General features: G+C 43.3%; 50 protein-coding genes (2 of these 50 cut by a window edge). 21 read left to right on the plus strand and 29 right to left on the minus strand.

Annotated elements, in window-relative coordinates:
• A protein-coding gene (locus CLV51_RS14955; RefSeq protein WP_106528876.1) for a S9 family peptidase crosses the window boundary here: on the minus strand, positions 1-743 show its 5' end (the start). The gene continues 1,420 nt to the left of window position 1, outside the view; the window shows 743 of its 2,163 coding nt (coding positions 1-743); its start codon is at positions 741-743; the stop codon falls past the left edge of the window.
• A 43-nt stretch (positions 744-786) separates the two neighbouring features.
• Positions 787-1,737 (minus strand): hypothetical protein, encoded by a 951-nt coding sequence (locus CLV51_RS14960; RefSeq protein WP_106528877.1) that lies wholly within the window; start codon positions 1,735-1,737, stop codon positions 787-789.
• A 164-nt stretch (positions 1,738-1,901) separates the two neighbouring features.
• Between CLV51_RS14960 and CLV51_RS14965 the strand changes: the two genes are divergently transcribed.
• The 11 genes from CLV51_RS14965 to CLV51_RS15015 all read left to right on the plus strand — a co-directional run bounded on the left by CLV51_RS14965 (position 1,902) and on the right by CLV51_RS15015 (position 10,892).
• On the plus strand, positions 1,902-3,158 hold the full coding sequence (locus CLV51_RS14965; RefSeq protein WP_106528878.1) for a dihydroorotase: 1,257 nt from the start codon (positions 1,902-1,904) through the stop codon (positions 3,156-3,158).
• A 61-nt stretch (positions 3,159-3,219) separates the two neighbouring features.
• Entirely contained in the window at positions 3,220-3,723 is a 504-nt protein-coding gene (locus tag CLV51_RS14970; RefSeq protein ID WP_106528879.1) for a DUF4199 domain-containing protein, read from the plus strand.
• Positions 3,724-3,768: 45 nt separating this feature from the next.
• Positions 3,769-4,785 carry a glycosyltransferase family 2 protein gene (locus CLV51_RS14975; RefSeq protein ID WP_106528880.1) on the plus strand — a complete coding sequence of 339 codons (1,017 nt, stop codon included), beginning with the start codon at positions 3,769-3,771 and terminating at the stop codon, positions 4,783-4,785.
• A gap of 23 nt (positions 4,786-4,808) precedes the next feature.
• On the plus strand, positions 4,809-5,945 hold the full coding sequence (locus CLV51_RS14980) for a glycosyltransferase (protein ID WP_106528881.1): 1,137 nt from the start codon (positions 4,809-4,811) through the stop codon (positions 5,943-5,945).
• A gap of 118 nt (positions 5,946-6,063) precedes the next feature.
• Entirely contained in the window at positions 6,064-7,089 is a 1,026-nt protein-coding gene (locus CLV51_RS14985; RefSeq protein ID WP_106528882.1) for a GHMP family kinase ATP-binding protein, read from the plus strand.
• A gap of 29 nt (positions 7,090-7,118) precedes the next feature.
• A complete protein-coding gene (locus CLV51_RS14990; RefSeq protein ID WP_106528883.1) occupies positions 7,119-7,697 on the plus strand; it encodes a D-sedoheptulose-7-phosphate isomerase in 579 nt (192 codons plus the stop codon).
• On the plus strand, positions 7,694-8,395 hold the full coding sequence (locus tag CLV51_RS14995; protein WP_106528884.1) for a nucleotidyltransferase family protein: 702 nt from the start codon (positions 7,694-7,696) through the stop codon (positions 8,393-8,395). Before CLV51_RS14990 ends, CLV51_RS14995 begins: the two co-directional genes overlap by 4 nt.
• A gap of 65 nt (positions 8,396-8,460) precedes the next feature.
• The gene (locus CLV51_RS15000; protein ID WP_106528885.1) at positions 8,461-8,982 is read left to right on the plus strand and encodes a D-glycero-alpha-D-manno-heptose-1,7-bisphosphate 7-phosphatase; all 522 of its coding nucleotides are present in this window, start codon (positions 8,461-8,463) and stop codon (positions 8,980-8,982) included.
• Positions 8,983-9,008: 26 nt separating this feature from the next.
• Positions 9,009-9,983, plus strand: coding sequence for a hypothetical protein (locus CLV51_RS15005; protein WP_106528886.1), 975 nt, complete (start codon positions 9,009-9,011; stop codon positions 9,981-9,983).
• Positions 9,984-10,082: 99 nt separating this feature from the next.
• Positions 10,083-10,454: a VOC family protein gene (locus tag CLV51_RS15010; protein ID WP_106528887.1), complete on the plus strand. Its 372-nt coding sequence runs from the start codon at positions 10,083-10,085 to the stop codon at positions 10,452-10,454.
• 12 nt (positions 10,455-10,466) lie between these two features.
• Positions 10,467-10,892 carry a hypothetical protein gene (locus CLV51_RS15015; RefSeq protein WP_106528888.1) on the plus strand — a complete coding sequence of 142 codons (426 nt, stop codon included), beginning with the start codon at positions 10,467-10,469 and terminating at the stop codon, positions 10,890-10,892.
• A gap of 72 nt (positions 10,893-10,964) precedes the next feature.
• On the opposite strand, the gene CLV51_RS15020 is transcribed toward CLV51_RS15015, so the two are convergent.
• The 4 genes from CLV51_RS15020 to CLV51_RS15035 form a co-directional block, all read right to left on the minus strand.
• Positions 10,965-13,502 carry a DNA gyrase/topoisomerase IV subunit A gene (locus CLV51_RS15020; protein ID WP_245898750.1) on the minus strand — a complete coding sequence of 846 codons (2,538 nt, stop codon included), beginning with the start codon at positions 13,500-13,502 and terminating at the stop codon, positions 10,965-10,967.
• 17 nt (positions 13,503-13,519) lie between these two features.
• A complete protein-coding gene (locus CLV51_RS15025; RefSeq protein WP_106528890.1) occupies positions 13,520-13,924 on the minus strand; it encodes a cupin domain-containing protein in 405 nt (134 codons plus the stop codon).
• A complete protein-coding gene (locus tag CLV51_RS15030; protein WP_106528891.1) occupies positions 13,921-14,790 on the minus strand; it encodes a DUF1835 domain-containing protein in 870 nt (289 codons plus the stop codon). Before CLV51_RS15030 ends, CLV51_RS15025 begins: the two co-directional genes overlap by 4 nt.
• 91 nt (positions 14,791-14,881) lie before the next feature.
• On the minus strand, positions 14,882-16,789 hold the full coding sequence (locus CLV51_RS15035; protein ID WP_106528892.1) for a DNA topoisomerase IV subunit B: 1,908 nt from the start codon (positions 16,787-16,789) through the stop codon (positions 14,882-14,884).
• A 336-nt stretch (positions 16,790-17,125) separates the two neighbouring features.
• Between CLV51_RS15035 and CLV51_RS29160 the strand changes: the two genes are divergently transcribed.
• Complete coding sequence (locus tag CLV51_RS29160; protein WP_158267030.1) at positions 17,126-17,275, plus strand: hypothetical protein; 150 nt, start codon at positions 17,126-17,128, stop codon at positions 17,273-17,275.
• Between the two features lie 331 nt (positions 17,276-17,606).
• Here CLV51_RS29160 and CLV51_RS15040 read toward each other — a convergent pair whose 3' ends face one another.
• Together CLV51_RS15040 and CLV51_RS15045 are read right to left on the minus strand one after the other, a co-directional pair.
• Positions 17,607-18,275: a response regulator transcription factor gene (locus CLV51_RS15040; RefSeq protein ID WP_079468073.1), complete on the minus strand. Its 669-nt coding sequence runs from the start codon at positions 18,273-18,275 to the stop codon at positions 17,607-17,609.
• A 47-nt stretch (positions 18,276-18,322) separates the two neighbouring features.
• The gene (locus tag CLV51_RS15045) at positions 18,323-21,448 is read right to left on the minus strand and encodes a ligand-binding sensor domain-containing protein (protein WP_106528893.1); all 3,126 of its coding nucleotides are present in this window, start codon (positions 21,446-21,448) and stop codon (positions 18,323-18,325) included.
• 125 nt (positions 21,449-21,573) lie between these two features.
• Here CLV51_RS15045 and CLV51_RS15050 point away from each other — a divergent pair, with 125 nt between their 5' ends.
• Entirely contained in the window at positions 21,574-22,677 is a 1,104-nt protein-coding gene (locus CLV51_RS15050) for a WD40/YVTN/BNR-like repeat-containing protein (protein WP_106528894.1), read from the plus strand.
• Positions 22,678-22,914: 237 nt separating this feature from the next.
• Positions 22,915-25,317, plus strand: a complete 2,403-nt coding sequence (locus tag CLV51_RS15055; RefSeq protein ID WP_106528895.1) for a glycoside hydrolase family 31 protein — start codon at positions 22,915-22,917, stop codon at positions 25,315-25,317.
• A 683-nt stretch (positions 25,318-26,000) separates the two neighbouring features.
• Here CLV51_RS15055 and CLV51_RS15060 read toward each other — a convergent pair.
• From CLV51_RS15060 to CLV51_RS15130, 15 genes are all read right to left on the minus strand, one after another.
• Positions 26,001-26,597: a toxin-antitoxin system YwqK family antitoxin gene (locus CLV51_RS15060; RefSeq protein WP_106528896.1), complete on the minus strand. Its 597-nt coding sequence runs from the start codon at positions 26,595-26,597 to the stop codon at positions 26,001-26,003.
• 149 nt (positions 26,598-26,746) lie between these two features.
• Positions 26,747-27,655, minus strand: coding sequence for a DUF4382 domain-containing protein (locus CLV51_RS15065; protein ID WP_106528897.1), 909 nt, complete (start codon positions 27,653-27,655; stop codon positions 26,747-26,749).
• 318 nt (positions 27,656-27,973) lie between these two features.
• Positions 27,974-29,908: a 1,4-alpha-glucan branching protein GlgB gene (gene glgB / locus CLV51_RS15070; RefSeq protein WP_106528898.1), complete on the minus strand. Its 1,935-nt coding sequence runs from the start codon at positions 29,906-29,908 to the stop codon at positions 27,974-27,976.
• Between the two features lie 147 nt (positions 29,909-30,055).
• Positions 30,056-31,867, minus strand: coding sequence for a DEAD/DEAH box helicase (locus CLV51_RS15075; protein WP_106528899.1), 1,812 nt, complete (start codon positions 31,865-31,867; stop codon positions 30,056-30,058).
• Between the two features lie 168 nt (positions 31,868-32,035).
• Positions 32,036-33,343 (minus strand): 30S ribosomal protein S12 methylthiotransferase RimO, encoded by a 1,308-nt coding sequence (gene rimO / locus CLV51_RS15080; protein WP_106528900.1) that lies wholly within the window; start codon positions 33,341-33,343, stop codon positions 32,036-32,038.
• A 223-nt stretch (positions 33,344-33,566) separates the two neighbouring features.
• Entirely contained in the window at positions 33,567-34,448 is an 882-nt protein-coding gene (locus CLV51_RS15085) for a cupin-like domain-containing protein (RefSeq protein WP_106528901.1), read from the minus strand.
• Between the two features lie 217 nt (positions 34,449-34,665).
• Entirely contained in the window at positions 34,666-35,628 is a 963-nt protein-coding gene (gene ftsY / locus CLV51_RS15090; RefSeq protein WP_106528902.1) for a signal recognition particle-docking protein FtsY, read from the minus strand.
• Positions 35,629-36,053: 425 nt separating this feature from the next.
• The gene (locus CLV51_RS15095; protein WP_106528903.1) at positions 36,054-36,227 is read right to left on the minus strand and encodes a DUF4295 domain-containing protein; all 174 of its coding nucleotides are present in this window, start codon (positions 36,225-36,227) and stop codon (positions 36,054-36,056) included.
• 71 nt (positions 36,228-36,298) lie between these two features.
• Entirely contained in the window at positions 36,299-36,481 is a 183-nt protein-coding gene (rpmG, locus tag CLV51_RS15100) for a 50S ribosomal protein L33 (RefSeq protein ID WP_089896023.1), read from the minus strand.
• A gap of 30 nt (positions 36,482-36,511) precedes the next feature.
• Positions 36,512-36,748 (minus strand): 50S ribosomal protein L28, encoded by a 237-nt coding sequence (gene rpmB / locus CLV51_RS15105; RefSeq protein ID WP_106528904.1) that lies wholly within the window; start codon positions 36,746-36,748, stop codon positions 36,512-36,514.
• Positions 36,749-36,940: 192 nt separating this feature from the next.
• The gene (locus tag CLV51_RS15110) at positions 36,941-37,528 is read right to left on the minus strand and encodes a carboxymuconolactone decarboxylase family protein (protein ID WP_106528905.1); all 588 of its coding nucleotides are present in this window, start codon (positions 37,526-37,528) and stop codon (positions 36,941-36,943) included.
• A gap of 114 nt (positions 37,529-37,642) precedes the next feature.
• Positions 37,643-38,197, minus strand: coding sequence for a peroxiredoxin (locus CLV51_RS15115; RefSeq protein ID WP_106528906.1), 555 nt, complete (start codon positions 38,195-38,197; stop codon positions 37,643-37,645).
• Positions 38,198-38,620: 423 nt separating this feature from the next.
• A complete protein-coding gene (locus tag CLV51_RS15120; RefSeq protein ID WP_106528907.1) occupies positions 38,621-39,526 on the minus strand; it encodes a serine hydrolase in 906 nt (301 codons plus the stop codon).
• A gap of 94 nt (positions 39,527-39,620) precedes the next feature.
• Positions 39,621-40,349 (minus strand): bacillithiol biosynthesis deacetylase BshB1, encoded by a 729-nt coding sequence (bshB1, locus tag CLV51_RS15125; protein ID WP_106528908.1) that lies wholly within the window; start codon positions 40,347-40,349, stop codon positions 39,621-39,623.
• 46 nt (positions 40,350-40,395) lie between these two features.
• Entirely contained in the window at positions 40,396-40,899 is a 504-nt protein-coding gene (locus CLV51_RS15130) for a hypothetical protein (RefSeq protein ID WP_106528909.1), read from the minus strand.
• A 154-nt stretch (positions 40,900-41,053) separates the two neighbouring features.
• Between CLV51_RS15130 and CLV51_RS15135 the strand changes: the two genes are divergently transcribed.
• Positions 41,054-41,533 carry an SRPBCC family protein gene (locus tag CLV51_RS15135; RefSeq protein WP_106528910.1) on the plus strand — a complete coding sequence of 160 codons (480 nt, stop codon included), beginning with the start codon at positions 41,054-41,056 and terminating at the stop codon, positions 41,531-41,533.
• Positions 41,534-41,539: 6 nt separating this feature from the next.
• Here the strand turns inward: CLV51_RS15135 and CLV51_RS15140 are convergent, their stop codons facing one another.
• The 4 genes from CLV51_RS15140 to CLV51_RS15155 all read right to left on the minus strand — a co-directional run bounded on the left by CLV51_RS15140 (position 41,540) and on the right by CLV51_RS15155 (position 46,392).
• Positions 41,540-42,166 (minus strand): DUF4294 domain-containing protein, encoded by a 627-nt coding sequence (locus CLV51_RS15140; RefSeq protein ID WP_245898753.1) that lies wholly within the window; start codon positions 42,164-42,166, stop codon positions 41,540-41,542.
• Between the two features lie 80 nt (positions 42,167-42,246).
• Entirely contained in the window at positions 42,247-43,248 is a 1,002-nt protein-coding gene (locus tag CLV51_RS15145) for an alpha/beta hydrolase (RefSeq protein ID WP_106528912.1), read from the minus strand.
• Positions 43,249-43,379: 131 nt separating this feature from the next.
• The gene (gene ccsA / locus CLV51_RS15150) at positions 43,380-45,866 is read right to left on the minus strand and encodes a cytochrome c biogenesis protein CcsA (protein WP_106528913.1); all 2,487 of its coding nucleotides are present in this window, start codon (positions 45,864-45,866) and stop codon (positions 43,380-43,382) included.
• 127 nt (positions 45,867-45,993) lie between these two features.
• Positions 45,994-46,392: a cytochrome c maturation protein CcmE domain-containing protein gene (locus tag CLV51_RS15155; RefSeq protein ID WP_106528914.1), complete on the minus strand. Its 399-nt coding sequence runs from the start codon at positions 46,390-46,392 to the stop codon at positions 45,994-45,996.
• Between the two features lie 236 nt (positions 46,393-46,628).
• Here CLV51_RS15155 and CLV51_RS15160 point away from each other — a divergent pair, with 236 nt between their 5' ends.
• The 3 genes from CLV51_RS15160 to CLV51_RS15170 all read left to right on the plus strand — a co-directional run bounded on the left by CLV51_RS15160 (position 46,629) and on the right by CLV51_RS15170 (position 49,643).
• Entirely contained in the window at positions 46,629-47,672 is a 1,044-nt protein-coding gene (locus tag CLV51_RS15160) for an agmatinase family protein (protein ID WP_106528915.1), read from the plus strand.
• 15 nt (positions 47,673-47,687) lie between these two features.
• Positions 47,688-48,275 carry a hypothetical protein gene (locus CLV51_RS15165; protein WP_106528916.1) on the plus strand — a complete coding sequence of 196 codons (588 nt, stop codon included), beginning with the start codon at positions 47,688-47,690 and terminating at the stop codon, positions 48,273-48,275.
• A 63-nt stretch (positions 48,276-48,338) separates the two neighbouring features.
• A complete protein-coding gene (locus CLV51_RS15170; RefSeq protein ID WP_106528917.1) occupies positions 48,339-49,643 on the plus strand; it encodes a radical SAM family protein in 1,305 nt (434 codons plus the stop codon).
• Here the strand turns inward: CLV51_RS15170 and CLV51_RS15175 are convergent, their stop codons facing one another.
• On the minus strand, positions 49,644-50,561 hold the full coding sequence (locus CLV51_RS15175; protein ID WP_106528918.1) for an AraC family transcriptional regulator: 918 nt from the start codon (positions 50,559-50,561) through the stop codon (positions 49,644-49,646).
• Between the two features lie 300 nt (positions 50,562-50,861).
• On the opposite strand from CLV51_RS15175, the gene CLV51_RS15180 reads away from it, so the two are divergent.
• A complete protein-coding gene (locus CLV51_RS15180) occupies positions 50,862-53,915 on the plus strand; it encodes a SusC/RagA family TonB-linked outer membrane protein (protein WP_106528919.1) in 3,054 nt (1,017 codons plus the stop codon).
• Positions 53,916-53,959: 44 nt separating this feature from the next.
• The gene (locus CLV51_RS15185; RefSeq protein ID WP_158267031.1) at positions 53,960-55,363 is read left to right on the plus strand and encodes a SusD/RagB family nutrient-binding outer membrane lipoprotein; all 1,404 of its coding nucleotides are present in this window, start codon (positions 53,960-53,962) and stop codon (positions 55,361-55,363) included.
• Between the two features lie 67 nt (positions 55,364-55,430).
• On the opposite strand, the gene CLV51_RS15190 is transcribed toward CLV51_RS15185, so the two are convergent.
• Positions 55,431-56,657 (minus strand): MFS transporter, encoded by a 1,227-nt coding sequence (locus tag CLV51_RS15190; protein ID WP_106528921.1) that lies wholly within the window; start codon positions 56,655-56,657, stop codon positions 55,431-55,433.
• A 143-nt stretch (positions 56,658-56,800) separates the two neighbouring features.
• On the opposite strand from CLV51_RS15190, the gene CLV51_RS15195 reads away from it, so the two are divergent.
• Positions 56,801-57,671, plus strand: the 5' portion of a protein-coding gene (locus CLV51_RS15195; protein ID WP_106528922.1) for an energy transducer TonB. The gene runs 17 nt beyond the window's last position; only the first 871 of its 888 coding nucleotides appear in the window; the start codon lies at positions 56,801-56,803; its stop codon lies off the right edge, out of view.

Raw genomic sequence — 57,671 nt, forward strand, 5'->3', positions numbered from 1 at the left:
ACTTCGTGTGATTTTCCACCAGCCATCGGATATTTGATAATATTGGCATGTGCCGGTGTTACGGCCCAGTTGATCACCGGATAATCATTGACCATCCGTTGATCCATACGGTAAAAGGCTACCAGGTCTCCTTTAGGCGAAAAGAAAATGCCTTTATCTATTCCAAATTCTTCCCGGTGCACACTTTTACCATTGATGATGTTGATGTCTGTATCATTGGTGATAGCCTGTACAGCACCATCTGCGCTGCGTACAAAAAGATTATTTTTTACCGTATAAGCAATCTGCTGACTTTGCGGATTTACCGTAATATTTTCTGCATCTGCCGGCAAACTGCACCAGTTGGCAAATTGCATTTTACCATTTTGCAGTTGTCCCTTATATAAATTATTACCTATACCAAACCACGCGCTGTTAGCGGAGATCCAGTGCATAGCCGGTATGCCTTGTAAAGGTTTGGAAGAAAATAATTGCTGGCTGAGATTATCCAGTGAGAGGAGGGTATCTGCCTGCATTGCAGGCACGGTGTATTTAATCCATGCATTGCTGCCATTAGCTACTACTACCCTGCTGTAGGCGTTTTCACCGGGAATCCATTCAAATTGTTTCAACCGCTCTGGTGCCAGTTGCTGGCGAAGTCCGTTGGTGGCTTCTGCCATGGTGTACTTACGTTGCTGGGCATACGAAAATTGCAGCCCGTTCACAACCAATGCTGTCAAAAGCAATAGGAACGCTTTCTTCATCCTGTAATTTTTTAAGTGGCTAAATTACGGGATCAGGAATGATTTATGAATTCGGAATTAAATTACGCTGTACCCATTCTCTTTCTTCAGGGAGGAGATAGTCGGCTCTTTTTTCTGTGATCCAGGAAAAAGTCTTTTTTACATCTGCTTTAGCTGCTTTGAACCGGGAGAGAAATTCCATGCCCAGCATCAGGTCTGTAAACCCGTTTTTAACGGTTTCAATGGTCATCCGGGCACTACTGCGCCTTTTTGAAAGGAGCTCGGTAATACGGGCGGTAACGGCCTGTATGGCATTTTCATCTGCATATTTATAAATCGCTTCCATGGCCTCAAATTTCAGATGACCACGAAGGAGGCAACGCGTATAAAACATCGCTTCTTTCTCTTTCTCAATATCCGCGATAGTGGCAAAAGCCAGGCTTTTTACATCCTGACGATGGTATTCCAGTAATCTTTTCAGAGAAGGTAAACTTTTCCGGGTACCTACTTTATGCAATAACAACGCTATATAATAAACATCATATTCATTTACCGTACGCTTCAATAATGACAAGGCCCAGTCTTCAACAGCAGGATTATGCGTGCCACGCAAAGCCAGCAGTGCAGAACGGCGAATATTATTATTAAGAGATAAAGTGTTATTCAGTAAGGGTTCCAGGTTAATATATCCCGGTATGGTCAGGCCCCGCTCCAGATCCTGCTGAATGCCTGTGATCATATCTGCATCCTGCTCTGTTTTAAGGCGGTCCATCAGAAAACGGATCACTTCCGGTTCATTGGTGTTCCTGGAAAGCTGTGTAATAATAAAGCCGGCAGCACGGCGTTTATCTTTATCGGGTTCAGTTTCAATGTATTGATACAATAAAGGTATGTAAGCGTGATTAGCCAGTTGTTCTGCTTCCCGGAGTGCCTGCCAGCTGGTGGTTTGCCCGTTATTCAACTGTTCCGAGCGGTCGCATATCCGTGTGACGAGGTTCGTGAGATAGTCTATCATCTGTAGTTATTTTGATCTGCTACCCCTCCATTTTCAATTATCATACCAACCTGAATAACGATGGGAAAAAGTGGTCAATACCCGGCTTCATCAATTAACAGTTTTATGTTACATTTGCCCCTGTATTTTCGGACAGGTTTTGATATTTGAATAGAACGTAAAGCATGCACATATTACTCAAGAACGTAAAGATTATAGCGCCTTCTTCACCTTTGCACGGGCAGCAAAAAGACATTTCCATTCAGAACGGTATCATTCAGCAGGTAGCTGACAACCTGGAAGATGCCCGTGCTACGGTCATTTCCGGTAGCAACCTGCACGTATCTGCCGGATGGATGGATATTTTTGCGCACTTCTGTGATCCCGGCCAGGAACACAAGGAAGACCTGCAAAGTGGGGTTAAAGCAGCAGCCACCGGCGGTTACACCACCGTGATGATTGTGCCCAACACACAACCAGCGCTGCATACCAAGCCACAGATCGAATACGTATTGAGCAAAACCCGCCATTCGGCGGTAACCGTGCTGCCTATAGGTGCGGCCACTAAAAACCTGGAAGGAACCAGCCTGGCAGAAATGTATGAAATGCAGGAAGCAGGCGCAGTAGCGTTTTCCGACGGCCTCAAACCATTACAGTCTCCCGGCCTGCTGCTTAAAGCCCTCCAATACATCAAGGCTTTTGACGGTACCCTCATCCAGCTGCCGGACGACCAGAGCATTTCGGCACATGGCCTTATGCACGAAGGCATTTACTCCACGCAATTGGGGATGCCCGGCAAACCCGCACTGGCAGAGGAACTAATTGTACAACGCGACCTGGAACTGGCTAAATACACCGATTCCCGCATTCATATCACCGGCATTAGTACCCGCAAATCCGTAGAACTGATAGCTGCCGCCAAAGCAGACGGCATCAAGGTAACCTGCTCTGTAACCCCTTACCACCTGTCGTTAACAGACGCACAGCTGGTAGACTACGATACGCACCTGAAAGTGAATCCACCATTGCGCACAGCAGATGACGTGAAAGCCTTGCAGGAAGCAGTACTACATGGTACGATCGATTGTTTTGCTACCCACCACCTGCCGCAGGACTGGGATGCCAAACAGGTAGAATTTGAATATGCAAAAAATGGGATGATTGGCCTGGAAAGCACTTTCGGGGTATTAAGACAATACCTCCCGCAACTCCCACTGGAACAGTTAATTAACATGCTTACCACGCATCCGCGTAAGATCTTTGGTCAAACCCAACCTGCCCTGCAGGAAGGCGCAGTAGCCAATCTCACTGTATTTGATCCGGATACTAACTGGCAGTTCACCACTGCGCATATCGCTTCCCGGTCCAAAAATTCAGCGTATATTGGCACAGAACTGAAAGGAAAAGTAATTGCCATTGTTAATAACGGGCAATTGCATTGAGACAGATAACAAACCCTATATTGCTTATTTCAAACCTGTTTAATATAAATATCTTGTTACTATGACAAATAAAACTCATTTATCGTACGGAATAATTACGTCCCTGGTAATTATCTTAGTATCTGTTGCTTTTTACCTGTTAAAACTAAACCAGGAAAGATGGACAGGCTATGTTAGCACCGTTATTTTAATGGTGGGAGTGGTACTGTCCTGCGTGGCATATGCTAAAACCAATGATAATGCAACTCCTGGCGGGATCTTTGGTAATGGATTCAGAACCACCGCTGTAATAACAGTCCTCTCCATTATTTTCACCGTGCTGTTCATATACATTTTCCCTGACATCAAGGAACAGGCAATAGAGGCAGCAAGAAAGAAAATGGAAGAGCAAAATCAGTCTGAAGAGGCCATACAAACAGCTATTGATCTCACCAGAAAAATGTTCATACCGTTTGTAATTGGCTTTTCCCTGTTTTTCGATGTTATATTCGGCCTGATAGCATCTTTAGTTGGTATGGCTATTGGCAGGAAGTACCTGAAGCCGCAAAAGACAACAACATTATAGGCAGTAATACACAACATCCTTTACATACATCAAGGAACATCCTAAATGAATTTAAACATATCCGTAATCGTTCCTTTAAAGAACGAAGAAGAATCATTACCTGAATTAGCTGCATGGATTGACAGAGTGATGCAAGCCCACCATTTTACCTATGAGGTATGGATGGTGGATGATGGCAGCACAGACGATTCCTGGAGCGTGATACAACAACTGGCTGCACAAAATTCAAGCATTAAAGGCATCAAATTCCAACGTAATTATGGTAAATCTGCTGCTTTAAATGAAGGCTTCAGTGCAGCTCAGGGAGATGTAGTGATTACAATGGATGCAGATCTGCAGGACAGTCCGGATGAAATACCAGAACTGTACCGCATGATCATGGAAGAAGGCTTTGATCTCGTGAGCGGCTGGAAAAAGAAACGGTACGATAATGCTTTTACAAAAAATCTTCCTTCAAAATTATATAACTACACCACTACCCGCATGAGCGGCGTAAAGCTGCACGACATGAACTGCGGCCTCAAATCCTATCGCAAAAAAGTAGTGAAATCAATAGAGGTATACGGTGAAATGCACCGCTATATCCCTGTAATAGCCAAATGGAACGGCTTCCGTAAAATCGGCGAAAAAGTGGTGGAACACCGTGCCCGTAAATATGGTGTTACCAAATTCGGACTGGAACGCTTTATTAATGGCTTCCTCGATCTGGCCACCATCATGTTCATCGGTAAATTTGGCAAACGCCCTATGCACCTGTTTGGTGCGTTAGGCTCTTTGTCGTTCTTTGTTGGATTTATCATTGCTTTTTACCTGGCCTTTGCGAAAATTTTCTTCGATAAGGTAAACATGACAGACAGGCCCATCTTCTACCTGGCGCTGCTCTGCATGATCATAGGTTCACAACTGTTCCTCACCGGTTTCATCGGTGAACTGGTAACGCGTAATGCTACTGAACGCAATTCTTACCTCGTAGAAGAAAGAATGGATCATACAATTACGGATTACGAATTACAAATTACGGACCTTCGCGAAGATCGTCCACGTGGATCCCGTAATTCGTAATTCGAAATTCGCAATTCAAAATAATGGCTAACAAAAAGAAAATACTCATATTAGGAACAGCCTATCCTTTCCGGGGTGGGCTGGCTGCTTATAACGAACGACTGGCAGAAGAACTACAGCAAACAGATGATGTGGAAATATGGACGTTTACCATCCAATATCCCAAATTATTTTTTCCGGGTAAAAGCCAGTTTTCAACAGATCCTGCACCAAAGCACCTGCGGATAAAACGTTTGATCAACTCCGTAAATCCGCTGAACTGGTTGATTGTAGGTCGTAAGATCCGGAAAATGAACCCGGATATTATCATCACCAAATACTGGTTGCCTATTATGGGCCCTGCATTAGGATCCTTACTGCGCCTGGGAAAGAGAAAACATACAAAAGTAATTGCCGTATTGGATAATGTGGTGCCGCATGAAAAACGGCCGGGTGATGTGGCCTTTACCAAATATTTCCTGCAACCGGTAGATGCATTTATAGCCATGAGTCAGTCTGTACTCAATGACCTGCGTGTATTTGAACCTACCAAAAAAGCATCGCTCATCCCCCACCCTATTTACGATAACTATGGTGCACTCATCTCTAAAGAAGAAGCCCGTGCACAGTTGAAACTACAGCCAGGAAAGCGTTACGTTCTTTTCTTTGGTTTCATTCGTCAATATAAAGGGCTGGACCTCCTGCTGCAAGCCATGGCAGATGAGCGGATGAAAAAGCTGGATATACATGCAATTGTTGCGGGAGAATATTATGAAGATGCTGCTCCCTATCTTCAGCTGTTGGCCGAACTACAGCTGGGCGACCGTATACTCATGCACACGGATTTTATTCCTAATGAAGCGGTAAAAAACTATTTCTGCGCTGCCGACCTGGTGGTACAACCTTATAAAAGCGCCACCCAGAGCGGCATTTCGCAGATCGCCTATCATTTTGAAAAACCCATGGTGGTAACCAATGTAGGCGGACTGGTAGAAATGGTGCCGGATGGTATCGTAGGATTTCAGGCGGAACCCAACCCGGCAGCGATTGCAGCTGCTATTGAAAAATATTTCCTGGAAAACCGGGAAGCAGACATGGTAACTGCACTCCGCAAAGAAAAACTACAATATTCGTGGGCGCGACTGGCAAAAGAAATTCATACATTAGCGGTTAGCAGCTAGCTTTTAGCTTTTAGAAAATGCAGCAAAGATCTTCTGCTATAATCTTTGCTGCATTTTCTAAAAGCTAAAAGCTAGCTGCTAAAAGCTAAATACTAACTGCTAAAAGCTAACAGCTGAAATGATATACAGAAGCAAAGCACCTTTACGTATAGGCCTTGCCGGTGGCGGCACAGATGTAAGTCCGTATTCGGAACTTTACGGTGGTGCCATCCTCAATGCCACCATATCTTTATACGCACGCGCATCTATTGAACCACTGAGTGATGGTAAAATTATTTTTGACTGCGCCGACAGAAGAGAAACTGCTACTTACGATGCCGTATACCCGTTGCCGTTAGATGGCAAACTGGATATCCTCAAAGGTGTTATTAATCGTGTACAGAAAGATTTTGGCAACCTCCCTTCTCCGGGATTTAAACTGACCACTTTTGTAGATGCCCCTGCCGGATCAGGTTTAGGCACCTCTTCTACCCTGGTGGTAGCTGTATTGGGCGCTTTTGCCGAATGGATGAAACTCCCGCTGGGAGAATATGACATGGCGCACCTGGCCTATAGCATTGAACGGGAAGACCTGCAACAGGCCGGTGGCAAACAGGATCAGTATGCCGCCACCTTTGGCGGAGTAAACTTCATGGAGTTTTACAAAGGCGATAAAGTGATTGTAAACCCGCTCCGCATCAAAGAAATAAACCTGCATGAACTGGAAAATAACCTGGTATTGTTCTATACTTCTACCAGTCGTTTATCTTCCACTATCATCTCCGAACAACAAAAAAATGTAACCGATAAAAACGATGATTCCATTGAAGCCATGCATCACCTGAAAGAACAGGCGGTGATGATGAAGGAAGCACTCCTGCGTGGTACGATCGATAAAATCGGGGAAATATTGAATTACGGCTTTGAATATAAAAAGAAGATGGCCAAAGGCATTACCAATCCACAACTGGATGAAATTTACGATGCTGCCCGCAAAGCCGGTGCCAGCGGCGGAAAAATTTCCGGCGCAGGGGGCGGTGGATTCATGATCTTCTATTGTCCGAAAAATACACGTTTTGCTGTTGTTGACGCACTGAGCGGCTTTGGCGGTGATGTAAAACGCTATACCTTTACAAATCACGGCATTCAAACATGGAGCATTTAGGTGCGTGACAAAAACAAAAAATCAGCCTGATGAAACAGAAAATTGCCAACACCATCCGTGAAAGTATCGCCGTAAAAGAAGCGATCTGCCAGGATGAACTATTGTTACATACGATACAGCTGGTAGCAGAAACCATTACCCACAGCCTGCAAACAGATCATAAGATCCTTTTTTGCGGCAACGGAGGCAGTGCGGCAGATGCACAACACCTGGCCGCTGAATTCTCCGGTCGTTTTTATAAAGACCGTACCCCGCTGTATGCAGAAGCCCTGCATTGCAATACTTCCTATATGACTGCCGTTGGCAACGACTATGGCTACGACCAGGTATACGCCCGCATACTGAAAGGAATTGGCAGAGAAGGTGATATCCTGATAGCCATTTCTACTTCCGGTAATTCCAATAACATCCTGGAAGCGATGAAAGTAGCGAAAGAACAGGGAATGATTGTGATAAGCATGACAGGCAGCACCGGCGGTAAGATGAAGGAAGGCAGCGATTACCTGATCAACATCCCGTCTGTGGATACACCACGGATCCAGGAAGCACATATCACCATAGGACATATCATTTGTGAAATAGTGGAAAACAACCTGTTCGGCGAATGACCAGTGAATGTATTGTACTCGCCGGTGGTTTAGGCACCCGCCTTCGTAGCGTAGTAGCCGACAAACCCAAGTGCATGGCTCCTTTGGGCAACTATCCCTTCCTCTATTACCTGTTACATTATCTGCATAAACAAGGCATCACACATGCTGTATTGTCGCTCGGATACTTATCAGAACAGGTGATTAGCTGGTGCAACAGTATAGATCTTCCATTGCGTGTATCCTTTACCGTAGAACCGGAACCCCTGGGTACGGGAGGCGGTATCATTCATGCCCTGCCTGCATTAACCGGTAATGAAGTATTTATTGTAAACGGAGATACTTATTTTGATGTAGACCTTCCTGCTTTTTACCAGTTTCATCAGGCGCACCAAAGCCCGCTGTCACTGGCATTGAAGCCCATGCAACAATTCGACCGCTATGGGAGTATCCAGCTGGATAACGGACCTCACATCACGGCTTTTAAAGAGAAACAGTTTTGCGAAGAAGGCCTGATCAACGGGGGCATCTACCTTACCACTGCTGATTACCTGAAAAGCTTATCCTTGCCGGAAAAATTCTCTTTTGAAAAAGAAGTCCTGGAGCCACAAGTTGCCGCAGGCGCACTATATGGCTTTGTAAGCGACACTTATTTTATTGACATCGGCATTCCGGAAGATTACGAAGCAGCGAAACAGCGATTAGCTTTTAGCCAATAGCTTTAGCCAATTGTATTAAATCGCTTCCTTTCCTAACAGCTAACTGCTAAAAGCTAACAGCTACTATGACCTTATTCCTCGACAGAGATGGCGTAATAAATGACGAAATCCGGGACAGCTATGTACTGAGTCCGGATATGTTCCGTTTCAGTGAAGGTGTATTAGCTGCCATGCCGTTGCTGGCCAAACATTTTGACCGCATCGTTATCGTTACCAATCAACGTTGCATTGGCCGCGGCCTCCTCACCGTAGCCGGATTGAATGAAATTCATGCGCGCATGCAACAGGAAATCCGGCAACATGGCGGCAGAATAGATCAAATTTATTTTTGTCCGGATGTAGAAAGTAACAGCCCATGCCGTAAACCCAGCGGGGGTATGGGGCTGCAGGCACAGCAGGATTTTCCGGAAATTGACTTCCGCCAATCCATAATGGTGGGTAATACCCTGAGCGATATGCAGTTTGGGAAAGATCTCGGCATGCAAACCGTATTCATACCTTCTACGCGCCCTGATACACCTTTCCCTCATCCGCTCATTGATCAGCGATACCAAAACCTGCTGCAGTTTGCGCAGGCTATACAATAATTATTAGCCAGAACCGTATAATAGACATGGCAAAAAAAATACTACTGTCACTACTTCCGCTGCTGGCCTGCCTGTTTGTGCATGCACAAAAACCGGATGCTGCAGGCTTGTCGCGCTTAAAGCACGATCAGGATACCCTTCAATCCCTGAGTGAGGAAATATTCAGCGGAAAAGGAGATGACGGTCGTGGAAGCGCCATAGATCAGTTCATCCCCATCCTGGTGCGCGCCCTGAAAACAAAATATTCTTTCCGTTTTCCTTTCGATTCCCTGAAAACAGTGTCCATACAATATCCGCAGGATAGTGCCTTTCGTATCTTCACCTGGGCATGGGAACGGGAGAATGGCTTCTACAGACACTTTGGCGCCATACAAATGAATACACCGGACGGACAACTGAAGTTATTCCCTTTATTTGATGCGTCAGACTATATCATTAATACAGATACCATTACCAATAATAAGTCGTGGTACGGCTGTTTATATTACAATATTGTACAACGCCATTATTTCAACCAGGAATACTATACCCTCTTTGGCTGGGATGCCAATAACCCACGCAGTCAAAAGAAACTAATAGATATGCTCACCTTCAAAAACGGTGCACCTGTATTTGGCGGACCTTTTTTCAGCTTTGCAGAAGACAGTACCCCACAACCAGTACGCAACCGTTTTATTATTGAATACAAGAAAGAAAGCACCGCTACCCTCAATTATAATAAGGAACTGGATATGATCGTGTACGATCACCTCATATCAGAAACCAATGAGCCGATGAAGAAATTTACCTACGTTTCTGATATGGACTACGAAGGGTTTAAATGGCAAGCCGGCAAATGGGTACATATCAATAAAATCTTCCACGATGCCATTCCTATGGGCAAAGGAGCCCCTGCCCCACAACCACTGGATCAGAAGAAAAAGAGCATGACACATCCTAAATCCGCTGAAGATTACCAGTCCCAGGAAATACCGAAGAAGCCGGTAAAGAAGAAGCAGTAGACAATCCACAAAAATCTTCGCAATTTTCTTTAAAAGAACAATCATTCGCTTATATTTGCATTATAAAAGAACGAACATTCATTAATAAACTCTTCAATAATGCAACTTAATCACTTAAACCTCAGTGTACAAGACGTGCCGGCAGCACGCAAATTCTTCGAAACATACCTCGACTTTCAATCAACTGACACAAAACCCAATGATACATTAGCCGTTTTAACCGGAGCAGATGGCTTTATTTTAGTGCTGATGAACCAGCGCATGAACGAAAAAGGCAATACCTCCTACCCTGACGCCTTTCATATTGGCTTTTATGTGGCGGATGAAGCAGCAGTACTGGCAATATATGATCGTCTCCAAAACAGCGGTATCCTGCTTGAACAGGTTCCTCAAAGAATAAGGAAGAATTTCGGTTTTTATTTCCGTTATGATGCTTTTATGATAGAAATAACCTGTGTTATCAAAGATTAAAATCAAACAACTATGCAACCACAAACAACAAATATAAGACCTATTGGCTGGTACCTCAAGGAAGCCGACAACCTGATTACCGGTTTTATGAACGCGTCCTTTGAAATCCGCGGTATCACCCGCTTTCATTGGCAAATACTACAAAACATCGACACCCATGGGAGTATCTGTAAAAATAATTACTATCCCCAGGTGAAACGATTTTTATCTGAGCAGGAATTAGAGCAGCTATTGGCATCACTGCTAACACGCAACTGGATTCAGCTGCATAACGAAGATTACACTTTTACCGAAACAGGTAAACAGGAATTTGATCAGATAGCCATCCTGCAGCAGCGCAACAAGGAACAAATGCTCTCCGGCACTACATCCGAAGATTATATCAACACCATCAATTTTCTAAGTACACTCATTTTAAACATGGGTGGCCAGGTTTGAAGATGTTTAGCAAATAAAAAAAGTGGATAGCTCATGCTACCCACTTTTTTATCTGTTTAATGAGATGATTATTTAAAATAATTCTCCCTGTCCGCCAACAATACCTTCTTCATTAGGATCCGGATCCTCATCTTCAGAAAGCAACTCGGCACTGATCAGATCATCGCCTGCAATCCGTGTCCCTACTGTTCTCCAGCCGGTTATCTCTACAAATTCGGAGAGGTCTATTTCTTCTTCTTCCGGACTCCGTTTCTTGCCTGTTTTTAACAGTACCACCGGTTGTGTATGGGTAGTTACCATTTCCAGGTAGTTGGAAGTTCCTTCTTTAATGAAGAGGAATTTATTATTCAATGTCTGCGTTTCTATACGGAAACGTTTCACATTAAACTGTTTCTTATCTGCATCAAAGTAAATCGCAGTAACGATTTTCTCCGGATTAAATTTCTCTATGTATACTACATCATTGGATTCATAACGATTGGTGAGGTCGTAATTGGTGAGTTCATAAGTACCATTTTTAAAGGCAACAAAAATTTTGTCTTCTCCTTCAAATGCACCAATGTACACACCGCGTTCTTCCGTATTCAAACGACCGGTTTCTGTATCATACCAGATCTTCTGACCCGCTAAAGTGGATACACCCTTTTCCTTGAACTTCACGCTACGGATAGGATACTTGGTTACCACGTTACCCATAGAGATACGGCCCTTGATAGCGATGGTTTCAAAGAACATATCAAATTCCTTGTTACGCGCGCTACAGTTAGGACTGAGCTTAATAGTTACTACTTCCGCTTCCCCGTTAGGGTTGGCAGAGAAGTATTGCACTTTGGAGTTCTTCTCTCCTTTGTGTGCCAGTTCATACTCTTTATCGCGTGTTACACCCGTTACATTAAACCGTTTGGCATAGCTCACACCGGTTTTACCTTCTACATAAATCATGTTATAGGTAGTACGCTCATCATTCTTACGGAATACATCTATATGAATGATATCCTTACCCACAAAGGTTTTATCGGCAACTTTAGTCACCAGCATTTTACCATCCTTGCGGAATACAATGATGTTATCCAGATCAGAACAATCTGCCACAAACTCATCTTTCTTCAGTGAGGTACCGATGAAACCATCTTCACGATTGACATATATTTTGGTATTGGCAATCGCTACCGATGCTACCTGGATGTTATCAAAGGTTTTGATTGTTGTTTTACGCTCGCGGCCTTTACCATATTTTTTCAACAGGTTATCATAGTAGGATACGGTGTAATCTACCAGGTTAGCCAGGTTGCCTTTCACGTCCTTGATCTCCCCTTCAATACCCTTGATCTGTTCGTTCAGCTCATTGATATCCAAACGGTAAATACGACGTACAGGCTTCTCCGTTAGTTTCACAACATCTTCGCGGGTGATCTCGCGTTTCAGTTGTTTTTTATACGGTGTAAATCCTTTGTCAATTGCTACCAGTACGGCTTCCCAGTCTTTATGCTTTTGCTCCAGCTCCTTATAGATCTGTTTTTCAAAGAAGATCTTTTCCAGGGAAGTAAAGTGCCATTTCTCCTGCAGCTCAGCCAGTTTAATTTCCAGTTCCTGTTTCAGCAGGTCCTTGGTATAATCAGCTGATGATTTCAGCAAGTCTGACGCTGTCAGGAAATGTGGTTTATCGCTGACAATTACACAGGCATTGGGAGAGATGGAAATCTCACAATCCGTGAAAGCGTATAATGCATCAATAGTGATGTCCGGAGAGATGCCCGGTGCCAGCTGCACTTCAATTTCTACAACAGCAGCGGTATTATCCACTACTTTTTTGATCTTGATCTTGCCGTTGTCGTTGGCTTTCACGATAGATTCCATCACTTGCGTGGTGGTTACACCGTAAGGCACATCTTTGATCAGCAGGGTCTTTTTATCTTTTTCTTCGATATGCGCACGCACTCTTACTTTACCGCCGCGCTTACCATCGTTGTAGTTAGCTACGTCAACCATACCGCCGGTGGTGAAATCGGGGTACAACTCAAATTTCTTGCCTCTCAGGTATTTAACAGAAGCATCTATCAGTTCACAAAAGTTATGCGGTAATATTTTTGTAGATAAACCCACCGCGATACCTTCTGCTCCCTGTGCCAGCAGCAACGGGAACTTCATTGGTAAAGCCAGCGGCTCATTCTTACGACCATCGTAACTAAGTTGCCAGGAAGTAGTTTTAGGGTTAAAAGCTACGTCCAGTGCAAATTTCGACAAACGTGCCTCAATATACCTTGCTGCCGCCGCATCATCACCAGTCCTTACATCCCCCCAGTTACCCTGGGTTTCGATGAGCAGGTCCTTTTGTCCGAGGTTCACAATTGCATCACTGATGGAAGCATCCCCATGCGGGTGGTATTGCATCGTTTGTCCGATAACGTTAGCTACTTTATTAAAGCGCCCGTCATCCATTTCTTTCATGGCGTGCAGGATACGACGCTGTACGGGCTTCAACCCATCTTCCAAGCTGGGCACCGCACGCTCCAGGATCACATAGGATGCGTAATCCAGGAACCAGCTCTCGTACATGCCTCCAACGTGGATGACATTGTGCAGAGATTCGTCTGATGTTTTATTTTCCATATCCATGTATAATACACTTACGATTTTACGTTAATCATTTTTTCAAAATCTGCTCTCCATACACGCACACTATCTTTCTGTACATCTGCCATGGAGTTCAGTTCTATAAAGCAACAATCTGTAATGGCGATTAGCTGATGCCATACATTGATGGGTATTTCTACCCTTGCAGGTGCCTTTATTGCTGTTGTAACAATGTCTGTTCCTCCCAGCGGGCACCAGTGAATAGCTGCCGTACCACTGAACAGAAACATCACTTCCGGATTTTTGTTATCACTCCTGCCTTCATGATAATGCTGACCGCTGCTGCTGCCGGCATTCCGGTAACATAGCATGAAGTCGCCACTACGGTGGCAATTCCACATATAATTACTGCCACGATCATCTTCTCCCAAAAGTTGTATAGGCGTTACCGTTATCATCCTGCTGTTGAATTTTCAGTATTTTCTCCGGGCTGCTTCACTTCAAAATCACGAATCGTTTTTAACTCTCCTTTACTTTCCAGTTTTCCTTCTCTGATCAGCTCTTTTAAGCGCCATCCCAGGAACTGGTCCATCACAGGGTATTTCAGCTTACCGGTTACCTGTTGAACAATACGCCATGCCTTTACAAATTCTTTTCCACTCTGCGCTGTTAACTCCTTATCATAAAACAGGGTAGGCTCACCTTTGATCTTCTTACCACCTTCCAGCAAACGGATGCCGGCATTCTCATTCATGAGGCGATGCCATTCATCACCATCCAGCTCATATTCAGCCAGTGAAATGGGGCGTGCCAGCTTCTTTGCCTTCAGAAATTCCTTTGGCAATATCTGGTGCAGATGGGTAGGATAAAACACTCCTCCTTTTTCATTCAGGAAAGGCAGGTTGTTGAGGTAGATAATATGTATGCGGCCTGCAAAATCATACAGCTGGCTTACCAGCCAGTAATAACCACATACATCACGGGCATTTTGCCCGGCCCATATCCATACTTCCTGTTCAGGGTTTTCCTTCAACTGTGCTTTCAGGGCCCTGAAGCGGTCTGCATCACCTGGCTCCTCTGCTGCTTCCTGCACGGATGCTCCTGCTTCATTTTCAACTACCGGCTGTGGCTGAATACCTGCCAGTTGTTGCCAGAATTGTTTGCGGCCGGCCTGACCTTCTTTTGTATCCAGTATGAATAGTGGTCCTACTGACAGATCATCTTCAAAACATAGGATCTCTCCTTCCATCTTCTCATCCATCGCAATAGCTTCTCCCAACACTGGTACCGAAGGCTGACCGAAAACAACGTGTATTAAGCCCATATCATGCAATTAATTTCGAATTACGAATTACGGCTCTTCGCAAAGATCATCCGCGATGATCGTAATTCGTAATTCGAAATTCGTAATTTTTTTACGCTATTTCTTCAACTAAATCTTTTTCATACCGGAGGTTATTGATAATAAACTCCTGTCTGGTTTGGGTATTCTTACCCATATAGTATTCCAGCAATTTCTGGACATGAATATCCTTCGTTAAAATGATCGGCTCAATACGGATATCTTCCCCGATAAATCGTCCAAACTCGTCAGGAGATATTTCACCCAAACCTTTAAAGCGCGTGATCTCTGGCTTGTTACCGAGTTTCTTAACGGCTTTTTGTTTTTCCTCTTCCGTATAACAATAAATGGTTTGTTGTTTGTTACGTACCCGGAACAACGGCGTTTCCAATATGTATACGTGCCCGTTCTTCACCAGGTCGGGGAAGAACTGCAGGAAGAAGGTCAGCAGCAATAAACGGATGTGCATACCATCTACATCGGCATCGGTGGCTACCACAATGTTGTTGTAGCGCAACCCTTCCAGGCCTTCTTCGATGTTCAGCGCATGTTGCAGCAGGTTGAACTCTTCGTTTTCGTATACAATCTTTTTTGTAAGGCCAAAGCTGTTGAGTGGCTTACCACGCAAACTGAATACCGCCTGGGTTTCCACGTTGCGCGATTTGGTGATAGAACCGCTGGCAGAGTCACCTTCTGTAATAAAGATGGTGGATTCCAACCGGCGTGTTTCCTGCTCTATTTTATCTTTACCGGTAAACTCATCATTCAGGTGCAAACGGCAATCACGCAGTTTACGGTTATGCAGGTTAGCTTTTTTGGCTCTTTCGTTGGCCAGTTTTTTAATACCTGCCAGCTCCTTACGTTCGCGTTCACTTTGTTCGATACGTTTCTTCAACGCCTCTGCAATAGCCGGATTGCGGTGCAGATAATCATCCAGGTGTTTGGCCAGGAATTCCAGCACAAAAACTTTTACAGAAGGACCGCCATCATGTACTATTAAAGAGCCCAGTTTGGTTTTCGTTTGCGATTCAAACACCGGCTCCTGTACCCTGATGGAGATAGCCGCACAGATAGATGCACGGATATCAGTGGCTTCGTAATCTTTCTTATAAAAGTCACGCACCGTTTTTACAAAGGCTTCGCGGAAGGCCGCCAGGTGCGTACCGCCCTGCGTGGTATGCTGACCGTTGACGAAGGAATAATATTCTTCCCCGTATTGACTTTCATGCGTAATAGCTACTTCGATATCCTCTCCTTTCAGGTGAATGATCGGGTAGCGCAGGTCTTCCTCATTGGTTTTGCGTTGCAGCAAATCCAGCAGACCATTTTTAGAAATATATTTCTTCCCGTTGAAACTTACGGTGAGTCCTGCATTGAGGAAACAGTAATTCCATATCTGGTTTTCCAGGAACTCGGGAATATAGCGGTAGTTCTTAAATACGGTTTCATCGGGGGTAAAGGTAACCAGGGTACCATTGCCCTCTGTAGTAGCCGTTTCCTTGTGTTCTTTAGTCAGTACACCACGTTCAAACTCCGCCACTTTCATACGGCCATCACGTACAGATTGTACACGGAAGTAGCTGGATAAAGCATTCACTGCTTTTGTACCCACGCCGTTCAAACCTACCGATTTCTGAAAGGCCTTACTATCGTATTTGGCGCCGGTGTTTATCTTGCTCACCACATCTACCACCTTCCCTAACGGAATACCACGGCCAAAGTCGCGGATAGTCACATGATGTTCCGTTACTTTAATATCAACCTGTTTACCAAAGCCCATGGTATGCTCATCGATACAGTTATCTGTTACCTCTTTGAGCAGGATATAGATACCATCATCCATACTGGACCCATCCCCTAACTTACCTATGTACATACCAGGCCGGAGGCGGATATGCTCCCGCCAGTCCAACGACCGTATGGAGTCTTCCGTATAGGAAGCAAATAGATCTTTGTTATCCGTTTTGTCCGTGTTTGCCATAATATATTAAAATTTCCAAAATATTATTGTTATGTGGGTTAATCAACGATTTGCAAGGATACTAAATCTTTTAGCAAAATCAGATTGCTGGCAAAAATAAAGGATTCAGTGAATCATCCCAAGTATAAGTTATACACTATGCTTACATTATTGTTTATCAATTAATTAAGACTGATAAAAATTATAATTTCGGGAGATTTTTACCATTTCAGGAATTTTTAGAGGAGTATAGCATGAAGATGTGATTAAAAAATATTATGTAATATCCCGCCTATATTAAATATTTTCCTATATTTACATAAGTCACCTTTTTTGAAAGATCCTAACCTATGCCCTATGAAAATACTATGTCTTATCCTGCTTGTAGCCGTGCTATTTGTGGCACTAACAGCTACTTACTTTATTAAAAAAGAACAAGAGAATAGCATCGGTAACAAATTTTTACGCCTCATCAAAAAATTTGATGCCTGGCAAATGATGCGATAATCACAACACTTTATTTCTAACGGCTTTAAAACAATATCTGCAAAAGGTATCATCAGCCTGGCAATAGCCATCAGGGGAACGTTATAGCTATACCTAACCGTATTAATCCCTATCCTATGAAAACTGGTTTATTTTTCAAATTGGCATGTCTGCTGATTGCCGCTGTGGTACTGTCTGTTCACTTGTTACGTAAACACCTCGTGAAAAGCTGAAAGTGCAATAATTTTAATCTAAAAATTTAGAGATTTAAAGATTTTGTTCAGGCAGGTAATCCCATCTCAAAAACAAAATCTCTAAATCTCTAAACTTTTTTTAAACAAATAAAACTTGTCTATCTGTTATAATATTTATTTACCGCATCTGTTCTGCTGCGTACATGTAATTTTTCATAGATATTATGAACGTGCCGTCTTACCGTTTCAATACTGATAAACAAATTGCTCGCAATTTCCTTATACAGATATCCTTTAGACAACTGATCCAGAATTTCTTTCTCTCTGGTGGTTAAAGCCTCCAGTGCAGGGTTTGGCTTGGCCTGCTTCTGGAAAAATGCCACCACTCTTCTGGCAATCTGCGAACTCATCGGAGAACCACCATCGTACAAATCGCGGATAGCTTCCAATAATTCTCCCGGAGATGTTTTTTTGAGAATGTATCCGCTCGCACCAGCTTCCAGCGCCATGAAAATTTTATCATCATCTTCATACACCGTCAGCATCATAAACTGCATATCGGGGTGCTCTCTTTTCAACTGGGCGATACATTCAATACCATTCATACCACCAGGAAGATTAAAATCCATCAACACCACGTTAGGCATCAGTTGAGGGATTTGTTCTACTGCGGTTTCGGCATTATTGAAAGTACCAACACAAGCATAACCGTCAGAACCATTAATCAGCAATTCCATAGCCGTGCGGATATCATGATTATCTTCTACTATCGCAATAGTGATAGTGTCCATGTTATCCTGGGACTTCTTCTTTGAGTATACCGTCATGTTTGTAGGAATTATAACACTTAAATGTTATTAAAAACAAATGTATGTTAATTTAGTGGGATATCGAGAAAAACTATTGTACCGTTATTAGAGGAAATATCAGCGTTTCCACCTACTGAAATCATCCTTTTCTGAATATTCTTCAATCCGTTGCCAAACAACCGTACTTTCTCCTGGTCAAATCCTTTTCCATTGTCTTTGATCATTATCGTCATGTTTTTGTGCATCTTTATCTCTACAATAACCTCTGTTGCTTTGGCATGTTTTACAACATTATGCAATGATTCCTTTACTGCCAGATAAATATTTCTACGGGTTCCGCCACTCAACTTAATGTTGGGGATCGTTTCCGGAATATAAAACTGATGTGTGATATGTGCATGCTCCAGGAACTCTGCTGCAAAACTCCTCATATAAGCAATCAGGTTAGCCAGCGAATCATTGGAAGAACTCATGGCCCAGATAATCTCACTCATCTTGTCCACCATTTCACCAGCGGTTTCAGAAATCCTTTCGATCTCCCGCGTTTGTGCAGGGTCCTGAATTTTACGTTTAGCTACCTCACTCAGCAACCTGATAGTAGATAATCCTGATCCGAGATCATCATGCATGTCGCTGGAAATACGCGCCCGCTCCTGATCTACGGCCTGCTCTTTCTCTAACTTTAATTTCTCATGCCGTATCTTATAATCCAGGTATAACGTGGAAAAATAATAAGCTATCCCCAACAGTAACAACAATAATAAAAACCGGAACCACAACGATTGCCAGAATGGAATCCTGATCACAATCTCCAATGTAGTAGGTGTAGTATTCCAGATATCATCATTATTAGATCCCCTTACTTTAAAAGTATAACTACCCGGATGCAAATTGGTATAACGTGCCATTCTGAAAGTGCCCGCCTGTACCCATTCTTCATCGGCACCCTCCAGCTTGTACTGCACTTTATTTTTCAACGGATTGGTATATTCCAGCGGTACAAACTCAATAGCAATCGTATTCTGATTATAAGGTAACTCTACTTTTTTCAGCAGCGAAATAGCAGTATCAGATTCATAAGGCCTATCCAATACTTCCATACGACGAATAATCACCTTGGAGTAGAAAGGATTATTACGGAAGTTCTTCGGATAAAAACCATTCACACCACGGATTCCGCCAAAAAATAATTCACCGTCAATCGACTTGTAAAACGCACCGGTATTAAATTCGTTCGACTGCAATCCATCTTCATAATTAAACGTCGTAATTTCTTCTGTCAACGGATTGATCTGCGACAACCCCTTATTATGACTCACCCAAATCCTGTCCTTATCATCCAGCAATACGCCGTACATGTAATCATTGATCAGTTTCGGATAGTCGTAACTGTTATAGTGCTTCTTAATTTCGTTACGCTCACCTATAACAAATAATCCTTTGTTAGTGGCTACTAGCAGCTCTTTATGAGGGTTTTTATTAATAGATTTCACGGCGGTACCCAGCGGCAGCGACACATACTTCCATCGCGAATCAGCTACTTTTTTTATATACAATGCTGATTTCGTACCCACGTACTGGTTACCCATAAAGTCTTCGTAATAGGCCGTTATCATTTCATCTTTGAAATCATGCACTACCGCTACTACATAACCTTTGGGTGTGTCGTCGAATAACAACAGATAACCACCATAGTTAAAATACAACTCCCCGTTGGTACGCTTAAACAACAACGGGAAAGGATCTTTTTGTGCAGGCAAACCCAACGCCATCACTTTAGCGGTAAGATCTACAAACGACTTCGTTTGCACATTAAATAATCCAATATGCATACCTGTAAAATGCAGCCACAGATTGTCAGCATTTTCCCGGCAAATAGCCCCCAGGTCATCCCCCGGAAACTTCCCCGGATATAATTCATTGGAAATCCGCTCCAGGAATTTCCCCCCATCTTCATAAATATTTAAACCATCCCTCATCAGGCCTACATATAGTTTGCCGTCATCATGCTTGTACACAGACTGCACCATATTATGAGTGATATAGGGCGACCGGTACAGATTAAATACTTTTTTATGAGGAGAATATTTTTTCATCCCATCTCCATCTGTACCCACCCACATATTATCAGATCCATCGCGGTACAGATAAGAAACATTATTGAAGGAACGGGTTTCAAAAGTGTTGAAACTCACTATATGCCGGAGAATTTCATTGCGCGCAATGCTGTATATCAATACCCCGTCATTGCCCCCTATCCATACGTTGCCGGATTGGTCCACTTCTGCTACCTTAGGTACAAAGGGCTCTCCCAGCTCATTCTTCGTGTCGTAAGACAAATCGCTGAACTTATTCCTTTGTTTGTTGAAAACAGTAATATGGCCGGGACTCACAATGATCATGGAGTCTTTGTTAAGATTACGTATCAGCGGCTGAGCGCCCACACCCGGCAAACAATAAGTAAGTAAACGCAGGTTCTTAATGTTCAATGAAAAAAGCTCTCCCTCCTCTCCACTCATCCATACTGTATTGCCATCTTTTATCACGGTACACGGCAACAGCCCTCTGTGCTTGAATTGCGGTGGATACATGATAATGCGTTTAATGGCATAGGTATTATTATCCAGCACATACAAGCCCTTCATAGGACGCCATACCCATAAGGAATTAGTGGTAGTATCCTCTCCCAGTATTTTGAATTTTACATTATTATCCCTTTCCTGTGCATTAATATTGGAAGTATCTTCCAGTAAAGTGCGGAAGTTATTGCGGTATTTATCGTAAACACTGATCCCGTTATTATGGGCCAGCAATAACTGGTGGCGGCTGTCTTTATAAAATGAAAAGCCTTTATAGCCTTTAAGGTCGAAACGGTTGATAACAGCCCGGTTGCCGGTAGATCCACGGGGCACCAATTCTCCCCTGCCTTCCCCCGCTTTAATTTGCACACTGGGTTTATACCGGTATTCATTGAAAGTGTATCCGTCAAAACGGTTGATCCCGTCGCGGGTAGCAATCCACACAAACCCCTGATCATCCTGCGTTATATCAAACACCGTGCTTTGCGACAATCCATCATTTACACTATAACTATCAAAAATATATGGCTTCTCCTGGGCATATAATGTCCCGGAAGAGAAGGCCCATAGGCAGCACAGGATAAGTATCTTTACGTGACGAGGTAGATGCACTATGTTTATATTATTGAAAGTAAAGCCGGTTTAGGTTATGTGCAAATATATAAATCTGCTTCACACTTTGTAGCAATTTTGTAATTTTCTTCCTGATAACAGATTGGAAATAAATAATATAACTTATGAAGATGTCCCAGAAATATTTGCCCGGTGTTCCTTCAAACACTTTACAGTGGCTCATTGTAAACAACAGGTCTTTTCGCTTTAGCCGAACTTTATTATTAATCTGGACTTGCGTAATCGTCTCCTTTCTACCGGCAAAGGCGCAAAATAAACCGGCAGACTATCATATAAAGACCATCGCCAACACCCCGGTGAAGAGTATCCGGGGCCTCAGTGTGGTAACAGATGATGTGATTTGGGCCTCCGGCACCGGCGGACAGGTGGGCAAAAGTACAGATGGGGGCACCCACTGGCAGTGGACAAAGGTGAGTGGCTGCGATAGCTGTGACTGGCGATCCTTATACGCCTTTGATGCACATAAAGCCATTGTACTGAATGCAGGCGCACCAGCACATATTTTTTTGACAGAAGATGGCGGTACCACCTGGCAACGGGTTTTCTTTGATGCTACCCCGGGAATATTTTTTGATGCACTCAATTTCTTTAATGAACAGGAAGGTATCGCCATCGGCGACCCGCTGCAAAACAAATTCATCATTATCCGTACCCATGACGGCGGCAAATCGTGGCAGCAGGACGCACCCGCCTCCTTACCCGATGCCGCCCAGGGAGAGGCTATTTTTGCCGCCAGCGGCACCAGTCTGGTTACGCTCCCCGGCAACAAGGTCTATTTTGCTACCGGTGGCACCGTTTCCCATCTTTTCACTTCCGGTAATAACTGGAACGCCTATACGGTACCTGTTGTACAAGGCACCAGCACTACAGGCATATTTTCTATTGCTTTCCTGAATGCAAAACAAGGCATCGCAGTGGGAGGCGACTATAAACAGGATACCGCACGCCATGGCAACTGTATGCTCACCAATAATGGCGGACGCACCTGGTATCCACCAGTTACGGCACCAGGCGGCTATAAATCAGGCGTAGCATATATTACGCCGCAATTACTGATTACTACCGGTACCTCCGGCACGGATATTTCTGTTAACGGCGGAAAAAGCTGGAATAAAATCGGCGACGGATTCAATGTAGTGGTAAGAGCCAGAAAAGGGACACGTGTATTTCTGGCGGGAAAAGATATTGCTGTACTTTCCACCCGTTAATAAAAAGGTGCGCCTGGAAAGGAGCACCGGTAAAAATAGGTTAAAGCAAAAAGTACATTTATTAATATGAAGTTAGTCCGTAATTCACTCATTTTGCAGTATTTTTTGCAAAGCAGGTAAATTATATGGTAAACGTAGAGATATCAGCATCTAACGCGAAAGAGTTATAAGTACTCTGATTTTTTATGTAATTTAAGACCATGGTAACCGATTGCCAGGCATTCAGAAAAAGAGATTATGCAAGTTGAAACTTCGTCAAGCAAATACGGCGCTAAGCACTATCCGGACAATATCCGGGAATGGAAAAAGGAAGGAAATTATTTTTGTTTTTATACTACGGAAACAATCCTTGAAATAAGAGTGATCGCTGACAAGATCATCCGCTTCAGATACGCCGCCGACGGCACTTTTCAGCGCGATTTCTCCTACGCTACCAGTGATACAATGCAGGAATCCCCTATCACTTTCGGTATCAAAGAATGGGAAGAAACTTTTGAAATCTTTACAGATGCGCTCCGGGTATTTATTGCCCGCGATAATCTGCGCATCACGATCTCCGATAAAGATGGAAAGGTGATTAACCAGGATGAAATGGGTTTTCACTGGCAACATTACCTGCTCAAAGGCGGTAAAATTCAATACTGTAGCAAACTGGTACAGGAAGGAGAATGTTTCTACGGACTGGGCGACAAACCTACGGAGCTCAATCTTCGTGGCAAACGCCTGGAAAATTTTGGTACAGATGCCTATGGCTTTCAGAAAGATACCGATCCCTTATACCGCAATATCCCGTTCTATTACGGGCTGCACCATGGCATCGGCTACGGCATTTTTTTCGATAACACTTTCCGCACCATCTTCGACTTCGGAAAGGAAAGAGAAGATGCCTGCAGCTTCTGGGCCCGCGGTGGTGAAATGAATTACTATTTTATCTACGGTCCGGAACTCCTGGAAGTAGCTGAATCATATACAAAAATTACCGGTACCCCGGAACTCCCACCCCTGTGGGCTTTGGGCTACCATCAATGCCGCTGGAGCTATTACCCCGACACACGGGTAAAGGAAATAGCCGCTGAATTCCGGAAACGTCGCATTCCCTGTGATGTAATTTACCTGGACATCGACTATATGGAAGGCTTCCGCTGCTTTACCTGGAATAAAGAATGGTTCCCCGATCCGGCCGGATTGATCAAAGAACTGGCGGCAGAAGGATTCAAAGTAGTGGTGATCATAGATCCGGGTATCAAAGTAGATCCGGAATATGCAGTGTACCAGGAAGGCATGAAAAATAACTATTTCTGCAAACGCGCGGATGGTGCACTGATGGAAGGGGATGTATGGCCTGGTAAATGTGTGTTCCCGGATTATACTAATCCGGAAGTGCGCGACTGGTGGAGCAGTCTCTTTAAGAGCCTGGCAGAAACCGGTGTGCGGGGTGTATGGAATGATATGAATGAACCCGCCGTTTTTGAAATGGGCACTTTCCCTGAAGATGTGCGCCACGACTATGACGGCGAAGAGGTGAGCCATCGTAAGGCACATAATATTTATGGCCACCTGATGAGTAAGGCCACCGCTGCCGGCATGAAGAAATACCTCATGCCCAACCGCTCTTTCCTTATCACACGTTCCTGCTATTCCGGTGCCCAGCGCTGGTCTTCCGTATGGACCGGCGATAATGTATCCAGCTGGGAACACCTCTGGCTGGCTACCGTGCAGTGTCAACGTTTGGCTGTTTCTGGTATATCCTTTACCGGCAGCGATATTGGCGGATTTATAGGTGAGCCTGATGGAGAGCTATATACCCGCTGGATTCAGCTGGCTACTTTTCATCCGCTGATGCGTACCCACTCTGCCAGCAATGAAACCGGTTTTAACCAGGAGCCCTGGAGCTTTGGTCCGGACTATGAAAAAGTAGTTAATAAATTTATTACGTTAAGATATAAGCTGCTACCATATCTGTATACCACGTTCTGGCAATATGCCACCCATGGTACACCTATGTTGCGCCCACTGGCCTTTGTGGCTCAGCAGGATACCACTGCACACAACTGCACCCATGAGTTTATGTTTGGCGACGCGTTGCTGATCAGTCATGTGAGCGAACAGGGTATGAAAGAAAAAGCAGTATACCTGCCAGCCGGCAACTGGTACTACTTCTGGAACGATAAAAAATATACCGGTGCACAGGAAGTAACAGTGCCTACACCATTGGAAGAAATGCCTTTGTTTGTGAAAGCAGGTGCGGTATTGCCGCAGTATCCGGAAATGCAGTATACCCACGAAACACCGGTAACGGAAATGTTGCTACATGTATACTACGGAGAACAGGAAGTAAAAAGCTCCCTGTATGAAGATGCCGGCGATCATTACGGATATAAAAACGGGCAGTATAACGTAATCCGTTTCAAACAACATTCTACGCCGCAGCAGTTTCATCTGAAAAAGAAATTTTACATCAACTACGAAACTGCTTATAAGAACCACCGTATAATTGTGCATGGACTTCCATTCCAGCCCACCGTTGTAATTATTGACGGACAAAAAACTGTACTAAGTGCAGAAAATTTGCAGGCAGATAACACCGTGTCGTTTGTGGTAGAGCGTAGTTTTGAAGAGATAATTATGAATAAGGAGTAAACGTTGGAAGAAAAAGAAAAGGCACTTTAGATAGAGATCTCGCGCCGTGTTCATAACCTATGCCAACTTTAGAGATATCAAAATTAGATGCTAAAATCCATTGTACAAAATGTCGGAGGGGCTAAAAGGTGGAATGAACAAAATGAATAACTTATTAACGTTGAATTAAGAAGGCCAAACATTTTGCAAAAACGAAAAAACGTTCAAACTTAATATGGCAAAGGATTTCATATTAAAAAATCAATTTAGCAGGTACAGAAAAATAACATAATACTAATAACAGCGCCGTATTGTTTTCACTTAATAGAAAGAAGAATACCGTAAAAAGTATTACCTCATTTTTATCCGATAAGGAGAAAGATACAACGCTGTCTTGTCTATGCTTAGTAAAAAATTGATAGAAAGACTATTGACAACAGCGCACAAAACACCAGAAAAATAAAAACAGCTCTGAACAGGATCTCCACCCGGTCTGTGTTATAATTTATTCCATGCAATTCATGTGAATTATCACCGTGGTTGATACTCAGGCTCTTCATACAAACAGATTAAAAGGATTAAACAATAAATTGTTGCTTGGGTTACTGGGGTTTTAAGGTCACATCCTCTTTTATGAAATTACAGAAAAAAAGCTAAAATGGACTAATCTTTTTGTTCATTTTAGCTTTTGCGCTGTTCATTTTTTATCCTTTCTTTTTTCGCTTGCCTGTATCTTCATGCGGCAGGTGCAGGGGAGCCGCTTTGGGAGCAGATGGCCCAACAGTAGTACTATCACCTAATTCAGCAGCAGTAACGGTTTCACCTCTTTTATAAAACTCCTTTACCATCTTGCCCGTTTCTTCATCATACAATTTCCACACACCATTGCGCACTGAATTACCCTTACGAATAATCTCTGTAGGCGTTTCCACATTTGTAACAGGATCAATGATCATAATGGTATCCCGTTGCCCTTCAATTTCTGTTGCCATGTATGCACCTTCTTCACTACGCTTACCATTGGGGAAATAATATTTGCAATAACCGTCCAATACATTATTCTTATACGTTTCCTCTGCCAGTAAAGTGCCACCCGCAGAAGTCCTCTTCCAGATACCCTCCTTACGGTCGTTTTTATAAACACCTTCCCAGGTAAATCCGGGCTCTCCCCTGATCTCCCCTACTTCTTCTATCCAGGGTCCCTGTTTACGATGCTGTGCATCCCGCTGATTACTCTTCACCTGCGCCATCGTACTTACAATGATGAATTGTAACAGGATAGCTAAAAACAACTTTTGCATAATTTACGGCTTTCGCACAAGTTAAATATTTTATACATATCAATGTATCCGAAAACAAAAAGCTATTGAAGCAGGGACATCAGCGGTCATCAGACCTTTGCTTTTATCCCCGTTTCAATAGCTTCTGTTCAAAAGCTCAGCTGTACGCCTTACTTATGTAATTTAATATTTCCTACTTTAGTATCCTTACCACGTTCAACCTTCACACCTGTAATAGTAGTGTCTTTGTAACCATTGGAAGCGTTAACAAACACATTCCAATCACCTACTTTCAGGCCACGTACTTTAAATGAACCTTCTCTCCATGGTAATGCATATAATGTATCCTTGCTGTTGTTGTACACAGAAAGCACCGGATAAGCATCCCATGGTGTAACGGTACCAGACAGACTACCCATTTTCAGAATAGTGAACACATTGATATATGGTCTGAGTATGAACTGACCATCCCATACCCTGATGATAGAGCGTTGTACATCAAAGTCTAACCACAGCTGCAAATCACTGGTACTTACTTCATCCCACTCGCTATGACGTACTCTTACAATAATTTTTGTCTGGCCAGTCACTGATTTCAGTGGATAAGTAACGCCGTTCTTTACCAGGGAGTTATTATTACCTACAGTGATACGGATTCTTTCCATTGTCCCCTTGTGGATGTTACCGCCTGCCAGTAAGGTATCTGCACCATTACGCAGGGTAAGCAGATCGTAAACACCAGGATGGATACCTAAAGAATCCCATAACTGACAGCTGTCTGGCTTGCTATCACGGTCGTTTTTATGGTCTTCGTCCCACCAGCAACGATCCTTGTCTTCCCAGTTCTCATCTCCAGTACCTCCGCAGGTGTCTACCAACACTTCAACTTTACGGATATCCAACAATACTTTATCAAAAAGTCCCGGATCATCTGCAAGGAAAAGACTTACTTTTTGTTGATTAGCAGGAATAGGCGCGGTAGATGCAGAATTGTCTTTTTTACACGCTTGCATCATGGCAACCGCCACTACTACTATCGTTGCTAAAACGAGCCCCGGCTTACGGAGAGAATTTTTCATAATTGCTAGGTTTTAAGTGACTAATAAAAATATGGATCAATCCAATTTGGTTGAAAGTTGACAGTAAAAAGTTGACTTATAAATAAACGCTTGCACCCCTCCCCTTATTGCTGTACAAACAAACGTCTTATAATAGATAGGATAAATATGAAAAGGTTTAATGAGTAGAGAAAATTTTATGGCACATTTCGCCTAATAGCCTTGGTACCACTAAGTTAGCAGGATTTACAACAAAAAAAATCTCCCCTGAGGGAGATTTATCAGTAGCATAAAATAATATAACACAATATCTCCCGCAGGGAGAATATATCGGTAGGTTTAAATCAACCTTAAAATAGTAGCCCCCAATGGTGGCAAACGCAAAGAAAGCGTGTAGTCCTTGCCGTTATATGTTTGTTTTACAGACTTTAATATGCCTGTATTTATGACACCACTTCCATAATATTTAGGGGCATCACTGTTGAGAATTTCTTCCCATTGCCCATCTATCGGCACACCTACCAGGTAGTTCTCCCGCACCACAGGTGTCATGTTCAACACTATCAATAAAAAATCCTTTGGACGACTGCCTTTACGGGCATAAGCCAGTACACAATTATCATAGTCATTCACCGTAATCCATTCAAAACCAGCTGCATCAAACTGTTGTTCATGCAACGCTCTGGCATCGGTATATAAGCGATTGATATCTTTTACAAAATCCTGTAACCCTTTATGTGGCGCATATTTCAGCAGGTGCCAGTCTAACTCCCCACGGAAATTCCATTCAGACGTTTGTCCAAACTCATCCCCCATAAACATCAACTTACTCCCCGGATGCGTAAACATATAACTATATAACAAGCGCAGGTTAGCAAACTTCTGCCAGTCGTCGCCCGGCATTTTATACAGCAACGGTGATTTCCCATGCACTACTTCATCATGGCTCAGCGGTAACATGAAGTTTTCGCCAAAGGCATACACCAGGCTAAAAGTCAGGTCATTCTGATACCATTTACGATGGATAGGGTCCTTTTTGAAATAATCCAGTGTATCATTCATCCAACCCATCATCCACTTCATACCAAAGCCCAAACCGCCCATAAACGTAGGTCTGGATACACCGTAATGAGAGGTGGAGTCTTCTGCAATGGTTTGTACATCCGGGAACAGTGCGTACACTGTTTCATTCATCTTTTTCAGGAAACTGATCGCTTCCAGGTTTTCATTCCCCCCTACCTCATTAGGTACCCAGGCGCCTTTTTCGCGGGAATAATCAAGGTGTATCATAGAAGCTACCGCATCTACGCGTAAGCCATCTGCATGAAATCTATCAAACCAAAAAATAGCATTACTCAATAAAAAAGAACGCACTTCATTGCGTGCATAATTAAAAATATAACTGTTCCAATCCGGGTGATAACCCTTACGCATATCCGCATATTCATACACATGTGATCCGTCGAAACGGTACAATCCATGCGCATCATAGGGAAAATGCGATGGTACCCAATCCAGTATCACACCAATATCTGCCAGATGAAACGCTTCAATCATCTCCATCAGGTCCTGCGGCGTACCATACCTGGAGGTGGGCGCAAAATAACCGGTTAACTGATACCCCCAGGAGCCATCAAAAGGATGTTCCATCACCGGCATCAGCTCTACATGCGTAAATCCCATTTCCTTTACATAAGGTACCAGCATGTCGGCTATTTCCTGGTAAGAATACACGCTTTCCTCATCTGTAGGATCAGGACGGCGCCAGGAACCCAGGTGGATCTCGTACACAGAATAAGGGCTGTTCAGCGAATTGCGCTTACTTCGCTGGCTCATCCATTTTTTATCATCCCATTCATAATCCAGGGGATGCACAATAGAAGCCGTTTGCGGACGTACTTCCCAATAGTTGGCATATGGATCTCCCTTGATCAGTTCTTCACCGCTATTGGAGCGGATAAAATATTTATACAGGGAACCGGCCTTCACAGCAGGCACAAAACCTTCCCATATACCGGAACTATCCCATCGTGGAAATAAGGTATGGGTATAATGATCCCATCCGTTAAAATCACCCATTACGGCTACAAATGCAGCATTGGGCGCCCATACGGCGAAATAGGTGCCGGTCACGCCTTCAGATTCTAAAGGATGTGCACCAAACTTTTCGTATAGCCGGTAATGTGAGCCGGCCTGAAACAAGGTAATATCACTGGAGGAAAAGAGGGATAATGGTTCAACATACTGTAAAGCGCTATTAGTATCTCCGGTCATAAATAACGTGTGAATTGGGTGTCTAGGTTAACAAGATAGTTTAAATTTTGGAAACTGACAGATACTGCGAAATAGATACGTATATAAAAAGAAAAAGGTGCCCTTACGGACACCTTCTCTTTTTTATCGCTATTCCTTTTAAGGGAATTAGTATTTCTTTTTGTAAGGAGGTTTGCTACCACCACCGAAAGACTCGCGTCTGTCGCCACCGCTGCGGCTACCGCCACTGCGACTGCCACCACCGCCTTCAGGGCTCCAGCTTCTTTTACGTGGAGCACCACCATCTTCTCTGCGTGGGCCACGTTCCGGACGATCACCACCAGTACGGACACGTTTATCGCCGTCCTGAGACATTTCTATCCTCACGCTGCGACCATTGTATTCCAGTTTCTTGAAGGCCTCAGTTACTTTTGGTAATTCTTCATTCTCTACTTCAAAGAAAGAATAAACACCTTTCAGATCAATACGACCGATCTTGTTACCACGTAAACCAGTACTGTCACACAGGTAACGGAGCATATCGCCACGGTTGAAATCATCTACTGATCCAAGATTGATGAACAGACGGGTAAATTTACCATTGCTTCTGCTAGCGCCTCTGCTATCGTCTCCAATAGCACCACGTACGCCGTCTTTTGCATTCAGATCAGGAGCATCCTGATAGTATTCCAGGAACTGGTTAAATTCCAGGGAAGCAAAACGTTTGATCAGTTCTTCCTTGCTCATAGACGCAAACTCTTCGTTGATGCGTTCCATGTAAGGTTCAATCTGCTCTTCGTTTACTACTACGTTGTGTACTTTATGAACAAGACCAAACAGTTGTTTTTCGCAAACTGCAAAACCATCCGGCACTTCAGCTTTCACAAATTTCTTACCGATTACACGTTCAATCTGGCGGATTTTACCGGTATCACGTGCGCTGATGATAGCGATAGAGATACCTGATTTACCTGCTCTACCAGTACGACCACTTCTGTGTGTGTAGTTTTCTACATCATCTGGTAAGTCGTAGTTGATTACGTGCGTAACGCTATCCACGTCAATACCACGGGCAGCCACATCTGTTGCTACCAGCACCTGCAGTGCTCTTTCGCGGAAACGCTTCATTACTTTATCACGCTGCTGCTGGGTAAGATCGCCATGCAATGCATCTGCATTGTAGCCATCTTTAATCAGTGATTCAGCAATTTCCTGTGATTCAATTTTGGTACGGGTAAATATAATACCAAAAATTTCAGGGTTGAAATCCACGATACGTTTGAGGGCCGCGTATTTTTCACGTGGACGAACAATGTAGTATTCGTGTTCTATATTAACGTTACCGCTGTTTTTATTACCAACCGTCAGTTCAAACGGATCTTCCATGTACTTCTTTGCGATACGACGCACTTCCTGTGGCATGGTAGCTGAGAACAACCAGGTAGTTTTACCTTCCGGTGTGTTGGAGAGAATGCTGTTGATATCTTCCTGGAATCCCATGTTCAGCATTTCATCTGCTTCATCCAGTATTGCATAACGAACATTGTCAAAATTGATCGCACCGCGGTCAATGATATCCAGTAAACGACCGGGAGTTGCTACAACAATGTGTACTCCTCTTTTCAGGTCACGCAGCTGTTGTACGATGCTGGAACCTCCGTATACCGCAACGATGCTAACATCGCCCAGGTACTTACTAAAATTCTTCAGATCGTTTGTAATCTGCAGGCACAGCTCACGGGTAGGACATAAAATCAGACCCTGTGGTTTATTTAATTTCAGATCCAGTTGCTGCAGCAAAGGCAAGCCAAATGCAGCAGTTTTACCGGTGCCCGTCTGGGCCAGACCTACGAAATCGCGGTCTCCTCCTAACAATACTGGTATTGCCTGTTCCTGAATGGGTGTTGGGGAAACGAAGCCCAGGTCCGTAATTCCCTTTAAGAGAGGCTCTTGTAAGCCCAGTGATTCAAATGTAGTCATTGATTTGCATTAATCAAGCTCCGTCGGGAGCTGTGAAAAGCTTTTAGCTGTTAGCTATTAGCTGTTAGAAATATTATTATTGGTATTAACTGTTAGCATCATGCTAAAAGCTAATGGTTGCTTGTGAATCGCTCAACTAATAGCTAACAGCTAATAGCTAATCGCTTCTTATACCAGTTCCCCTTCGAGGTCGTAGTCAAATGCCTTCGTGATGCGTACTTCCACAAAATCACCTGGTTTGAGGCGTTTGGTGGTGTCTATGATCACTTCATTATCTACTTCCACCGAATCAAACTCGGTACGGGCAAGAAATCGGCCCGATTCTTTTTTATCTACTATTACTTTAAAAATCTTTCCTACTTTCTCCTGGTTCTTTTCCAGGGAAATTTCCTGCTGCACTTCCATTATTTCCTGCGCTCTTCTTTCTTTCTCTTCTGCAGGAATATTATCTTCCAGCTCGTAGGCACTGGTGCCTTCTTCATGACTGTAAGTAAATACTCCTACACGGTCAAAGCGCATTCTTTCGAGGAAGCTTTTCAGCTCTTCCACATCATCTTCCGTTTCACCGGGGAAACCAGCAATCAATGTAGTACGCAAACAAATGCCTGGTACTTTTGCACGGATGGCATGTACGAGTTCTTCAATTTCTTCGCGGGTAATCTGGCGTTTCATAGCCTTCAACATGGCATTGGATGCATGTTGTAAAGGCATATCCAGATATTTGCAGATGTTCGGAAACTCGTTCATCGCATCCAGGATCTCCATCGGAAACTTGGTAGGATAGGCATAATGCAGACGAATCCACTCTAAACCCTTTACTCCTGCGAGGGCACGCATCAGGTCACCCAAGCGACGCTGCTTGTACAGATCCAGACCATAGTAGGTCAGCTCCTGTGCAATGAGCATGATTTCCTTTACACCGGATTTTACCAGCTTCTCTGCTTCCAGCACCAATTCTTCAATCGGTTTTGAAACGTGTTGACCACGCATCAGCGGAATAGCGCAGAATGAACAGGTACGGTTACAGCCTTCTGCTATTTTCAGGTAAGCATAATGTGAGGGAGTGCTGAGCAATCTTTCTCCTATCAGCTCGGCCTTGTAATCGGCATCAAATTTCTTCAGGATCAAAGGCAGTTCCATGGTACCAAACCAGGCATCCACACCGGCAATTTCTGATTCAAGATCACCACGATAACGCTCACTTAAGCAACCGGTAACATATACTTTGTCCAATTTACCACGCTGTTTCAGGTCTACCTGTTCCAGAATGGTATTAATCGATTCTTCTTTGGCTTTGTCAATAAAACCACAGGTGTTTACTACAACAATATTATGGTCGCGCTTAGCACTTTCATGCACCACATCAATATCATTGGCCAGGAGCTGTCCGCTCAGAACCTCTGAATCCACCATATTCTTGGAGCAACCAAGTGTAATAATATTAACCTTGTCTTTCTTTAAAGTTTTCGTCTTCAAGCGCGAATGTTTTAGAGCATGCGGTCAAGCATTTTTTTTGAACCGCTTACCGCCACGAAGACACACAGACACTAATTGAATATAACAGCAGACTTACTGTATGTGACTTGAGTCTTAGTGGGGTTGAAATAAGGAAGGTGCAAAGGTAGCGAAAAGAATTGGTAATAAAGAAATTTAAGATAAGTAATTGCAAATTAATCACTTAACCCAAATTCCGGCTGGTTTACCTAACCTGCTGTAAAACCTTATCCGCACGTTGATGCGCCATTTTACGCTTATAATAGTACCACCACCTGGGTGCCATTTTAATCATCAGGTTATTCATGCCCCGCAGCCCCAGCAAATGATACAGACCATTGAGCTTACCCAGCAAAGAGGGATCCATAGCGCGCAAACTCATGGCAAAGCCCCCATCCAGGTATTCCATATGGTGCCAGTAACCAGCCGGCATAAACATAGTATCTCCATGGTTCAGAATGGTAGTATAGCCACGGGCGTGCTCCAGCGCAGGAAATTGTTCTACGTCAAGTTTTTCATGCCAGTTCACAAAGTTAGCTGCACTCTCTACCGTAAAAGGCATGCGGTATATAAAAGGAGCTTGCTTGTTTTCCAGCAATAATACACGCTTACGTCCCAGGAACTGGGTATGAAAAATATGGGATAAGTCAATATCGTAGTGCATATGCGCTACAGAACCGGCTCCACCCACAAACAGCATGGGGTATTTTTTCAGAAAGCCGGTGGCCAGTATATCCGGCCAGATGAAATCCTCCACTAATTGTGGTGCATGCTGGAAGATGTTGAACAGGAAGATACGGAGCTTTACCGGCCCCTTCTTTACCATATCCAGGTAGTTGCCGAAAGGAATGTAATCGTCTGCTCCGTTTACCAGCGTATTCACACCGGCGCGCTCGTTATTATAAACGCCTACCGTTTTATCCCCTACTATAGATTTGAAATAATCCCAGGTCCATTTAGAATAGGCTGGCCAGTTTTTGCTTAACCCTCCTGCCGAAATGATGACAGGTTTACGGGGTTTGTAGTAGTTTTTCTTAAATTCCGCTGGTGTAATGTCTTCAACTCGGTCTATGTGCTGTATAATCATAACTTGCGAATTGTTAAAATAAGGGAACAAAAAGGGAACCAACTATTCAAATATAATAAATGCAATAATATTTAAACAGAAACAAGAAAACGAAGGAAAGGTTGATAAAATGTAACCGGGCCCCTTTCATGGAGCCCGAATAGTAGTTTTTATTTAAAGTAAAATATTAAGTAAGGTTGATTTTAATTCGTAAACAACATTAATAATATACAGATAATCAACTATTTACACTAAACAGAGAATCTACAAAACTTTCTTTATTAAATACCTGTAAATCTTCCATTTTTTCACCGATACCGATGTATTTTACAGGGATTTTGAACTGATTGGCAATGGCCAGTACCACCCCACCTTTAGCAGTTCCATCCAATTTTGTAATCGCCAGCGCAGTTACTTCGGTAGTGGCAGTAAACTGACGGGCCTGCTCCAGCGCATTTTGCCCGGTAGAACCATCCAACACCAGCAATACTTCATGCGGTGCATCAGGTATTACCTTTTTCATCACACGCTTTATTTTGCCCAGCTCATCCATCAGGTGCAATTTATTATGCAAACGACCTGCGGTGTCTATAATAATTACATCCACGTCTTTTGCTACGCCGCTCTGTACAGTATCAAAAGCTACCGCTCCGGGATCCGATCCCATCTGCTGCTTTACAATAGGTACGCCTGCACGCTCACTCCAGATAGTCAGCTGATCAACCGCTGCGGCACGGAAAGTATCTGCTGCTCCCAGCATAACAGATTTTCCTGCTTTCTTAAAGTTATAGGCCAGTTTGCCAATGGTGGTGGTTTTACCAACACCATTTACGCCCACTACCATGATCACATAAGGTTTTTTATCCGCTGGCACATCAAAATCACGGAAGCCGCTATCCGGTGCCTCTACCAGTAATGCTGCAATCTCTTCCTGCAACATCCTGTTCAACTCACTGGTTCCCAGATATTTATCTTTCGCCACACGTTGTTCAATGCGATCTATTATCTTCACGGTAGTATCTACACCAACATCTGCAGAAATCAGGGCATCTTCCAGGTTATCCAATACTTCGGTGTCCACGGTCGACTTACCGGCAATAGCGCGTCCTATCTTACTCAGGAAGCTTTCTTTGGTTTTTTGTAAACCCTGATCCAGATTTTCCTTCTTCTCCCTGGAAAATAGTTTATTGAAAAAGCTCATAGTTAATTTTATTGGGCCTGGAATCTTATAACTCCAGCCTATTTTGAGTTATCCGGCTGCTTTGCGACAGCATAGTTTCAAACAAGTTGCTAAAGTACATCTTTTGTGTTAACAATCACCGGCCGGCATATTATGCGGCCTTCGGCCGCTGTCTTTTCTTTAGCAGGATTAGACTGATTAAGATGATTATCCTGATTTTATTTTCCACTGAAAGATATCTATATCGTTTTATAGCATGCTTTTAGAAAATCAGAAAGAATGTTGATTCGAAAGAAATAAAATCAGGATAATCATCTTAATCAGTCTAATCCTGCTAAAGAAAAGACAAAAGCCGAAGGCTTTCCCCCTACGCATACCGAATAGTATGAACACAAAAAGCTGTCCGTTTAACGGGACAGCTTTTCAGTATTATAAGTAAAGCCGAATTACTTCTGGTTGTTGATGTGCTCCTGTATTTTATCCTTGTGCACGATAGCCTCTTTGAAGGTATAGGCACCGGTTTTAGGAGAACGCACAGCTCTAATCACTTTTGTCCAAACTTTAGATTCAGCGGCTGCTTTTGCGTCTTTCTTGATCGCGGTTTTTGCTGCTTTTGCCATTTTATACTATTGTTTTTATGGTCAAATGGCTATATGGCTGTTTTGCAAACAAGCCATTAACCATTAACAATTTATTTAATTTCTTTGTGTACAGTAACTTTCCTTAAAATAGGATTGTACTTTTTCAACTCCAGACGCTCAGGAGTATTCTTCTTATTCTTGTTAGAGATGTAACGGGAAGTTCCGGGCTGACCAGAGGTCTTGTGCTCAGTGCACTCCAGAATTACCTGTACTCTATTACCTTTTTTTGCCATTGTGTATTACAAATTAAGTGAGTCTTAGAATTAAATTGCCTGACCAGCTGCACGCAATTCCTTCACAACTGCATACAAACCTCTTTTGTTGATAGTTCTTAAACCATCAGTAGATACTTTTAAAGATATCCATTTGTCTTCTTCCGCCAGGAAAAAGCGTTTTTTCTGCAGGTTAGGTAGAAACCTTCTATTTGTCTTGATGTTGGAGAAGGAAACATGGTGACCTGTAATCGGCTTCTTTCCTGTTACCTGACATACTCTTGCCATGATCTAAAAATTTAGGAATGCAAAAGTCCATTTTTTTTATGGATTTTGCAAATATTATTAAATGAATTTATTCACAAGTTCGATAAAAGTCTCTCAAAAGGGCCTTTCACTTAAATTGCGAACACAATGCAAATTATTGATAATCAAATAATTATCAGACAAATTTCCATCTGTCTTTTGCCGATATATTTTTTACAATAAAACGATCAGACTACGCAATATAGCACCTAATCTTACCGCTTCCAGCACACGTTGCTGGTCCGTACCATGTTTTAATAATGCTTCTTCGTGGGAAGTAACACACATTTCGCAGCCATTCAGTGCAGACACTACAAGGCTCAATAACTCAAAAAACTCCTTCCCTAAAACCGGATTTGCCATAATGCTCATCCGGATACCAGCAGGAGTAGCTGTGTAAAACTCCTTATTCACAAAATGCCTGAAACGATAATACACGTTATTGGCATTCATGAGAGAAGTACAGCTGATCACTTCCGCAATATCCTTGTCATTTGCACCTTCCTGTGTAGCCAGTTTTTCAAAAGCAGCCTGCAAAGCAGTATGCTTCTCATTTACCGCCACTGCAACACCTATCAGGTAAGCCTCTTTTTTAGAGAGCGCAGGAGCAGCCAGGGCATTGGCAACATTGATCTTCAGATCTTTCAGATAACGTGCATCCGCATTTGCAAGCGACTGCAAACGTGCTGATATCTCTGCACCAGCCAAACCTACTGCTTCCAGTATTTGAATGGCCGTATCCTGATTTGTAGTTGCAAACATATATATTTATTTTTTGTACTATTAATTACGAATTACGAATTGCGAATTACGGATCGAAGCGGTCTTCGCTTCGATCCGTAATTCGCAATTCGTAATTCGTAATTATTTTATAAATTAAACAGCTAAGGTAGCTTCACCTTTAGTCCAGTTGCAAGGACACAGTTCGTCAGTTTGTAATGCATCCAGTACACGCAATACTTCTTTCACACTACGGCCTACAGACAGGTCGTACAAAGAAACCCAACGCACAATACCCTGTGGATCTACAATGTAAGTAGCACGGTAAGCAACTTTTTCGTTTGCTTCCAGGATACCCAGTTCAGTTGCCAGAGATTTGGAAGTATCTGCCAGCATCGGGAACTGTAAACCACGCAGGTCTTCGTGATCTCTTCTCCATGCAGCATGTACAAATTCGCTATCAGTAGAAGCACCAATCAGAACTGCATCACGGTCAGCAAAATCCTGTGCGTGTTTGTTAAATTCAGCGATTTCGGTAGGACAAACAAAAGTGAAATCTTTAGGCCACCAAAACATAACCATCCATTTACCGGAGTTTCTCAGTTCTTCAGAAGACAGTTCATAAAATTCTTTGCCTTTTTCGATGGAAACAACAGCCGTTTTTTTGAATTCGGGAAACTCAGACCCTACGGATAAGATAACATTTTTCATAATAACTTATTTCTCTTTTTGATTTATAGATCTATCTAATTCTTTTTGACGGCGCAAAGATCCCATTACATTAATTATTAAGCAAATAGATTTTAGAAATGTGGCATTGAAATTCTCTATATATATGATTTTCCGCTGTAGTAAAGCATATCAGTAAGGGATACCGGCATATAATCAAAAGAAATGTCTCAGGCTTAACATTTTCATGCTATTTCTGTAACATTTTGGCACGCTATTTAGTTATATGTACAGAGATTAATTTAACATAGCATGGAAATGAAGAAAAAATATTTACTACTGGTGGTTATAACGATTGGACTTGCTTTGATTCCGTTTATTAAAAACAGCATCATCAAACACGATGAATTCGACGCTACCCGAGATCTGTTCATTTAGTGTTTAGCGGGTTCCATTGTACCGTTCCTAGAACTGCTGCCCCATGTCGGGGTTGGGTTTCCATTTGCTGGCAGGTTCATAATACTGCCAGATAACATCACCCACCCTCCGCAATAATTGCCAGGCCTCATTATCATAGTGCCAACGCTGATCCTGATTGTTTTTGGTAATCATGCAATAGACATAGTCGCCATGAGGCGCATTCACCATGATCACTTCTGATCGTGACTCATCTACTGCGCCGGTTTTGGAGGCAGTACGAATATTTGGTGGTACCCGCAATACACCTTCTGCATCCCAGTAATTACGTGTAAGGTTACGATACATCCGCTCACTGGCGGTTTTGCTGATCACTTCACCCTTATAAACCATCTCCATTAAACGCGCCATTTCGCGCGGACTCGTTTGGCCCCAGCCGTATTGTTTCCTTTCAGCTTCTCTTCCTTTGGTGCGGGAATTTACACGCAGGTGCTCAAAACCATTGTCCTGCAGCCACTGATTAATTTGCACTCCCCCACCAGCCAATGATTGCAGCCACAAGCTGGCAGTATTATCGCTCATGGTAAGCATCAGCATCACTACCTTATCTAATGCTATCTGCTGGCTATCTTTAAAAGATCCCAGTATATCCTCTCCTTCATACAACAACGAATCCCTGTAAACCAGGTTTTGGTGGTATTGCAACTCCCCTTTCGACAGTTTATTGAAAATACCTACCTGGATAGCTGTTTTAATCATGCTGGCGGTAGGAAACGTTGAATCGGCATTAATGGCCACCGTACTACCCGTTTTAAGGTTATGTACATATATACCGGCCTGTCCGTGGTGAGAAGCCAGCATAGGGGTTAAAATGGCCGTAAGACGCTTATCGGTATTTTGGGCAGCGGCGTGTGTAAATGCCAGCAACAGGAAAAAGGGAAGCAGCGTTTTCATATAAACAAGATAAAAAAAGAATTACGAATTGGGAATTACGATATAAGCGAAGATCATTTCGATCCGTAATTCCCAATTCGTAATTCGTAATTCTTTATGTTACCTCATTAATCAGATCTGCGAAATTGCGTATACCTATCATTTTAGCCGACGTATAGCCTTCAGCGTAGTCTACGCCTACCATTTTGCCTAACATCTTGGCGCGATAAACAACGCTGTCAAAAAAGCCGGTACCGGAAATGTAGGTTTGTGGCTCATTGTCTTTTGCAGCCAGGAACTGTGAGCTGAAACTTTTAATAGCTTCCAGCTTTTTTTCTATAACAGCGGTGATATCTACCACAAAATCAGGCTCATGATAACGGTCCTGCAAAAAGTGGAATACCTGCCGGGGACGCCATGCTTCCTGCGGCTGCCCATCTGCGGATGTTTCTATCTTCCTTAATCCTGCCAGAAAACAGCTGTCTGCTATTAGTTTGGCAGCCCGCCCATGATCAGGGTGACGGTCATCAATAGCATTAGCGAGTACGATGTCGGGGCGGTACTTACGAATAGCCATAATGATGGCCATCTGTTCCATTGTGTCATTTCTGAAGAAACCATCGGCCAATCCAAGGTTTTCACGCGCTGACAAACCCATAATTTTTGCGGCTGTTTGGGCTTCTTCCTCACGAAGTGCCGGGGTGCCACGGGTACCCAGTTCACCACGGGTAAGATCTACTACACCTACTTTCATTCCCTGTTGCGCATGGACCATCAAAGTGCCTGCACAACCCAGTTCTACGTCATCCGGGTGCACAGCTATTGCAAGTATATCCAGTTTCATATGCTGTAAATTGAGGTGCAAAGATGGGGAATTATTTTATATGACATCACTCTTCCCTACTGCTAATAAGAATACCCACTTTCCGGTCCATAACCTGGTATTTGTCCTGCAACTCTTGCTCAGAAAGGATTTTAACGGAGATAAATGTTTTTGTATCAACGGTCATAAGACCCATTTCATTATTGGTTGTGATAGGCTTGTTGTTAACGATGAAATAGAAGCTGCTATCGTTGCCATATTTATGCAACAGGCTATCATAGGCCGGAGACATAAGGCTCAGCAATGTATTCACCCGTTTACGGGCAAAGGGCTTTGTTTCTACGTATACCACACCGTTGGCTGCCTGGCTGCCGTATTTCAACAGTGTTTTAGTCCCCTTTCCGGTAGCAATGGTGATTAAACCTATCTTATCCGGCGTAACCTGCCCAATGATACTTTGGGTTACCACTACACTGTCCAGTACATACACCGGATCATCATTTTCTACAGATTGCGCCGTAGCACCAAACGAAAAAAATAATGCACTGATAAGTAAGATCCTTGCTTTCATAATAATCCCTTTTTCATGACAGGCGAATATTACGAAGATAACAGAAAGTGGGTATTCCTATTTTTTTACGGTTATAATAATTATATTTGTAACCGTATGGTTACATAAAAATAGAGACCAATACAATTTATTCTAATGCTTAAAACCATCTTTTATGACTGCAGATCAACATGTGGCATTCGCAGAAGCTGCCATGCTTATTCGCAAACCTGTTACGGAAGTATTTGATGCCTTCATAAATCCAGCCATCACTACTAAGTTCTGGTTTACCAAAAGCAGCGGAAAATTAGTACCAGGTAGTCAGGTGCAATGGACCTGGGAAATGTATGATCATACCACCACCGTTTCCGTTAAAACGGTTATCCCTAATAAGAAAATCATTATTGAATGGGGTAATGGTCCGGAAATAACAACGGTTGAATGGACATTTGAAGCATTAAATGAACACGCAACATTTGTGAGTATAACAGATGGCGGCTATTCAGGTGATGTACAAAAAGTAGTGTCCCAGGTTCGTGGTTCAACAGGTGGATTTACCTTAGTACTGGCAGGTTTGAAAGCATACCTGGAGCATAATATACAGCTTAATTTAATAGGCGACCGGTTTCCAAAGGGCAAAAGTGTTAAGAATTAACCTTAACTAATTATAGGCGCGGTACTGCTGGTATTGTTCGAGTTCCTGTACAATCACCTCGATATCTTTATCTTCCTGTTTATCGTAATCACTTTTGAGGTTGCCACCGAAAAAGAAGGCCACGGTTTGCCATACGCGGGCATTAAAACCGCCTTTCAGTTCCTTGATAATTTCGAAGCAGTTCTGACCAGTTTCGCGGTCAATAAGTTTCATGAGTACTTTGCCCTGGTATACGGAGAGGTTTTCTAATTTATTGCCAAACTGCGCTTTGAGTTCTTTTTCTTTGGTAGCCAGGAATTCTTTGCGTTCCCTTTTGCTGTTCATGGTAGCCAGGCGGCTGTTCACATCTTTCAGCACACGGGAAGCAGATTTTGCATAAGGGTAAGTAACATATACAGCGTTGCGTAAACGGCTCCAGCGTTCATGCTCTTTCCGCAATGCCTTCGGCATCTTCTCCACTACGTCAAATATTGCAAGGGTAATCACCGGGATGGTATCATTCCCTACCACAATGGCATGCAGCGGAATAACGTCAGCTCCGTGTGCCTCCTGCGCCATAGCAGCTGTGTGGCATAGTGATATGCCCAACAGCAGGAAAAGAGAAACGATGATCTGTTTTAGGCAAAGCCGCATAGATATATTAACGTTACTTATATAGTGAATGTTACCACAAGTTAAAAAAGATTTCAGATTTGGGTGGTAATTAAATCGTGTTAGTGTACGGATTTCATTTTCAGTACATCCACCGCAAAATCGTTGATAGCCTTCTCCACAGCGGGTATATCCTGCGAAGTCAGCGAGCAGCCCATTACATGTGTGCCGGCACCGGGAACAGGTACTGCCTCTTTCAAACTATCAGGTGTGCCCAATGCTTTGGCCATATCCACAATAGCAGATACCCGTACTGTCTGATCCTGGTGTTGCTCATCTTTATAATAATATAAACTGAGTACCGGCTGATGTACTTTTTTAAAAGTGGCAGTTGTCATGGTGGATTCCAGCAGGCTTTCCAGCTGTACTACTGCTTCCAGCCGGTAGTTATTATTCCAGTACTGCGCCCTTACCTGATCGGTATCTGTACTATGCCGGAAATCGCCTTTGTTTACCAGGCGCGCCAGTTGCAGGCCCCAGTGATCATTGGCCAGGAAAGCGAGATTGTCGTTGATGGCGATATTGGGCGACATATTGATCATAGCATATATATCGTTCGGGTACATTGCTGCCAGTCGCAGCGCCAAAGTACCACCGGTGGAGGTGCTCATCAGGATCACCTTATCTCCCAGCGCTTTACCAATGCTCAATGCTTCTTCAGCATCTCTCCATAAACCGGCAGCGGTTGTATGCAACAAAGGGTCGCTGGTATCTACACCGTGGCCGTCGAGCCTCGACAGGTAAAGGTTGCAGCCATATCGACGCGCAAAATCGCGGTGTACCGGATCCCCTTCTTCCTGACTGGCAGAAAAGCCATGGAGATATACTACCGCGTATGGTGTTTTGTGAAAACCTGCATCCTGCCATATGATACGGGCCTCATTATCAGGCTTTAACTTGTGTTGTGCTTCCCGCGTCTTTACATAATTTTCAAGGGCCGGACCTGCGGACGGCACTGCCGGCAGTTCGTGATTATATACCGGGTCAGCGGGTTTAGGACCAACCAGATACGCCGCCGCGAGGGTGGCTATAACTATCAGGGATATACGCAGGGCTTTTAGCATTTAGCAGTTAGCTTTTAGGTAATGCAGCGAATAAAAAATGCAGCGGGTATAAATATAAGGTTTAAGAAGAATCTTAAATATTATATTTTTATCCGCTGCATTACCTAAAAGCTAATTGCTAAAAGCTATATTTATTTTCTTACTCTTATTTTTTGATAGATGCTCATCGCAGTACCCATAATGGTAATCAGGATGCCCAACCACAGCACATTGATGTAAGGGAATATCAATGCTTTCATAACGATGTAGTCACTGAAACCGGTGGCTTCCTTCACTTTCAGTTCTATCTTGTTTTCTGCCGGCATAATTTTACTGAACCGTACATTCAATCCCAGCGGCGCCAGTGTATCTTCCACGCTGTATTGGTAACTGCTGTCGCGGATGAAGTAGATCGGCTGCATACTAAAATGATCTGCGGTTTGTGTATACACTTCCAGTTCTGCACCCACAGCCAGGTCGCCTGTTTGCGGCACGTAATTGCGGCTCACCGGTTTGGTATTCAGTCCTTTCAGTACAATAAACCCTTTGGAGAAGAAAACAGAATCACCCTGTTTCATCATATGTGCCGTATATTCTGTGGTATCGGATTTTGCCTCTTCTTCCTTGTTAGGCGCTGCAGATACGTAGGTAAAGATATCTTTTGTAAGATAATGCCTGGAAGCAGGATTGGAAGACAATGCATTTTCCTTTTTGTTTACAAAAGCATCCGGGTAAAGCGTGAATTCCTCCAGCATACTACCGGTTGTTTTATCCTTTTTCTGATAATGTACAACGTAATATGTTTTTGGATCTCCCTGCGCCACAGAATCGCCGGTATAGGTAACATGATAATCACCCATTTGTATCGGTACATTCTTAGGCAACATGATATTCTCGCGCGGATTCTGTTTGCTTTCCTTTTTGAAGAAACCTTCATTCAGCATCTTCATACGATCCACAGAGATCACTTCCATTTTAGCAGAGGAGATCAGGATACCCAGCAACACCATACCAAAACCGATATGCGCTACAGATGCACCCGCATTTTTGATCTTCCCTTTCAGCCCTATAAAGATGTAAGCGAGATTGGCTACTATCGCGTAAATGCTGGCAAACAGCATGATGTAAATAGCAGTGAGGAATCCAGCGCCATAATTATCGTAGGTGATAGTACCCTTCCAGGCTACCAGACCAGTCAATAATAAAGCAACCAGGGTAGGCACCGCCAGTTTTTTGGTGAGCTGTCCGCGTGGTGTATCCTTATATTTCATGAACTGTACGATGGCAGTTAATACGCCGAGTACAATAGCAATCCAGATCTGAATTTTGTTATAATGGAAGATGCTGTCTGATGGCGGCGCAATGTCATCCATCTTAAACAATCCTTTGAGGCCGGTGAGGCTTAGTAATTTATTCCACACGGGAATAGAAGTAGTGAACGTGATCTGTATAGCTGCAATAAGCAGGATCAGCGAACCTACAAACAGCCAGAACTCGCGGGAGTAGCTGTTTTCTTCTTTCTTCACGGATGGTATCTCCTTTCTGCGTATGATCAGTAAGGCAATGGACGGCACCGTAAATACTCCCATAGAAATGAGCAATTGTGCGCTCATACCCATGTCAGTAAAGGAATGCACAGAGGTATCTCCCAAAATACCACTCTTTGTAAGGAAGGAGGAATAAAGGATAAGGATATACGAAATAAAGAAGAAGAACATTGTTGACTTCAGCGAGTGTCCGGTGGATTTATACGCCAGGAGTGTGTGTACACCGGCTACCATTGTCAGCCACGGCACCAGCGACGCATTTTCTACCGGATCCCATGCCCAGTAGCCGCCAAAGTTAAGTGATTCGTAAGCCCAGGCAGCGCCCATCATAATACCAGTGCCCAGCATCATAATAGCGAACAGTCCCCATGGCTGTACCGGTTTTATCCATCCGGTGTAGTCGCGGGTCCATAAACCGGCAAATGCAAAGGAAAAAGGTATGATCATGGAAGCGAAGCCCAGGAACAATACCGGCGGGTGGATCACCATCCAGTAGTTCTGCAGGGTTACATTTAATCCGTTACCATCGTGGATATGCTCCATATAGTTGGCCTGCTGGAAGATAGGCGCCAGTTGGTTTTCCGGTGCATGTCTCAGCAGCATAAATGGATTGCTGCCTACTTTATAGCCCAGGATAAAGATGCCCAGTAACATACTGGCCATGATTACCTGTGCCAGGGAAAATATGGTCATTACCGGCGCTTCCCATTTTTTGGAGGTGCGGATCAGGATAATTCCCAGGATACTGTTCCAGATGCTCCAGAGCAGGAAACTACCTTCCTGATCAGACCAGAGGCTGGATAATAAATATTGGATAGGCAGGTCGCGGGATGTATTGCGCCAGGCGTATTTGTATTCAAAAAAGTGATTATACAGGATATAGTACAGGCAGGCGAAAATCCCTATTACAGCAGCTGATTGTACAACAAAAGACCAGCGGGCGAGTTTTTTCCAGGAGTCCTGCAATGCGGGTTCCTTTATTTTAACTACTCTATAATAAGCCACGGTGGCTACCATAGATGCTACAAATGCCAGTATGGCAAAGAAATGGCCAAGCTGGCCCGGTAATAAGTGTTCCCCTACAAACTTCATAAAATTCCTCTGAGCGATGATTATATTAGAAATTCAGTTATGTAGAGATATCCCTGTTTTGTTCCTGAAACAGTCTTTTACAGAAACAAAATGGCTATATCTCCGGATAACCAAATCATACCATATTTTAAAGTTGTTTGCTGCTCGTGGCAACTCTGTCGTCCTTGTATTTGGACGGACATTTCATCAGTATTTTACTGCAATGAAATTCGTTGCCTTCCATTTTGCCAGTAAGTACTACGGATTCGGCCTTTTCAAAGTCGGTAGGTTTGGCGCCGAAGAATACTACTTTATGTGATTCACCTGTTTTATCGTGTACGTAGAAGCTGAATAAGTTAGCATCTTTAGTTGGATCGTAGCTCATAGCATGCAATGTGTCCAGTTTGCCGATCACATGGAACTCCTTCCCTTCTTTCTCACGGGCGGTAGCGAAAGTTTCATAGGTGCTGAAATCACCTACCATTGTCACTATCACTCCAATTGCTACCGCAATTACCACCAGCAGAATAATATTTGTTTTTTTCATATGAAAATTATCTTCCCTATTGTTTGACACAAGCATCAAAAACCTTTACCAGCGCCTTGTTAGCATCCTTCCCCTTTTGCCTGTATTTATCTCTTTCCGGTTAATCGCGCAAAATTAAGTCAAAATGACCTTCTTCCTGCAAAATTTATATAAAAGGCAATTCTTTTTAGGAGAAGGACGGCTGTAAGTAAACATAATCCTATCTTTGCGCGGAAATTAGAAATTACGATTTTATCATGGCTGATTTATCTCAATTTGACCCTAACTCAGTTGGTCTGCTCTCCAACAACGTTTTTGGCTTACCTTTTTCAGAAGAAGAAGCAAAGCTGGTGTTACTGCCAGTTCCCTGGGAAGTGACTGTATCTTATAGCAATGGTACTGCCCGCGGACCTGAACGTATATTCAGGGCATCTTTCCAGGTAGACTTGTATGATGCAGATGTAAAAGATGGCTGGAAACAGGGTTTTTACATGCGTGAACCTGATAAACACCTGTTACTGCGCAGCGATTACCTGCGTAAAGAGGCAGAGTTATACCTGAAATTTCTGACAGAAGGGGGAGATATTTCAGAGAATGAATTTCTGAAAAAAACACTGGTAGACGTTAGTAACGGTACCAGGGCGATGAACGAATGGGTGTATACGCAAACCAAAGCATTGCTGGAAAAAGGCAAGCTGGTAGGGCTCGTTGGTGGCGACCACAGCACCCCGCTGGGCTTCTTTAAAGCAATCGGCGAAAATAAAGGCGAGTTCGGTATTTTGCAGATAGATGCCCATTGCGATTTGCGTGATGGCTATGAAGGATTCAAATATTCGCATGCCTCCATTATGTACAATGCCCTGGCAGAAGTACCGCAGCTCACAAAGCTGGTACAGGTAGGTATCCGCGACTATTGCGAAGAGGAAGTAGACTATATCCATAACAGTGAAGGCCGCGTAGTTACCTTCTTTGATAAGGATATTAAAGAAAGACAATTTGAAGGGGAAACATGGAAGGCAATCTGCGACAGCATTGTAGCCACTTTACCTCAACAAGTATATATTAGTTTTGATATAGATGGACTGGATCCAAAATTATGTCCCAATACTGGTACCCCGGTAGCTGGTGGTTTTGAAACAGAGCAGATATATTATCTCTTCAAACAGGTACTCGCCAGCGGCCGCAAGCTGATTGGATTTGACCTGAACGAGGTGAGTGCATCACACGACGACTGGGACGCCAATGTAGGCGCCCGCGTACTGTTCAAGCTCTGTAATCTGTTGATCAGTTCTAATTCCTAATCAGACCGTTTCTTCATGTATAGTTTGCGCATCATGCATCCCAATATTGCCAGCAGAATCCGGTTGCTACCGGTAATGCACGGGCTTACCGGCATCCTGTTTCTGTTTAATGCCATTGGCATTTACCGCAGCCCGCAACCGAACTGGTTCCTGGTGGTATTTTTCCTGCTGTTGGGTGGCGCCAGTTTACTGTTTCCTTTTACGATGAAACGGTTTAAGAAGTTCAGCGATGTAAATACGATTGCACGCATGATCCAGGCTTTTGTATGCCTGACAGGCAGTTTGTATTTCTTATCGCATCTGCAGCCTATTACAGGACTGCTGTTATTTGCGGTGGGAATCGGTCTGGCTTATGTAGGCTGGATGGAGTATAAAATATTCCAACCGGTATTTATCAAACTGGACATTACCGGTATCACCCTGCCAACTACCTTTTCCAAAAGGCTCATTGGCTGGAACGAGTTGAATAACGTAATTTTGCGGAACGACTTGTTTACTATTGACTTTAAGAATAACAGGATAATACAGCTGGAAGTGCTGGATGAACCAGGGAAAGAGCAACGTGAAGCATTGAATGCATTCTGCACAAGCAGAACAAATTAAACATTTTCAGCTATTGATAAGCAGCTATATCTTATCAGCAGATGAATATAATCAATACAACTTATGGCGGTTTTAACGCAAACACCTTACATTTTATATTCTGACGGTGACGGAAATATTTTCGAAGACACTACTATGTACACAACCGGCCGTAGTGGCTGGGATGCATGGCCAGTGGAAGCTGATGAATGGATCGAATTACCGGAAGGAGGCAATTTGTATGAGTTGCCTGGTCGTCGTGGTATTGGCATCAATGCTGCTACCGGCGATATGCAGCTTTGCGAGAAAGGCTGGGCAGTAGCGGCTTTCATACCGCCTGCACATACCGGTTTTTACCTGTCGGCCTATGAAACCATGCCTGATGCACCCACACTGCCGCTGTTTTGCTACACGGCTGTTGGTTGGCTGGATGGCAAGTTTTATGTACCAGCTACCCGTATTGAAGCAGATATTCGCCAGGAATGTGCAGGTTTTGATGATAAAAAAGTAAAACAGGGCGTAAAACAGTTAGTAGCGGCTTATCCGCATAACAGACTGGTACAGCATCTGGCAGAGAATTGCGCACTGACTTACGAATGTCCTGCTGCACGTAATTATTTTATGGGAAGATGGGAATGCCCTATTCCTTCCTCTCCTGCATGTAATGCCAATTGCGTAGGATGTATCTCTTTCCAGCCGGAAGAAGAAAGCATTGTATCCACACAGGATCGTTTGCGTTTCAAACCTACAGCACAGGAAATTGTAGAGTATACCGTACCACACCTGGAAACAGCGCCCTACCCTATCGTGAGCTTTGGTCAGGGTTGTGAAGGAGAACCATTACTGATGTGGGAAACCATTCGCGAATCTATTATTGAAATACGTAAACATACCTCCAAAGGCAGTATCAATATCAACACCAACGGTAGTAAACCGGATGCTGTACGTGCCTTATGCGAAGCTGGTTTGAACAGTATCCGTGTGAGTTTGAATTCGGCTCAGGAAAAGTATTATACACCGTATTACCGCCCCAACAATTATGTTTTTGAAGATATCATCGAAAGCCTGAAAGTAGTGCGTGAATTTGGTGGCTGGACTTCCATCAATTACTTTGTATTTCCTGGTATGACGGATAGTGCTGATGAATATGAAGCACTGCGCAAACTGATCAGTGAAACGGGTTTGAACATGATACAATGGCGTAATTTCAATATTGATCCTGACTGGTACCTTGGTAAACTGGGTGTTACAGAAACCGGCGAATGCTTAGGTGTGAAACAATTGCAGGAACTGATCCATGAAGAATTTCCGGATGTAAAATTCGGTTATTTCAATCCGCCGATAGAACGTATCACCGGCGATTATATGGCTGATTTTGCCCACAAATAATTATACTTCTTCTTCCAATAAACCATCACTATGCGTGTTCTCTTGCCCAAAGCGGTATTGACGCGCATAGGCTGATGGAGACATCCCCGTCACCTTTCTGAATACCCGGTTAAACGTAATAGGATTGTTGTACCCGGTAGCATAAGCCACTGATGCAATGCTGTCAAAATCTCCGTTGATAATCTTCTTACAGGCAGCATTGATCCTGATTTCATTTAAAAATTCCAGGTAAGTTTTGCGTGTATGTTTTTTGAAATATTTACAAAAAGCATAGGTCGTTAAATGCGCTACGGAGGCTATCTTTCCCAACGTAATATTCTCTACATAATGTTCCAGCGTATATTGGTAAATATCATTCATGCGCAGTCCTTCCGATTCACTGTAAGCACTGCGGGAAAAGCCAGTGGATAAGGACTTCCAGCTCTTCACCTGTTTTGAAAAATAAACAAGCATGGCTACAAATGCCAGTAATCTTTCGGCGCCGGTGAGCCGGGAGATCCTTAATACATCTGTTGCAATTTTCTCTTCATATTCCGCAGGTAATTGCATGCTGGAATTTGTGAGCTGCAGGAACTTCCTGACCGTTTCCATTTCAGGTAAGGAGAACAGCCCCTGGAGGGCATGTTCATGGTCAAAGAAAATATGGATAGCGTGAATATTTTTCTCCTGCAAGTTTTCAAAATACTTGGCATCCCCCTTAAACATATGTGGTTGATTGGCGCCAATTACATAGATTTCTCCTGCCTTAAAAGGCTGGGTATAATTACCCGCTATCAATGTACCCTCTCCTTTAATAATCAGCGTTACCTGTGCCTCTTTGTGCCGGTGCAGGTAATTATAGAAGTAAGGGAGGATGTCTTCCTGTATAACCACAGCTCCTTCATCAGCAACGGGAACAGTAAATTGAATTACTTTCATTAACCAATTTTACTAGTTTTTCTGCAAAATTAGTATTTCGAAGACAATAATTGTATAGTTTTGAACAATTTTTAACAAAGTGTACAGCCGGAATTCATCAATTTGGATAATTTTTGATAAGTAATGGCTAATTCTCAACATGATAAGTCCCGTAGAGAAAAGTTATATTTGAGCATTACGAACGAGTATGCCAATAGAATAAATGTGAGTGAACAATACAGTGAATAAACTGAATGAATCAACATCAAATCTTGCATTTATTGCATAAATAATAAAACCAAAATCACTAAATCCGTTAATATGTTCAGAAAAAGGAAACATGCCTTCTTTTCATTATTTTTTCTTCTCTTTTATATAACTGGCTTTGCGCAGACAGGCCCCATAAAGGGCAAGGTGACCGGCGATGATGGCCTGCCAATTCCGGGTGCTACTGTAGTATTGAAGGAGCATAAGAATAAAGGTACTATGACAAAGGAGGACGGTACCTTCTCATTCAATGCTGGTAGCAATAGTGCTGTATTGGAGATATCTGCTTTAGGTTATAACAGCCAGGAAATAACAGCTGCAAATACCGGTGAAGTAGCTATAACACTCAAAAGAGATACGCGTGCACTGGATATGATCGTAGTTACTGCATTAGGCGTAAAACGGGATAAGCGTAATCTTACCTTCAGTTCGCAGGAAGTGAAAGCGGAAGAACTAACACGTGCAAAAGATCCGAGTGTGCTGAATGCCTTAACCGGCAAGGTTTCCGGCGTACAAATCACTTCTACTTCCGGAACACCGGGTAGCTCTTCCCGCATCGTAATACGCGGCGCTACTTCTATACTGGGTAATAATGAAGCATTGATTGTAATGGATGGTGTGCCTATTGATAACACTGAAACCAATGTATCTCCCGGCGGCGGCGGCGGTACCAGCCGTTTGTCTGACATTGATCCTGCTATCATTGAAAGCATAAACGTACTGAAAGGCGCAGCTGCAACAGCATTGTACGGCTCTGCAGGTGCAAGGGGCGTAGTAATGATCACTACCAAAAAAGGCAGCGCCAACAAAAAACCACAGCTCACTTTTTCTTCTGATCTGGGATGGGACTATGCCATTCTCCCTGAAAGACAAACAAAATATACCCTTGGAACTGGTGGAAAATATTCTGATGGCGTAACAAGTAAAGCCAGTGGCTCCTGGGGTGCCCGCATTGATACGTTACGTGTAAACGGGCAGCCAATAAAAACACATAACCTGATGAAGGAGTTTTATAAACCAGGTATCACCACCAACAATGGACTCAGTGTAGCCGGTGGTACTGCCAAATCCGGTTATCTGCTCTCCTATTCCTATTTTGACCAAAGCGGCATTGTTCCAAAGGATAAATATAAAAGACATAATTTATTTGCCAAGTTCAACACTGCCATTACTGATAACCTGCAGATGACTTTCCAGATGGGTTACACGAATGCTGAGAAAAGCAGTTTGCCGGAAGGTTATGGTCTGAGCAGCCCGTTGCTGGTATTATATGCAGCGCCGATTTCCTATGACCTGAACCCTTACGTGGAAGCAGATGGCATCACACAAAGACTGTACAGATTTAAACGTAACAATCCTTACTGGATTGCTAACAATATTTTGAATCATACCAATGTTAACCGCTTCATGCCGGTAATTAACCTGAGTTACACACCTACTAACTGGTTAACCGTAACAGAGCGTGCAGGTGCTGACATTTACACCGCACAGCAGGATTATCATGTAAACATTGGTGATATCAGCTTTATTTCCGGCTATATTCAAAACGATCAGAATAACTCCCGCATCTTCAATAACGATCTGATGGTGCAGGCCAGGAAATCATTTAATAAATTCAATACCAGTCTGCTTGTTGGTAATAACATCTATTCTAATTATAATCAAACCAGTACCACAAAAGGACAGGGCCTTTCCATACCCGGATACTATAACATGGGCAACGCCAGTACCGTATCTAACAAGGAATATTATACCCAGCAAAGGAAAATTGGTTTTTATGCCCAGGCTGATATAGAATATAACCGTTTTCTTGTACTGGCATTATCTGGTCGTTTAGATGGTAGTTCCGTACTTTCTACTGACCATCTTTATTATCCATATGGCTCTGCAGCATTGGGTTTTGTGTTTTCGGAACTGATGCCGGCCAGTTGGAAAGAGAAAGTGGACTTCGCCAAATTACGTGTTTCCTATGCAATGGTAGGTAATGATAACGTTTCCCCTTATTCAAATAATACACCTTATAAGCAGGCCTCAGGCGATAATGTTATTCCCGGTTATATGAGTGGGCTATCATTCCCTTACAATGGACAGAATGGTTTCTTAATTTCTCAGACATTAGGGAATAAGTTTCTCAAGAATGAAAGAATGAAAGAATTTGAAACCGGACTGGAAGCCCGTTTCTTTGGCAATCGCCTTGGCTTTGAGGCATCTTATTTCCATCGTAAAATGAGCGACGGATTAATTGCAGGCGCGCAAATCTCGGCTGCTACGGGTTATACCGGCACTACCCTTAACTCCGCAGAAATGGAAACAAAAGGAATAGAAGCCTTAGTGAATATTACACCTGTAAAGACAAAAAATTTCAGCTGGGATGTAACCGCCAACTACAGCAGATTACGTAATAAAGTAACCCGTGTAGCACCAGATTTACCAACCACCAATATAGGATTTACTTATGCTATTGAGGGACAGCCTTATGGTGCATTCTTTACCAACAAATTTGCCAGAACAGCGGATGGACAATTAAAAATTGATGCTAACGGCATGCCATACGCAGATGATGCATCAGGCGTTGTAGGTAATGTAAACCCGAACTGGACAGGTGGTTTGACCAATACCTTCAGATACAAACAGCTCGTTTTCAGTTTCTTCCTGGATACCAAACAAGGTGGCAATATCTATAACCAGGATGAACAGTATGGTTATGTTTATGGCACTGCCAAGATCACAGAAAACAGAGATCAGCCACTGATCATTAAAGGTATCAGTGACGTAACCGGCAAACCAAATACAGTAGCTGTAAATCCACAGTCGTATTATGGCGCCATGTATAATATTGGTGAAAACTTTGTGCAGGATGGCAGCTATATTAAATTAAGGAACGTATCGCTTTCCTATAATTTCGGACATTCCCTGCTGGCGCACACACCTATAAAAGATGCTTCGTTAACGGTAACAGGTAAAAATCTCTGGATCTACAAGCCACATTTTACCGGTCCTGATCCGGAAGTGAACTCATTTGGTTCTACCAACGGCAGCTTAGGAATGTATGCCTATTCCACTCCTACTACCCGCAGTATTTTATTCAGCTTAAAGGTGGTATTCTAACGTTCACGAATATATTATTTCAGGTATTATTAAAGATGAGATCCATGACTAAAATAAATGCATATATACTTTCCCTGCTGCTGATTGTATCTGCAACTGGCTGCAAAAAATTCCTGGACATCAACCAGGATCCCAGTAATCCGAAAGATGTACCGGCGCCTTTAATGCTGGCTCCCCTCGAAGCCAGTATCTCCAATAGTATTGCTGCGGGCAGCGCTTCGATGTTGATCACCTCCTGGATGCAACAAACCACACAAAATCAGGCAGTGCCTAACACCGATGTTTACCAGGTAAACAATGGTACTTTTGATGGATACTGGTCTGCATTTTATGCAACTACACTGATTAACCTGCAACTGTTACAACATAAAGCACAGGCGGGCAATAATACCACCTACGATGGTATAGCTAAAGTGTTATTTGCCTATACATTAGGCAATACTACAGACTTATGGGGAGATGTTCCTGATAGTAAAGCATTACAGGGTTCAGATGTGCTAAGACCCTCTTATGATAGCCAGGAGCAGATCTATACACACCTGCAGGTGCTGTTGGATAGTGCTATTTTACAATTAACTGCTAAGCAAGGTGTTCAACCTCACGGTGATGATTACTTCTACCAGGGCAATACCGACAAGTGGATCCGTGCTGCCTACCTCTTAAAAGCCCGTTTTTATATGCATTTAAGCAAGGCACCAGGTCATACTGCAGCAGCTCAGGCTGATCTCGCACTCGCTGCACTGGGGCTCGCGATGCAGTCTAATGCAGATGATATGGTATTTCCTTATACCGGTACGGCTAATACGCTGAACCCGGTATATCAGAATTTTAGCACAGCATCCAGTTCTACCTCAGTAATCAGTTCAAAAGTAGTAGACTCGTTGGTAAACAGGAAAGATCCCCGTTTATCTAAACTGGTGGCTCCTGCTGTTTCCGATGGTGCTTATAGGGGCAGAAACTGCGGCGCTGCACCTGATCCGGATATTACTATTTTCTCTACACCAGGTTCCTTTTACGGCAACCCCGCTTCTGGCTGTTATATCCTGAATTACACAGAAGCTATATTTCTGAAAGCAGAAGCAACACTGGTAAAATCCGGCTATGCTGCCGCTTCAGATATCTACAGAACCGGCATTAAAACCCACTTCATGAAATTGGGTATTGATACCACCGGTGCTGCTGCGCAAGCCTATCTGATGGCACGTGGTTCACTGAGCGCCACTGATGCATGGGAAAAGCTGATGGATGAAAAGGCGACGGCCAGTTTCTTATCAATAGAAAATTATACTGATTGGAGAAGAACAGGTTATCCTGCTTTAAAACTGGTACAGAATGCAGTAACAACAACCATTCCTACCCGTTTCCAGTATCCGTTAACAGAATTAACATCTAATCAACAACCACAGCAATCAGCCAAGATCACTGATAAATTGTGGTGGAACCAATAACTATATATAAACCTTTCCGAACTTTCGTAAGTAGTTGCAGACATATTTCCTGCAGCTACTTATGAAATCAGGAAACAGCCATATTTTGCCGGACTAATTTTTTCTGCAGCCACATAAATCCACCACAGGATACCAAACAACCCAAGGCTGTAATAGCCCACCACGGCCTAAAACCAAGATGCTGCACTACAAAAGCCCCTGCAGTAGGAGAAACGATATTAGCAACAGAGTAAGAGATAGTATACAAGGCAGCATATTGTCCGCGGTTATGATCTTTGCTCCGGGCAATCCAGAAGCTGTTCATAAACGGCAGGCAAAACATCTCTCCCATGGTTATGGTAACCATAAAAAAAGCTGCCACTGCCCAGAATGGTGGCAGAAAACATAACAACATATATGCCGTACATACTATCATGGCGCCCCTGGCTACAAATACCAGGTTAGGCTTGGTACCATCCAGACGATATACCATCACCATTTCCACCACAGCAATCATGATACCATTGATAGACATATTCAATCCGATGGCCCATTCTTCCATATGCAGTACATCTTTGAGATATAATGGCACAATGCTGGAAAACTGGAACAGGCAAATGGCATTGATCATGCCCAGCACCAGGAACCATAAATAAGTATGATCATGCCATACCTTGCTTTCTTTTTGGACCATCACCGTTTTGGCGATTTTTGCCGGCGCTGCTACAGGCGGTAAAAGTATCCGCATTAATACAGCCGCTATTATACATGTGAATCCATCTACCCAAAATAATAACTGATAACTGAAACTTGCCAATATACCACCAATGGCTGGCCCTACCGACCAACCCAGGTTCACTGCCAGTCTGTTTAATGCATAGGAGCGGGTACGGTTTTCTGGTGCACTGTAAGCCGCAATAGCTATACTGTTGGCCGGCCGGAATGCATCTCCCACAGAGCTCATCACAAACACGCAGGCGCATATTTGCGGAAACGTATGCATCTGCCCCAATAAAATGAACAATAAACCGTTAGAGAAAAGGCTCCAGAACTGTACATGGTAAAAACCTATTTTATCAGACAACCAGCCACCTAACAATGCACCTACAATTGCCCCTGAACCAAAGCAGGCCATTACTAACCCTGCCTGAGCAATAGTGAAGTGTAAATGTACGGTGAGGTAAACGGTCATAAAAGGGATGACCATAGTACCACTACGATTGATCAGTAATACGAGTGACAACCACCAGGTAGCCGGAGCCAAACCAGTATACGCATTTTGATATAGACGAATAGTTTGCTTTACAGGATTCATATAACCGGAACAAAATAAAATGCACTAAAATGGATTAACTGCATAGTTTTTGCAAAGATGAACAATTCATCTTTTGAATAGAGATTATTTTTTCTGGATCAAAACATTAACTTTGACCCAATCTAGCGCTCAATAAGGCTATCATGGAGGAGAAAAACGGTAAAAAAAATATTCAGGCATTAGGTGTTACCATCGGCGTACATGCGCTGCTGTTAGTGGCCCTTTTATTTACCGGTTTTTCTGCACCACCCCCACTACCTGATCAGGATCTTGGGATGGAAGTAAATCTCGGTACCTCCGATAGTGGTATGGGAGATATACAACCACTGAATCCTAATCCTCCCAGTGCGGCCGCGCCAGAACCGGCAGCAGCCGAGACTCCTGCTACCGCTGCAAAAGTCAACAGCGAACCACAACAGGATATTGCTACACAGGATGAAGAAGATGCACCGGAAATAAAAAAGCCGGAGAAGCCTGTGGAGAAACCAAAAGAGCTGCCTAAGAAACTGGAACCCAAACCGGTTAAGCCAACAAAAAAAACCACAGAAGCGCCACCAAAACCTGCTGCACCAGCGCCTAAGCCTAAAGCCGTATTTTCCGGCGGTACCGGCAACAGTGCAAACAGTGGTAATGGCGCCAATGGTGCTAATAACTCCACCGGTGAAGGAAATACCGGTAAACCAGGTGACCGCGGACAAATTGGCGGCGATCCTAACGCCAAAGGATATACGGGCGGCGGATTGGGTGGTGGTCGCTCAGACTTTCATCTCAACGGAAGAAATCTTATTGGTAGACCTCAGGTAACCTACGACGGTACTGAAACAGGTTATGTGGCCATCAATATAAAAGTAGATCAACAAGGGAATGTTACTTCTGCTACATTTAGTATGAGAGGTTCTACTATCAGCAACCCACAGCTGATAGAGATTGCGAAAAAAGCTGCCAGAAGCGGACAATTAAAATATAATGCCAATCCGGACGCACCCGAAGAACAATTCGGAACTGTGCGTTTCT

This window comes from Chitinophaga niastensis (genome assembly GCF_003014755.1).
Taxonomy (GTDB): Bacteria; Bacteroidota; Bacteroidia; order Chitinophagales; family Chitinophagaceae; genus Chitinophaga; species Chitinophaga niastensis.

Bases quoted from the DNA above. Each gene is read 5' to 3' on its own strand.
- CLV51_RS14960 (WP_106528877.1), bottom strand. From the start codon at position 1,737: ATGATAGACTATCTCACGAACCTCGTCACACGGATATGCGACCGCTCG.
- CLV51_RS14965 (WP_106528878.1), top strand. From the start codon at position 1,902: ATGCACATATTACTCAAGAACGTAAAGATTATAGCGCCTTCTTCACCT.
- CLV51_RS14970 (WP_106528879.1), top strand. From the start codon at position 3,220: ATGACAAATAAAACTCATTTATCGTACGGAATAATTACGTCCCTGGTA.
- CLV51_RS14975 (WP_106528880.1), top strand. From the start codon at position 3,769: ATGAATTTAAACATATCCGTAATCGTTCCTTTAAAGAACGAAGAAGAA.
- CLV51_RS14980 (WP_106528881.1), top strand. From the start codon at position 4,809: ATGGCTAACAAAAAGAAAATACTCATATTAGGAACAGCCTATCCTTTC.
- CLV51_RS14985 (WP_106528882.1), top strand. From the start codon at position 6,064: ATGATATACAGAAGCAAAGCACCTTTACGTATAGGCCTTGCCGGTGGC.
- CLV51_RS14990 (WP_106528883.1), top strand. From the start codon at position 7,119: ATGAAACAGAAAATTGCCAACACCATCCGTGAAAGTATCGCCGTAAAA.
- CLV51_RS14995 (WP_106528884.1), top strand. From the start codon at position 7,694: ATGACCAGTGAATGTATTGTACTCGCCGGTGGTTTAGGCACCCGCCTT.
- CLV51_RS15000 (WP_106528885.1), top strand. From the start codon at position 8,461: ATGACCTTATTCCTCGACAGAGATGGCGTAATAAATGACGAAATCCGG.
- CLV51_RS15005 (WP_106528886.1), top strand. From the start codon at position 9,009: ATGGCAAAAAAAATACTACTGTCACTACTTCCGCTGCTGGCCTGCCTG.
- CLV51_RS15010 (WP_106528887.1), top strand. From the start codon at position 10,083: ATGCAACTTAATCACTTAAACCTCAGTGTACAAGACGTGCCGGCAGCA.
- CLV51_RS15015 (WP_106528888.1), top strand. From the start codon at position 10,467: ATGCAACCACAAACAACAAATATAAGACCTATTGGCTGGTACCTCAAG.
- CLV51_RS15020 (WP_245898750.1), bottom strand. From the start codon at position 13,502: ATGGAAAATAAAACATCAGACGAATCTCTGCACAATGTCATCCACGTT.
- CLV51_RS15025 (WP_106528890.1), bottom strand. From the start codon at position 13,924: ATGATAACGGTAACGCCTATACAACTTTTGGGAGAAGATGATCGTGGC.
- CLV51_RS15030 (WP_106528891.1), bottom strand. From the start codon at position 14,790: ATGGGCTTAATACACGTTGTTTTCGGTCAGCCTTCGGTACCAGTGTTG.
- CLV51_RS15035 (WP_106528892.1), bottom strand. From the start codon at position 16,789: ATGGCAAACACGGACAAAACGGATAACAAAGATCTATTTGCTTCCTAT.
- CLV51_RS29160 (WP_158267030.1), top strand. From the start codon at position 17,126: ATGAAAATACTATGTCTTATCCTGCTTGTAGCCGTGCTATTTGTGGCA.
- CLV51_RS15040 (WP_079468073.1), bottom strand. From the start codon at position 18,275: ATGACGGTATACTCAAAGAAGAAGTCCCAGGATAACATGGACACTATC.
- CLV51_RS15050 (WP_106528894.1), top strand. From the start codon at position 21,574: ATGAAGATGTCCCAGAAATATTTGCCCGGTGTTCCTTCAAACACTTTA.
- CLV51_RS15055 (WP_106528895.1), top strand. From the start codon at position 22,915: ATGCAAGTTGAAACTTCGTCAAGCAAATACGGCGCTAAGCACTATCCG.
- CLV51_RS15060 (WP_106528896.1), bottom strand. From the start codon at position 26,597: ATGCAAAAGTTGTTTTTAGCTATCCTGTTACAATTCATCATTGTAAGT.
- CLV51_RS15065 (WP_106528897.1), bottom strand. From the start codon at position 27,655: ATGAAAAATTCTCTCCGTAAGCCGGGGCTCGTTTTAGCAACGATAGTA.
- glgB (WP_106528898.1), bottom strand. From the start codon at position 29,908: ATGACCGGAGATACTAATAGCGCTTTACAGTATGTTGAACCATTATCC.
- CLV51_RS15075 (WP_106528899.1), bottom strand. From the start codon at position 31,867: ATGACTACATTTGAATCACTGGGCTTACAAGAGCCTCTCTTAAAGGGA.
- CLV51_RS15085 (WP_106528901.1), bottom strand. From the start codon at position 34,448: ATGATTATACAGCACATAGACCGAGTTGAAGACATTACACCAGCGGAA.
- ftsY (WP_106528902.1), bottom strand. From the start codon at position 35,628: ATGAGCTTTTTCAATAAACTATTTTCCAGGGAGAAGAAGGAAAATCTG.
- CLV51_RS15095 (WP_106528903.1), bottom strand. From the start codon at position 36,227: ATGGCAAAAGCAGCAAAAACCGCGATCAAGAAAGACGCAAAAGCAGCC.
- rpmG (WP_089896023.1), bottom strand. From the start codon at position 36,481: ATGGCAAAAAAAGGTAATAGAGTACAGGTAATTCTGGAGTGCACTGAG.
- rpmB (WP_106528904.1), bottom strand. From the start codon at position 36,748: ATGGCAAGAGTATGTCAGGTAACAGGAAAGAAGCCGATTACAGGTCAC.
- CLV51_RS15110 (WP_106528905.1), bottom strand. From the start codon at position 37,528: ATGTTTGCAACTACAAATCAGGATACGGCCATTCAAATACTGGAAGCA.
- CLV51_RS15115 (WP_106528906.1), bottom strand. From the start codon at position 38,197: ATGAAAAATGTTATCTTATCCGTAGGGTCTGAGTTTCCCGAATTCAAA.
- CLV51_RS15120 (WP_106528907.1), bottom strand. From the start codon at position 39,526: ATGAAAACGCTGCTTCCCTTTTTCCTGTTGCTGGCATTTACACACGCC.
- bshB1 (WP_106528908.1), bottom strand. From the start codon at position 40,349: ATGAAACTGGATATACTTGCAATAGCTGTGCACCCGGATGACGTAGAA.
- CLV51_RS15130 (WP_106528909.1), bottom strand. From the start codon at position 40,899: ATGAAAGCAAGGATCTTACTTATCAGTGCATTATTTTTTTCGTTTGGT.
- CLV51_RS15135 (WP_106528910.1), top strand. From the start codon at position 41,054: ATGACTGCAGATCAACATGTGGCATTCGCAGAAGCTGCCATGCTTATT.
- CLV51_RS15140 (WP_245898753.1), bottom strand. From the start codon at position 42,166: ATGCGGCTTTGCCTAAAACAGATCATCGTTTCTCTTTTCCTGCTGTTG.
- CLV51_RS15145 (WP_106528912.1), bottom strand. From the start codon at position 43,248: ATGCTAAAAGCCCTGCGTATATCCCTGATAGTTATAGCCACCCTCGCG.
- ccsA (WP_106528913.1), bottom strand. From the start codon at position 45,866: ATGAAGTTTGTAGGGGAACACTTATTACCGGGCCAGCTTGGCCATTTC.
- CLV51_RS15155 (WP_106528914.1), bottom strand. From the start codon at position 46,392: ATGAAAAAAACAAATATTATTCTGCTGGTGGTAATTGCGGTAGCAATT.
- CLV51_RS15160 (WP_106528915.1), top strand. From the start codon at position 46,629: ATGGCTGATTTATCTCAATTTGACCCTAACTCAGTTGGTCTGCTCTCC.
- CLV51_RS15165 (WP_106528916.1), top strand. From the start codon at position 47,688: ATGTATAGTTTGCGCATCATGCATCCCAATATTGCCAGCAGAATCCGG.
- CLV51_RS15170 (WP_106528917.1), top strand. From the start codon at position 48,339: ATGGCGGTTTTAACGCAAACACCTTACATTTTATATTCTGACGGTGAC.
- CLV51_RS15175 (WP_106528918.1), bottom strand. From the start codon at position 50,561: ATGAAAGTAATTCAATTTACTGTTCCCGTTGCTGATGAAGGAGCTGTG.
- CLV51_RS15180 (WP_106528919.1), top strand. From the start codon at position 50,862: ATGTTCAGAAAAAGGAAACATGCCTTCTTTTCATTATTTTTTCTTCTC.
- CLV51_RS15185 (WP_158267031.1), top strand. From the start codon at position 53,960: ATGACTAAAATAAATGCATATATACTTTCCCTGCTGCTGATTGTATCT.
- CLV51_RS15190 (WP_106528921.1), bottom strand. From the start codon at position 56,657: ATGAATCCTGTAAAGCAAACTATTCGTCTATATCAAAATGCGTATACT.